Origin of the sequence: Novosphingobium sp. (genome assembly GCF_027489515.1) — a bacterium.
GTDB lineage: Bacteria > Pseudomonadota > Alphaproteobacteria > Sphingomonadales > Sphingomonadaceae > Novosphingobium.
The window spans coordinates 1-56353 of sequence record NZ_JAIXZS010000018.1 but is presented as its reverse complement, the minus strand read 5'-3'; the positions used below and the strand labels follow the sequence as shown (position 1 = coordinate 56353).

The 56353-nt window shown below is 65.2% G+C and carries 54 protein-coding genes, 1 tRNA gene and 1 pseudogene (1 of these 56 cut by a window edge); 22 read left to right on the top strand and 34 right to left on the bottom strand.

Annotation, left to right across the window (positions count from 1 at the left end; translation table 11 throughout):
* The 8 genes from Q0082_RS02660 to Q0082_RS02625 all read right to left on the bottom strand — a co-directional run.
* On the bottom strand, positions 1-97 hold the 5' portion of the coding sequence (locus Q0082_RS02660; RefSeq protein WP_298189594.1) for a PilZ domain-containing protein. The gene continues 542 nt to the left of window position 1, outside the view; only the first 97 of its 639 coding nucleotides appear in the window; it begins with the start codon at positions 95-97; the stop codon falls past the left edge of the window.
* A gap of 164 nt (positions 98-261) precedes the next feature.
* Positions 262-1140, bottom strand: coding sequence for an FAD:protein FMN transferase (locus Q0082_RS02655; RefSeq protein ID WP_298189591.1), 879 nt, complete (start codon positions 1138-1140; stop codon positions 262-264).
* A gap of 39 nt (positions 1141-1179) precedes the next feature.
* The gene (locus Q0082_RS02650; RefSeq protein WP_298189588.1) at positions 1180-2529 is read right to left on the bottom strand and encodes a DUF3570 domain-containing protein; all 1350 of its coding nucleotides are present in this window, start codon (positions 2527-2529) and stop codon (positions 1180-1182) included.
* A complete protein-coding gene (locus Q0082_RS02645; RefSeq protein ID WP_298189586.1) occupies positions 2520-2750 on the bottom strand; it encodes a DUF4266 domain-containing protein in 231 nt (76 codons plus the stop codon). The genes Q0082_RS02650 and Q0082_RS02645 overlap by 10 nt, the downstream gene beginning before the upstream one ends.
* A gap of 4 nt (positions 2751-2754) precedes the next feature.
* A complete protein-coding gene (locus Q0082_RS02640) occupies positions 2755-3228 on the bottom strand; it encodes a TlpA disulfide reductase family protein (protein ID WP_298189582.1) in 474 nt (157 codons plus the stop codon).
* 27 nt (positions 3229-3255) lie between these two features.
* Positions 3256-4044, bottom strand: coding sequence for a hypothetical protein (locus Q0082_RS02635; protein ID WP_298189580.1), 789 nt, complete (start codon positions 4042-4044; stop codon positions 3256-3258).
* Positions 4045-4203: 159 nt separating this feature from the next.
* Complete coding sequence (locus Q0082_RS02630; protein ID WP_298189577.1) at positions 4204-5442, bottom strand: site-specific integrase; 1239 nt, start codon at positions 5440-5442, stop codon at positions 4204-4206.
* A gap of 172 nt (positions 5443-5614) precedes the next feature.
* Positions 5615-8587, bottom strand: a complete 2973-nt coding sequence (locus tag Q0082_RS02625; protein ID WP_298189575.1) for a hypothetical protein — start codon at positions 8585-8587, stop codon at positions 5615-5617.
* Positions 8588-9134: 547 nt separating this feature from the next.
* On the opposite strand from Q0082_RS02625, the gene Q0082_RS02620 reads away from it, so the two are divergent.
* Complete coding sequence (locus Q0082_RS02620) at positions 9135-9713, top strand: recombinase family protein (RefSeq protein ID WP_298189573.1); 579 nt, start codon at positions 9135-9137, stop codon at positions 9711-9713.
* Positions 9714-9935: 222 nt separating this feature from the next.
* On the opposite strand, the gene Q0082_RS02615 is transcribed toward Q0082_RS02620, so the two are convergent.
* Positions 9936-10136, bottom strand: a complete 201-nt coding sequence (locus tag Q0082_RS02615) for a hypothetical protein (protein WP_298189571.1) — start codon at positions 10134-10136, stop codon at positions 9936-9938.
* Positions 10137-10910: 774 nt separating this feature from the next.
* Here Q0082_RS02615 and Q0082_RS02610 point away from each other — a divergent pair.
* Positions 10911-11681 carry a hypothetical protein gene (locus tag Q0082_RS02610; protein ID WP_298189569.1) on the top strand — a complete coding sequence of 257 codons (771 nt, stop codon included), beginning with the start codon at positions 10911-10913 and terminating at the stop codon, positions 11679-11681.
* Positions 11682-12118: 437 nt separating this feature from the next.
* Here the strand turns inward: Q0082_RS02610 and Q0082_RS02605 are convergent, their stop codons facing one another.
* The 5 genes from Q0082_RS02605 to Q0082_RS02585 form a co-directional block, all read right to left on the bottom strand.
* Positions 12119-12556: an HNH endonuclease gene (locus tag Q0082_RS02605; RefSeq protein ID WP_298189566.1), complete on the bottom strand. Its 438-nt coding sequence runs from the start codon at positions 12554-12556 to the stop codon at positions 12119-12121.
* A 197-nt stretch (positions 12557-12753) separates the two neighbouring features.
* Complete coding sequence (locus tag Q0082_RS02600) at positions 12754-13086, bottom strand: hypothetical protein (protein ID WP_298189564.1); 333 nt, start codon at positions 13084-13086, stop codon at positions 12754-12756.
* Between the two features lie 607 nt (positions 13087-13693).
* Positions 13694-13778: transfer RNA gene (locus tag Q0082_RS02595), tRNA-Leu, on the bottom strand.
* Positions 13779-13925: 147 nt separating this feature from the next.
* Positions 13926-14207, bottom strand: coding sequence for an integration host factor subunit beta (locus tag Q0082_RS02590; RefSeq protein WP_298189562.1), 282 nt, complete (start codon positions 14205-14207; stop codon positions 13926-13928).
* Between the two features lie 169 nt (positions 14208-14376).
* Positions 14377-14739, bottom strand: coding sequence for a GntR family transcriptional regulator (locus Q0082_RS02585; RefSeq protein ID WP_298189560.1), 363 nt, complete (start codon positions 14737-14739; stop codon positions 14377-14379).
* A gap of 233 nt (positions 14740-14972) precedes the next feature.
* Here Q0082_RS02585 and Q0082_RS02580 point away from each other — a divergent pair, with 233 nt between their 5' ends.
* From Q0082_RS02580 to Q0082_RS02565, 4 genes are all read left to right on the top strand, one after another.
* On the top strand, positions 14973-16775 hold the full coding sequence (locus Q0082_RS02580; protein ID WP_298189558.1) for a peptide MFS transporter: 1803 nt from the start codon (positions 14973-14975) through the stop codon (positions 16773-16775).
* Positions 16776-16861: 86 nt separating this feature from the next.
* On the top strand, positions 16862-18181 hold the full coding sequence (locus Q0082_RS02575; RefSeq protein WP_298189628.1) for an amidohydrolase: 1320 nt from the start codon (positions 16862-16864) through the stop codon (positions 18179-18181).
* A complete protein-coding gene (locus Q0082_RS02570; protein ID WP_298189555.1) occupies positions 18178-19542 on the top strand; it encodes an amidohydrolase family protein in 1365 nt (454 codons plus the stop codon). The genes Q0082_RS02575 and Q0082_RS02570 overlap by 4 nt, the downstream gene beginning before the upstream one ends.
* Before the next feature lie 57 nt (positions 19543-19599).
* On the top strand, positions 19600-20286 hold the full coding sequence (locus tag Q0082_RS02565; RefSeq protein WP_298189553.1) for an NnrU family protein: 687 nt from the start codon (positions 19600-19602) through the stop codon (positions 20284-20286).
* A gap of 30 nt (positions 20287-20316) precedes the next feature.
* Here Q0082_RS02565 and dxs read toward each other — a convergent pair whose 3' ends face one another.
* The 4 genes from dxs to Q0082_RS02545 form a co-directional block, all read right to left on the bottom strand.
* Positions 20317-22236, bottom strand: a complete 1920-nt coding sequence (gene dxs, locus Q0082_RS02560) for a 1-deoxy-D-xylulose-5-phosphate synthase (RefSeq protein WP_298189550.1) — start codon at positions 22234-22236, stop codon at positions 20317-20319.
* A gap of 117 nt (positions 22237-22353) precedes the next feature.
* Positions 22354-22833, bottom strand: coding sequence for a transcriptional repressor (locus Q0082_RS02555; RefSeq protein ID WP_298189548.1), 480 nt, complete (start codon positions 22831-22833; stop codon positions 22354-22356).
* 55 nt (positions 22834-22888) lie between these two features.
* Entirely contained in the window at positions 22889-23578 is a 690-nt protein-coding gene (msrA, locus tag Q0082_RS02550) for a peptide-methionine (S)-S-oxide reductase MsrA (protein ID WP_298189546.1), read from the bottom strand.
* Positions 23575-23712, bottom strand: a complete 138-nt coding sequence (locus Q0082_RS02545; protein ID WP_298189544.1) for a hypothetical protein — start codon at positions 23710-23712, stop codon at positions 23575-23577. Before Q0082_RS02545 ends, msrA begins: the two co-directional genes overlap by 4 nt.
* A 282-nt stretch (positions 23713-23994) precedes the next feature.
* Here Q0082_RS02545 and Q0082_RS02540 point away from each other — a divergent pair, with 282 nt between their 5' ends.
* A complete protein-coding gene (locus Q0082_RS02540; protein WP_298189542.1) occupies positions 23995-24528 on the top strand; it encodes a hypothetical protein in 534 nt (177 codons plus the stop codon).
* 8 nt (positions 24529-24536) lie between these two features.
* Here the strand turns inward: Q0082_RS02540 and Q0082_RS02535 are convergent, their stop codons facing one another.
* Together Q0082_RS02535 and Q0082_RS02530 are read right to left on the bottom strand one after the other, a co-directional pair.
* Positions 24537-24851, bottom strand: a complete 315-nt coding sequence (locus tag Q0082_RS02535; protein ID WP_298189540.1) for a hypothetical protein — start codon at positions 24849-24851, stop codon at positions 24537-24539.
* A gap of 78 nt (positions 24852-24929) precedes the next feature.
* A complete protein-coding gene (locus tag Q0082_RS02530; protein ID WP_298189538.1) occupies positions 24930-26105 on the bottom strand; it encodes an aspartyl/asparaginyl beta-hydroxylase domain-containing protein in 1176 nt (391 codons plus the stop codon).
* 79 nt (positions 26106-26184) lie between these two features.
* On the opposite strand from Q0082_RS02530, the gene Q0082_RS02525 reads away from it, so the two are divergent.
* A complete protein-coding gene (locus Q0082_RS02525; protein ID WP_298189536.1) occupies positions 26185-27216 on the top strand; it encodes a hypothetical protein in 1032 nt (343 codons plus the stop codon).
* 10 nt (positions 27217-27226) lie between these two features.
* Here the strand turns inward: Q0082_RS02525 and Q0082_RS02520 are convergent, their stop codons facing one another.
* From Q0082_RS02520 to xseA, 5 genes are all read right to left on the bottom strand, one after another.
* Positions 27227-28798, bottom strand: coding sequence for a tetratricopeptide repeat-containing sulfotransferase family protein (locus tag Q0082_RS02520; RefSeq protein ID WP_298189534.1), 1572 nt, complete (start codon positions 28796-28798; stop codon positions 27227-27229).
* Positions 28799-28925: 127 nt separating this feature from the next.
* On the bottom strand, positions 28926-32060 hold the full coding sequence (locus tag Q0082_RS02515; protein ID WP_298189532.1) for a TonB-dependent receptor: 3135 nt from the start codon (positions 32058-32060) through the stop codon (positions 28926-28928).
* 357 nt (positions 32061-32417) lie between these two features.
* Positions 32418-33203 carry a M23 family metallopeptidase gene (locus tag Q0082_RS02510; RefSeq protein ID WP_298189529.1) on the bottom strand — a complete coding sequence of 262 codons (786 nt, stop codon included), beginning with the start codon at positions 33201-33203 and terminating at the stop codon, positions 32418-32420.
* 172 nt (positions 33204-33375) lie between these two features.
* A complete protein-coding gene (locus tag Q0082_RS02505; RefSeq protein ID WP_298189527.1) occupies positions 33376-33579 on the bottom strand; it encodes a DUF2093 domain-containing protein in 204 nt (67 codons plus the stop codon).
* A 41-nt stretch (positions 33580-33620) separates the two neighbouring features.
* Complete coding sequence (gene xseA, locus Q0082_RS02500; protein ID WP_298189525.1) at positions 33621-35102, bottom strand: exodeoxyribonuclease VII large subunit; 1482 nt, start codon at positions 35100-35102, stop codon at positions 33621-33623.
* Here xseA and purD point away from each other — a divergent pair.
* Together purD and Q0082_RS02490 are read left to right on the top strand one after the other, a co-directional pair.
* A pseudogene (gene purD / locus Q0082_RS02495) lies at positions 35086-36375 on the top strand (phosphoribosylamine--glycine ligase); the annotation flags it as partial. The gene xseA and the pseudogene purD sit on opposite strands and share 17 nt — an antisense overlap.
* 1147 nt (positions 36376-37522) lie before the next feature.
* The gene (locus tag Q0082_RS02490) at positions 37523-38149 is read left to right on the top strand and encodes a hypothetical protein (protein WP_298189522.1); all 627 of its coding nucleotides are present in this window, start codon (positions 37523-37525) and stop codon (positions 38147-38149) included.
* A 4-nt stretch (positions 38150-38153) separates the two neighbouring features.
* On the opposite strand, the gene Q0082_RS02485 is transcribed toward Q0082_RS02490, so the two are convergent.
* Complete coding sequence (locus Q0082_RS02485; protein ID WP_298189520.1) at positions 38154-39155, bottom strand: adenosine kinase; 1002 nt, start codon at positions 39153-39155, stop codon at positions 38154-38156.
* A gap of 137 nt (positions 39156-39292) precedes the next feature.
* Here Q0082_RS02485 and Q0082_RS02480 point away from each other — a divergent pair, with 137 nt between their 5' ends.
* Positions 39293-39718, top strand: coding sequence for a hypothetical protein (locus Q0082_RS02480; RefSeq protein WP_298189518.1), 426 nt, complete (start codon positions 39293-39295; stop codon positions 39716-39718).
* Here Q0082_RS02480 and Q0082_RS02475 read toward each other — a convergent pair.
* The gene (locus tag Q0082_RS02475) at positions 39702-40154 is read right to left on the bottom strand and encodes an Rrf2 family transcriptional regulator (RefSeq protein ID WP_298189515.1); all 453 of its coding nucleotides are present in this window, start codon (positions 40152-40154) and stop codon (positions 39702-39704) included. The two genes, Q0082_RS02480 and Q0082_RS02475, sit on opposite strands and share 17 nt — an antisense overlap.
* A gap of 84 nt (positions 40155-40238) precedes the next feature.
* On the opposite strand from Q0082_RS02475, the gene Q0082_RS02470 reads away from it, so the two are divergent.
* The gene (locus tag Q0082_RS02470) at positions 40239-40682 is read left to right on the top strand and encodes a globin domain-containing protein (protein WP_298189513.1); all 444 of its coding nucleotides are present in this window, start codon (positions 40239-40241) and stop codon (positions 40680-40682) included.
* Positions 40683-40740: 58 nt separating this feature from the next.
* Here the strand turns inward: Q0082_RS02470 and Q0082_RS02465 are convergent, their stop codons facing one another.
* From Q0082_RS02465 to Q0082_RS02445, 5 genes are read right to left on the bottom strand one after another with little or no spacing between them, the layout of a single operon-like run.
* Positions 40741-41910, bottom strand: coding sequence for a saccharopine dehydrogenase NADP-binding domain-containing protein (locus Q0082_RS02465; RefSeq protein ID WP_298189626.1), 1170 nt, complete (start codon positions 41908-41910; stop codon positions 40741-40743).
* A 32-nt stretch (positions 41911-41942) separates the two neighbouring features.
* Positions 41943-42497, bottom strand: coding sequence for a dCTP deaminase (dcd, locus tag Q0082_RS02460; RefSeq protein ID WP_298189510.1), 555 nt, complete (start codon positions 42495-42497; stop codon positions 41943-41945).
* 38 nt (positions 42498-42535) lie between these two features.
* The gene (locus Q0082_RS02455) at positions 42536-42976 is read right to left on the bottom strand and encodes a cytidine deaminase (protein ID WP_298189507.1); all 441 of its coding nucleotides are present in this window, start codon (positions 42974-42976) and stop codon (positions 42536-42538) included.
* Positions 42973-43671, bottom strand: coding sequence for a glycoside hydrolase family 25 protein (locus tag Q0082_RS02450; RefSeq protein ID WP_298189505.1), 699 nt, complete (start codon positions 43669-43671; stop codon positions 42973-42975). The genes Q0082_RS02455 and Q0082_RS02450 overlap by 4 nt, the downstream gene beginning before the upstream one ends.
* A 28-nt stretch (positions 43672-43699) precedes the next feature.
* Positions 43700-44182: a UPF0262 family protein gene (locus tag Q0082_RS02445; RefSeq protein WP_298189502.1), complete on the bottom strand. Its 483-nt coding sequence runs from the start codon at positions 44180-44182 to the stop codon at positions 43700-43702.
* Positions 44183-44330: 148 nt separating this feature from the next.
* Between Q0082_RS02445 and Q0082_RS02440 the strand changes: the two genes are divergently transcribed.
* The 8 genes from Q0082_RS02440 (at position 44331) to Q0082_RS02405 (ending at position 51761) form a co-directional block, all read left to right on the top strand.
* Entirely contained in the window at positions 44331-45854 is a 1524-nt protein-coding gene (locus tag Q0082_RS02440) for a replicative DNA helicase (protein ID WP_298189500.1), read from the top strand.
* Between the two features lie 90 nt (positions 45855-45944).
* Positions 45945-46289, top strand: coding sequence for a DNA-directed RNA polymerase subunit omega (gene rpoZ / locus Q0082_RS02435; RefSeq protein ID WP_298189497.1), 345 nt, complete (start codon positions 45945-45947; stop codon positions 46287-46289).
* A 99-nt stretch (positions 46290-46388) separates the two neighbouring features.
* Positions 46389-48932, top strand: coding sequence for a helicase-related protein (locus Q0082_RS02430; protein ID WP_298189494.1), 2544 nt, complete (start codon positions 46389-46391; stop codon positions 48930-48932).
* Entirely contained in the window at positions 48932-49249 is a 318-nt protein-coding gene (locus Q0082_RS02425) for a S4 domain-containing protein (RefSeq protein ID WP_298189491.1), read from the top strand. The genes Q0082_RS02430 and Q0082_RS02425 overlap by 1 nt, the downstream gene beginning before the upstream one ends.
* A 20-nt stretch (positions 49250-49269) precedes the next feature.
* Positions 49270-49608, top strand: coding sequence for a ferredoxin FdxA (gene fdxA, locus Q0082_RS02420; protein ID WP_298189488.1), 339 nt, complete (start codon positions 49270-49272; stop codon positions 49606-49608).
* 306 nt (positions 49609-49914) lie between these two features.
* Positions 49915-50439 (top strand): CarD family transcriptional regulator, encoded by a 525-nt coding sequence (locus Q0082_RS02415; protein ID WP_054122667.1) that lies wholly within the window; start codon positions 49915-49917, stop codon positions 50437-50439.
* Positions 50440-50627: 188 nt separating this feature from the next.
* Positions 50628-51368 carry a head GIN domain-containing protein gene (locus Q0082_RS02410; RefSeq protein ID WP_298189484.1) on the top strand — a complete coding sequence of 247 codons (741 nt, stop codon included), beginning with the start codon at positions 50628-50630 and terminating at the stop codon, positions 51366-51368.
* An 81-nt stretch (positions 51369-51449) separates the two neighbouring features.
* The gene (locus Q0082_RS02405) at positions 51450-51761 is read left to right on the top strand and encodes a hypothetical protein (RefSeq protein WP_298189482.1); all 312 of its coding nucleotides are present in this window, start codon (positions 51450-51452) and stop codon (positions 51759-51761) included.
* Here Q0082_RS02405 and Q0082_RS02400 read toward each other — a convergent pair.
* Positions 51758-52702 carry an L-threonylcarbamoyladenylate synthase gene (locus Q0082_RS02400; RefSeq protein WP_298189480.1) on the bottom strand — a complete coding sequence of 315 codons (945 nt, stop codon included), beginning with the start codon at positions 52700-52702 and terminating at the stop codon, positions 51758-51760. The genes Q0082_RS02405 and Q0082_RS02400 overlap by 4 nt on opposite strands.
* A gap of 47 nt (positions 52703-52749) precedes the next feature.
* Here Q0082_RS02400 and Q0082_RS02395 point away from each other — a divergent pair, with 47 nt between their 5' ends.
* Positions 52750-54471, top strand: coding sequence for an acyl-CoA dehydrogenase family protein (locus Q0082_RS02395; protein ID WP_298189477.1), 1722 nt, complete (start codon positions 52750-52752; stop codon positions 54469-54471).
* Complete coding sequence (locus Q0082_RS02390) at positions 54468-55304, top strand: ATP-binding protein (protein ID WP_298189475.1); 837 nt, start codon at positions 54468-54470, stop codon at positions 55302-55304. The genes Q0082_RS02395 and Q0082_RS02390 overlap by 4 nt, the downstream gene beginning before the upstream one ends.
* A gap of 12 nt (positions 55305-55316) precedes the next feature.
* On the opposite strand, the gene Q0082_RS02385 is transcribed toward Q0082_RS02390, so the two are convergent.
* A protein-coding gene (locus Q0082_RS02385; protein ID WP_298189474.1) for an IS630 family transposase occupies positions 55317-56274 on the bottom strand; the annotation gives its coding sequence in 2 pieces (ribosomal slippage) (positions 55317-55950 and positions 55949-56274; 960 coding nt in all).
* Between the last annotated feature and the right edge of the window lie 79 nt (positions 56275-56353).

Genomic DNA, 56353 nt, shown 5'->3' with positions numbered 1-56353 from the left:
AGAGGAACTCGCGCCCGTCGGCGATGATCTTGGCGGTACGAATCAGCAGGGCATAGCGCGGCGCGGAGCGGAGCTCCGTACCGGGGGGCGCGCCCATCTGATCCTGCCGGGAATTCCCCGGCAGCTGACGTTCCTGTGCCAAGCCCGTTTCCCCTTGTGCACCCGGCCGAATCCTTCGGGACAGATGCACGCTCCGCTGTGCAAGTAGGCTTCTAACCTACTGATCCTTGACATGTTGTTACCCAGGGTAAGTCGGCGCGGTTACCAGAGCACCCAGGCTTCGGCTTTCTCGGCCTTGAGGAACGCCTCTGCATCGGGGCCGAGCAGCATCGCGAGCGTGGAGAGCGTACCGGCCTGCACGCAGGTGCGCGCGGCCACAGTGATCGAGCGCGGCGGGTTCTCCACGGGCCAACCGGTGCGTGGATCGAGGATGTGGCTGTAGCGCTTGCCCGCTTTGAGGAGGAAGCGCTTGGCATCCCCGCTGGTCGCAATCGCGCCTTCGCCGATCTGCAGCAGGCCGCCGGAAGCCTTGGCTGGATCGAGCGATTCGATTGCCACGGCCCACCGCCCGGCTTCCTTGGTGCGCGTCGTGCGCAGATCGCCGCCGAAATTGACCAGAGCCGGGCAATCGGCAGCTGCCTTGATCGCCATGGCCGCGCGATCAACCGCGTATTCCTTGCAGATGCCGCCGAGATCGATTTCCATCCCCGGGGGAAGCGTCAACCGGGGGCGGTCCCACTGCACCTTTTGCCAGCCGATGAGCGGCATCAGCGCGGCGACCGCGTCGTGCTCGGGCACGCGGTCCGAGCCATCGAACTTCCATGCCCGCCGGAGCACGCCCGAGGTCACGTCGAAGCGCCCCGCGCTCAGCGCATGGACCTGCGCGGCGTAGTCGAGCAGTCCGGCGGTTTCTTCATCCACCTCGACTGGCTTGCCGCCCGCATTGTTGATCGCCCAGACCACACCGGTCGGCTTGTAGCGGGTAAACTTTTCCTCGATCCGGCGCGCTTCCACCTCCCCCATCCGCGCCAGCTCCGCCGCCAGCCGGCGATCGCGGGATTCAACCTGCACTTCGCAGGGCGTGCCCATGGCCGTGAAGCGGTGCTTGTGAACGCCTGCCGGTTTCGCTGCCTTTGCCATCCGTGTTCCGTCCTTAGCGCCTGCCTTCAGTGCCCGACCCTAATGCCACGTGTAGCGCAATCCGCTGATCAGGCTGGTCGAACGGGTTCCGGAAAACAGATCGGTCCGAGCCAGCACGCCCGGCGCGGATCGATCGAAGCGAAGCCCTTCCTGCACATAACGTTCGGCAGCGCCATACCATTCCAAGTGCGCGGTAAGATGCGCACCGGCCTTCAGGGAGAAAGTCCAGGCGTGAAAGCGCGACAGCCGGCTGTCCGCACTGACAAAGGGCGGCGTCGGCACATCGATCCCGAGGTAGGGCGCAAAGAAACGCGCGGCGGTCTGGCGATAGAACCTGAGGCCCGGCTCGACATAGCCGGCGCGGCCCACCGGGGCATGTTCCGATAGCGCATAGGTCATCGCATTGATGCCCCAGCTATCGTGATACCAGCGTGCCGAGGCATCGGTGACGGCCGAGCCGAGCGCAAACTTGGTCGCCGCATAGATGCTGCTGCGCTCGCGCCGGTTCGGGCGCTTCTCGTAGATGTAATAGAAGGGATCGCCGGTATCGACATCGACCAGCGTGAAGATCTTGTAGGGATCGGTGTGATAGCCCCGGCTATCGCCATAGCTGTAGTTGAGCTGCACCAGCCAGCCGGGGCTGAGCACCTGGGTGATGCCCGCGACCATGCTGGCGATCTGCTTGACGCGGGCCTGTCCGACGATGCGATCGCCCATGTAGGACAGCGCGCGCGGCACGCCTATAAACGGCCGCACGCTGTCGCGTTCGTAATTGAAGCCCAGCGATAGGGTAGTGTTCTTGCCCCACAGCTCCTTGGCGAGCGAGGCGCGCGCGGAGTAGGAGGTGAAATCCGTCTCGGACGAAGCGGCACCGCCGACGCTCAGCTTGAGCCCGTCCGCAAGCGGAAGCGTCGCCCCGAGATCGTAGGCTTCGCGGTGGTCCTTGAAGCCTTTGTCAACGGGCAGCTGGTTGGGCGCCGTGGTATAGCGGCCGGAGGCGCCGGTATGCGTATCGGGATTGGTGCCGAGCCCGCCGCCAATGAAGCGGGTCTTGCGCGGCGGAACGAAAGTCTGCGGGTAGCGCGAGCGGATCGCGCCGTTCGGTGTCGCTCCGGTCAGCGAATCGTAGGTGAACTTGCCGGAGACGACCATGCCGCTGGCCGCGTTCCACGTGAGGCTCGCGGCGGTCTCCACCGCGCGGACGCGGTGATCGTCCTCCTGGTAGATCAGCAGCGCCGTATCGGCGACGACCGATCCTGTCTCGCTCGCAGTCTGGTCGTAGGCATTGGCCGGAGCGGCTTCGGACTGGGCCGCAGCGGTCGAGGATCCCAGCAGCGCCCCCGCCAGTGCACCCAGTGTGGCAGCGAGCCCGCCACGCTTCAATTGCACCCGCATCCCCCGCCATCGAAGCTGCGCCCGCCCGAGGCCGCTTCCTTGCTGAAGTAGGTATGCTCGTCGAAGGCCATGATCGCCGGTTCGCGCGCCAACTGCATCGATTTGCGCGCCAGCACGTCGCGCTGCCAAGGCTTTGCCCCGACATGGAGGCCGCCGTGCGTGCAGGCGCCGAGCAGAGGCAGAGCTGCGAGGACCAGCAGGCGCGCGCGGCGCACGAGCTCAGCCTTCGCGCACGAGCTGGGCGACATGGCCCTCGTACTCGCGCACCTTGCCCGGGAAGAAGCCCTGATGACGGAACCGCATCACACCCTTGCGATCAAAGACGAGCGAGGTGGGCATGTCTGCCACCTTCCACGCCTGCGCCAGATCCCCCGCTGCATCATAGATCACCGGAAGGTTGGAGTGAACCTGCCGCATGAAGGCATCTGCAGCGGCGCGCTGGCGGTCGACGTTGATCGTAACGACGGCAAGGTCGCTTGCCGGATAGCGCCCGGCAAGCTGCTGCATGAACGGGAACGAGAGTTTGCACGGCCCGCACCACGAGGCCCAGAAGTCGACGTAGACGACCTTGCCGCGATACTTCGCCATATCGAGCGAGACCGCTGCTTCTGCCGGGGTATGGAGCCCCGCCAGCGCGGCCCCGGCGAGGCCGCCAAGGACGGTTCGCCGCGATACCGGAAGCTGTGCCGTCATCAGTCCGAAGCGCCTCCCGCGCGAACCCTAGAGAACAAAATCGCTCGATGTGAGGGTGTGGATCCCCATGATCTTGATACAGAAATCCGCCGTCGCATCGCCGTTCACGTTGCCATAGACATACGTGTTGCCACCCACGACGTCATACCGCAGCTCGCGCCCGGTTTCGATATGGAACCGGTTGTGGTTGATGAATACGAAGGCCTGGTCCCCGGGCTGGTTGTAGGGGGTCGCGCTACTCACCGCATCGACAAGGCTGAGGTCGATCTTGTCGCCCGCGGTGAAGTCGACGATCACGTCGGCATTGGTCGCTGTCTTGCTGGCGAAGTCGCCATCATCGAATACGAACTTGTCGTTGCCTGCGCCGCCGGTCATCTTGTCCATGCCGGTCCCGCCGACCAGTTGGTCCGCACCGGCGCCGCCGTCCAGAATGTCATTTCCGGCAAGGCCCTTGAGGATGTTGTTGCCGCTGCCGCCGGTCAGCGTATTGGCGAGCCCGTTGCCGGTTCCGTTGATCGCCGCCGATCCCATCAGGAGCAGGTTCTCGACGAAATTGCCCAGCGTGAAGCTGACGCTCGCCTTGACCAGGTCGATCCCCTCGCCGGTCAGTTCGATCACCTTGTCGGCAGTGGAATCGACAATGTAGGTGTCGTCGCCCGCACCGCCGTACATCGTGTCATTGCCGGCACCGCCGTCGAGCAGGTCGTTGCCGCCGAGGCCCTTCAGGATATCGATGCCGGCAAGGCCGGTGATCTGGTCCGGATTGACCGTCCCGTTCAGTGTGTCGGCGTTGATCGTGCCCTTGATGACCGCCATGGCCCGCCTCCCTGCAGCATCCTGCCGCATTGCCCCCGGTTAGATTAACCAGGACGCAAGAGATATCCTTACCTGCTGCTAACGCGTTCCCTCTGCGGCGGGCGGAGCACCTGCTGCGGCAGGCAGACGGGCGCCGCGGGACGTGGCACGGGTGGGGACCTATCGCTTGATCTGGTACGGACGGCGGGACTCGAACCCGCACGAGCTGAGCTCAAGGGATTTTAAGTCACCCAGCGGGGGCATTCCGTTACGTCCGATGGACATGAACACACGGTTTTCTGCCGTTCTCGCCGCTGTCTTAGGTGGGACGACAAGGGATTTGGAGGGGGGTTTCGGTGCAAATACCCCACCTTCGTCCCCCACCTGTCCCCCGCGTTGGTCGTGAAATTGCAGGGCGGCGAACGCAGCGTCCGCCAGTGTCCTATCATCCACATGGGCATAGCGAAGGGTCGTCTGAATGGCCTTGTGACCCATTAGTTTCTGAAGGACCCGCAGGTTCATACCGGCCTGCACTGCGCGGGTGGCGTAGGTGTGGCGGCAAGCGTGGAAAACAAACGTGGGGTCACTATCGAGCTTCATGGCTTTCCGTGCCCGCTGCCAGTGTCGATAGACCGACCAGTAGTCCGGCATCTCGCCTTTGGTGACCAAGGGGGCGAGGCGCTGATAGAGGTCATCCGAAAGCGGAACGGATCGGGGGGAGCCGTTCTTGGTCTTCCATAAGTGAACCCAGCGCGGCTGCACCTGATCGGGCTTCAGGCCCATTAGTTCGGACGCACGCATTCCAGTCCTGATCGCCAGATAGACCACGGTGGAATAGGGCGCGGGCAAGAGTCCCAATAGTTGCGCTTCCTCCTCGTAGGACAGCCATCGAATGCGGCCTTCGTCTTCGTCCCGCCAATCAAGCTCAGGGGGCGGCAAGGTGCGGAAGCCACGCTTCTTGCAGAACTTGAGGAAGGCAGAGACGCAGGACAGGTATCGGTTAACGGTGGCCTCTGAGGCCCCTCCGTCCTTCAGGGTCGAGACTAGTTCGTCCATCTTGTTCGCGTCTAGGGCGTCCAGTGGGAGCTTAGGGCCGACCATGGCGACGATACGATCCAGTTTGGCGAGGCTTGTAGTCTCCGTCGCCTGTCCCGCCCATAGCAGACCTTTGGCCTTGTCGGCCCCTTCACGGACTGTGAGACACGGAAGCGCCTCTTGGGGCAGCGGAGGGGGTGTAGCGGTGCTCTTAACCTTCGGTTGCCCCTCTCCCCCGGCCAAGCGCTCCTGAAGCTCGATTTCCAGCCTTTTGGCCTCGCGCATGGTTTCCGCGCGTCCGCGAAGCCGCTGCCCGTTAAGCTGGACTTCCACGCGATAGCGGCCTGTGGGCTTTCCGTTCTTTTTGTCGGGATAGATGGGCATTTGACTAGATTCCCAAACCTCGGACTCCTCGTCAATCTCAATGAAGCATACCCTTCATTCGCCCGCATCAATGGAATAGGCCAGCCCGGACCAGCAATATGGCCTTGGAGCGAGGCGTTAATGAGGGCCAGATTGCCAGCTTGTTCTCCGGTCAACCTTAAGGCCCGAGCTATCAGTTTCGGCGTGCTCCGCGAATTGATGGCTCGATGACAAGCTTCGATCGCAGGAGCCGCAATCCATCAGTCACTTCTTGTAGACGAGTGCCAGCGTTCAAGAGATGCTTGGCAACGAACTCATCAAGCTCGGCGCGAGCCTCATCAAAGCTAGCCTCGTGAACGTCCATCAGGCTCCGGCCTTTGAATGTATCGAAGAACTGATCCGCTTCGGCCAGAGCCATCTCGTCGAATGTACGGGGATCAATTGACACTAGTTCGCCTAAACGTGACGTGGTCACTGAGCCACGGCCATCCTGCGTCTTGTTCGCACTCCACCAAAAGCTCAGAATTCCAAGTGTTGAATTGAACCAGAGCGCAATCACTTGTTCAAAGCGAGGATCACTCATGCGAAACGAAGGCCAAGCTCGACCACCTATCGCGGGTCGGCTCGTTAGGCATGCTATCAACGCATTAGAGTTGAATTGCACGTCAGTTGCAAAATGCAAACGGGTGCGGGTGGCCCATATCGCTTTTGCTCGCGCGTCAATGATCGCCCTAACTGAAGCCTCTGGAGACCCACGGACTACGCCTTCTGCGTCAGGATCAATCTCAAGATAGCGCTCTCGGGATTCATCGTGGGCTTTCATCACTGGAAAGCTAACTGAAGCTGGTTTGTTTGTGGCTCGAAGCTCGAAGGGACCACGCGGTGCGCCACCGCTCGTGCCGCCACCGGAGATATCGAGATGATACGGACCCGGTTCGCCCAGTTGGTCAAGCCGACAAATAGGAGCGTTCACCAAGTTGGGTTCGAGCGACCCTGGCAACCAGATTGCTCCAATCGAGAGCTGGTATGCTGTCTGGGCAATAGAGTGATCGCGAATACGGGATAGTGGCCAAGGGTCAGGAGCGGTGGGAGCTGAGACAAGCTCACCCACCTTTTCTCCGCCCATCATTATGTCGGTGCCGCCTACCGGACCATCCTCAATTCGGCGCACCGTCGCAGAGGCAATGAGGTCTTTGACCACCCGTGCAATCTCGGCTCCTTCAAGTGTTGATTCAGGGCGTCTGTAGAGGGACACGCTTGTCAGGCGATCAGACGGCGTAAGGGCTTTGGTCCCGACAATCATGCTTTCGGCCATTCCTGTATCTGCGGAAAAGGCGGCGTGCTTGTCATCAGCAGCGATCGAAAACGTAATAAGACCTTCATAATGTCGTCGCCAAACCCGCCGACACTCCGCCCACGACGCACCAGAAAGAGCGCTGAGAGGCAGAATTAATCCAAGCTTGCCACCAGTTTTGAGCTTGCGGTTGCCGATTTCCACGAACGCTGCCGCCGCGCCAGCATTCCCGTGGTATGCAGTATCAGCCAGCAGCTTTTGGGCTTTCTTACCCATCTTTGCTTGAGTCGCTTCATCAGTCCCAAAGGCAGCAAACAGCGGGCGAGAAACCTCGGACGATTTCCCTCCACCGCCAGTCAACCGTGTAAACGGTGGATTCATTGCGACAATATCGAAGGAGGCGTCACCGACCGCCGCACCTCCGACTGCACTCCAAGTATCGGTTTCGACCAAGGACGTGGCACCTACACCGGTCGCGTGAGTGGCGATCGTTGGCATAACGCCTTGAGTATCAAGTAAGTCCAGTGCACCGAGCGCAATGCCTCCAGACGCTGTCTGCCCGAACGGCAAGGTGAGGATATTCGTCCCACCATATTGTACAGTGGGATGCGCAGAAGAGAGTTGCGAGGCGGTGATGTAGGTAGCGGATGGCAGCACATCGCAGCCCACAAGGGTCTTCTCTACCATAGAGCGATGCATGTCGGCGCTATTGATTCCGGCGTGCTCAAGTCGCATCTGCATAGCCGAATACACAGCGCATAACAGCGAACCAGTCCCGCACGCAAAATCTGCAACCCGGAGCGCCTGCACCTTCTCCACGTCTCCCCATGAGACCCCATTTGGCGGCGTGTCAGAAACCAGCAACCGCGCCATTAGCGCTGCTGATGAGGGGGCCGTGTAAAACGTAGCAAGAAATTTTCGATCGGAGATGAGGCGCTGAAAAATGGTGCCCACAAGGTCCGGATTTTTGCCGAGATTCATCGAAAGGAGCTGATCTGCGGTCCCGATGCAAATGTCGCGCACTTGCGACCATAGCGCCGGGGGGATGTCTTCCACGAGCTTTCGAGCCACGCCAAAAATGGGCCAGTAGTTTATCGAGAGAATATGGTCCCAAGCTGCAATTACCTCACCCTTAGTGGGTTTCATTGCGACTTGGCCAAGTTTGTAGAGGCTCGTGACAGTCAATAGCTCGTGAGACGCTCCCGCAAGTGTTTCCTGAAATACAAATGCATTGATAAGAATTGTGGCCGTCATGGCGTAAGTTTGAAAACCAGCCTCTTGCTTGAGCGTATCCGCTATCGAAACACCGATTCCGATATGCGAAACTGCAGAGGCTTCTATTTGAGATGCGACCATTCTGGCCCCATTCTCAAGGATAGTAGCAGCCGTGTCGATTAAGGCCGATGACACCTTAGCACTTACTATAACGGACGCGAGGTTGGCTACTGAGGCTTTGACAAAGCCGGTACTTGGCCACCTGTGGTAACCGACAGGATTGTCACCTGTAAGCAAGCAGTATTCTAACTCTTTCTCAACGCGAAGAGCATTTGCGATAGCTGAACCGTTGAGATTCCGGTATCGCGATGGCAACCTTACGGCCACAACTGCGTGTATTTTTCCACCAGTTGGGGTATATACTTGCCCCAATCGGGAAGCGGCATCCTTTTCAACTGTCATCGCAGGCTGGTATTCTGTCTCCACGCCAACCGGAGCCGCCCAGTCATCGCAAACGATGATATCTGGCCGTTGGCCCTTGGATGCAAAAGACGCAGTGTTTTCGGCGATGACTATTCCGTCCCTTAGCCATTCGGGGTGTTTTGATCGCAGCTCGTGAGCCAGATAGTCGTTTACGATGGGTTCGGGAGTGGCCATGCCAAACTCTAAGCGACAAGATATGCTGCCGACAACTCCGTACTCTAGTCGGCAGCGGTTGGAGGCCATTTTGGCGTCGAAAAGCCGTTTTGATCACGTCAAGGCGACAAGGGCCTCTGTCCCCCTCCTCAGTTTCAGAGAACAACAACAGCCGATGGCGTTTAGCCATTTTTTGGAAGTCGATTGTGGCGAAGGGCCGGGGGAGCCCGGTGGAGGCGGAAAGGGGACCCAAAGGGACCCGGAGCCGCATTGGCTTCGGACGGAGAGCCGGAGGGGACTTGAGGCCAGCCGTTCGGTCCTGCCCTATCCCTTGACGGGTCTGTCTCCCCGGACATTGGCGCGGAAACCCTGAGAGGATCGGATGGGGCATTGCCCGGACCATTCGCCATTGGTGTTGCGCCCTGCCTCTTGAGCTGGTGGTGTCTCTCAAGTTCTAACCTTTGAGACATGCTCGTAGGGGACACTGAAAATGTCTCACAACATGCCTTGACGTAATATGAGACTGTCTCGTATATCAAGGCATACCTTTTGAGACGTGGAGCTTGCCATGAGCCGTATTGCCTACTTCCGGTGCAGCACTTCCGACCAGAGCGTTGAAGCGCAGCGCCATGCCCTTGGGGGGACCTTCGACAAGGAGTTCTCGGACGAAGGCGTCAGCGGCGCGATACTGGCGAAGGATCGTCCGGGCTTCGCTGCGCTGCTGTCCTACGTCCGGGACGGGGATACGGTCTGCCTCTATGCTCTCGACCGCTTGGGGCGCGATGCGCTGGACGTTCAATCGACGGTGCGCTTCCTTCTCGACAAGGGCGTCATGCTGGACGTTCGGGGGCTGGGGGTTATCGGGCGGGGCGCAGGGGAGATTGTGGTCGCTGTCCTTGCCCAGATTGCGGACATGGAGCGCCAGAGGATCAAGGAGCGCTGCGACGATGGCCGGGAGAAGGCGCGGGAGGCCCTGAGGGCCACTGGGAGGACGCACCGGGGGAAGGCGAGCCTTGGGCGTCCTATGGCTGCGGATTCTGCGGAGGTCGCTGCGTGGCGGAAGGCGAACGGCAAGAGCATCCGGGAAACCTGCGATCATTTCGGCCTCTCGAAGGCCACTGTGGCCCGGTACTGCGCAGCGGGGTGAGGATCGGGGGCGCGGGGCGGGACCGGGGGCCTGCATTCTGCGTTCCTGCCGTCTCCGTTGTTGTTCTGCGGGGGAGGCGCGAAAAGGTCCAGTGGGTGCGAAAAGAGGGCCTGAGGGGGTTCTGGCACGGGCTTCTAATTTTGGCGAGGAGTGGGCCTTGGTGCAGACCGAATAGTGTCTCTCATACCTTTGTCACCGGCGAGGAATCGGATTAAGCACATTTCAATATCGTGAGTAAGAAACTAAAATAATGAATACGATCACAGCGAGGAGGTAAAAAACCGTTTTTATATTCTCGTAGTTTACTACTTCATTCATTCCGGCATTGCTTCGTTCAATTCGATTGGCTGCCTCAGAAAGAATTGCTTTAATTTCGTCTCCTGAGAAACCTTGGTCGCCAAGTCTCGCGATGATTTCATCCAAGGTCCTACGATTTGACATGATGCTTAGGATTGTCTGCCGGACAGCCCTTTCAGTGCGGTCTCGTGGCGGCTGCTCGGACATAAAAACCTCGTCAAATTACCCGCCTGTGTATGCGCCTTGATCGGTTAAGAATCACTCGCCTACAGGGCGTTCGCTGAGTTGCATGGACATTACCGGAGCGCTCCGGTCTTGCCCTCCTATCCAATAATCTCCGTAGATTTCACATGAGCGATACTGACTGCACCACCATAGAACTGAAGGACAAAACCCGCGATCACTTCGCGGCCCTAACGGCGCGTCCGGTGTCAGAGGTCGCGCGGGACCTGTGCGACGCCCTGTGCGTGGAAATCATGGCAGCGACCGGGGACAAGGCGCTTGCCTCCCGAAAGGCTGCGTTCGGTGCGCTGGTGTCAGACCTGATTGAGGGAAACCCGAAGGACGCGGACGGATGGCTGTATCGCAGTCTGCGCTCTAACACCTTCAATGGTGGGGACGTGGGATATAGACCCTTCATCCATGTATCGGGCAGCGCAGACGCAGGGCTTGATAGAGGTCTTGCCGGGGACGGCGCGGTTTGCTCCAAGCATCGCTACGGGCGCGTGGATCGCGGTGCAGGGGACTGCCCCTCGCTTCCGGGCGACCGAAGCTCTCAGGGGGCGTTTCGCGGACAAGGGCATATCGCGCGAGACATGGGGCCAGCACTTCGCCCGCTTCGCCTCCCAGAGGGCTCCTTTGCTTCCCTGTGTGGAGCTTCGCGCCAGCTCCGGGCGCTAAATGGGAGAGAAGTACAAAGGCAGGCTCTTGCCTCTCCCCAAGGATGACGCTCGCTTGCCTGCCATTGTGGATCGCATCGAGAGGATCAATTCCTACCTGTCCCGGCAGACCTTCGCGCCCATCGGTCCAGTGCGTCTGGTTCGGAAGTTCAATCAGGGCGATGCGGAGGGCTTCGCGTGGAACAAGGGAGGCAGGCTCTACGGTCCTCATTCTTGGATGAAGAAGGACACAGAGAGAGCCCTTATCACCATCAATGGCGAAGCGACCGTGGAGCTAGACTTCCGGACCAGCCATCTCACGATCCTAGCGGGCCTTGGGCATGTTCCGGGCTTAGTCCTGGGTGAGGCAGACCCTTACACGGTGGAGGGCATTCCGCGCCCTGTGGTCAAGCAGTGGGTCACGATGACACTGAGTCACGGGAGGCGTCATTCCCGGTGGTCTGCCGTAGCAATCGCAGAGCTAGGGAAGCAGGGGGTAGACCTTCGCAGTGACTTCCCACTGAAGAGGACCGGAGACTCTATCCTGAAGGCCCTCCCTATTCTGTCTGAAGAGGGCGAAGGGTCAGCCGTAGGAATGGGATGGGCAGACCTTCAGTTCATCGAGAGTGAGATTGTCCTGTCAGCCATGGAGACGCTGGCCTTCGACCATGACGTTCCTTCGCTCCCGGTGCATGATAGCCTCATTGTCCCGGTGCAGGCGAAGGAGGCAGCGAAGAAGGTCTTGGAAGAGAGCTTCAAGAAGGCTGTGGGAGTTGTCCCTGTCATTGACTAGGTTTGCCTGAGGGGATGACTAAGGGAATATCTTCTCTGTCATCACTGGTGAGACTGAGGACAGCGTATCGAGAGATATGACATAAGGACATAAGAGAGGGAGAGGGTCTTGGAGACCTTCACCTACTAGGGGGAGGCGGGAGGTAAAGGGATTGCGTTTTCGGTCTACCCTCCCTCGCCAGCCCTTTCCGCAGACCTTGGAAACTAACATTTGATAATCACTCTCAACAAGGCAGATGGCCTAAGGTTTCAATTGAAAACTTATTCGGCTAGTTCTGCGGTGGGGGCTGGTCCTTTTGGACACAAACAGGGGCTTAAGGGAGGCGCATGGCCCTCAGGGCCCCTAGGAGACCCGTACGGCGGGAGATGGCCTAAATGGAGTGAGAGACCTAAATTCCCCTCTTCGCGCTGTATGAGCCTCCTAGGCCATTCTAGGGGCTATTCCATCTGATCCTCTGCCTTCCATTCCCTGATCCATCGACAGGCAGCGGAAAAGCTCACACCAAACAGTTTCGCCAGTTCGGTCCCGGTGCAACCGTGGATCATCCAATGGAGTCGCGCGGCTTCGTTGCGGGGCTCATAGCGCAATGTGTTCGTCACCCGCTTGTGGTCCGAACGCTCAAGGGCTTGCAGGTGGGCCGGATTGCAGCAAGCACGGTTCTGGCACTTGTGGTTGACCTCAAGACCCTTCGGCCATTCGGACCAGCCTAGATGGGCTTGAAGGATAAACCGATAGAACGGCTCTTTGATTTTACGCCCTTCGGCTTCCACTTTCCACGATTTGTAGAGGTATCCGTCTTCGTTGTAGGTGTGGCTGACGCACACGTAGCACGGCGTATCGAAGCCCTTGGGGGGTACGACCGATACGAAGCGCATGGGCGTGGCTTGGCGGTGCGACCGGGCGGCATTGTCGCCATCTCCTAATCGCTTGGGGCGGCCTTGGCCGCTGTCTGTCTCATTGATTTGAATGGTGTCTATCCTAGGAATGCTGAAGCCCTCCCGCCTGCCGTCGCAGGGAGAGTGAGGGGAAGGCTTGAAGTGATGAATGGAAGGCCCGGATGAGGCCTTGGGGATTAGATGAGCGTGGCAAGCTCCGGGGAGGCGTAGAAACGTAGGAGCCGCCGTGCGACCTTCACCCTTTCGATACGGGAGCCGGGGGTCTTCACGAACGTCAGGGCCTCTAGCGTGGCCTGTGCGCCCGCATGATCGTCTGGGGCGATTAGTCCCGCCTGTTTCAATCGGGAGACCAGTTCGGCGGCTTCCATCTGGGCTTGGGCCTTGGCGACTGCGAAGGCTTCCGCAGACCATCCCCTTGCCACCCCCTTGCGACTGGGCCGCACCATGTTGGCAGGATCGCGCAAGGCTGCGAGCTTCTTGGCGTGGGCCGTTCGCTCTGCCGGGGACATACCGGACCAGATAGACCCCCTGTGACGATTGTCGTCTCTGGGCAGCAACGGAGGCAGCGGGGGCGGGGGTGAGGTAGGGGAGGACAGAGCGTCCGAAACGAACTCTGCGACTGTGGCGGGCTTAGGGGACTTCCGGGGACGCTGGCCCGCAGGGCGTCCCGGCTTCGCATTGTCAGCGAAGGATCGGCGTATGGGTGTCTTGGGCATGTGATAAGGGTCTTGTGGAAGTGTCCTTCAGGGGGTCTGTGAGGGGGGCGTTGCCACTCTCCTCTCAGGGCGTGTCTGGGCTTTATTCCTGTCCGGATTTCGAGCCCACACTCCTGCATGTCGGGGTTTTATTCCGAAGCGAGGATTTCTGCGGGACATAAGGCGCTGGTTATATGGGTCTGCGAAGGACCCTCTGGCGCGACTGATCGGGACCCTACAGCGGGTGCGGCGATAGGGTCATTCCGAAACCCAAAGGGACCCTCTGCACCGATGGTCCGCCCTCCCCCAAAGCGCCCTGCGCAACATTCTGACCCCCACCTTGTCCCCCACCTTGGGCTAAGGGAGCGAGGGCCGCTAGTCATCGTTAGAAGCTTTCCGCTTCATTTTCAGCAACTTAAGATGGTACGGACGGCGGGACTCGAACCCGCACGAGCTGAGCTCAAGGGATTTTAAGTCCCCTGCGTCTACCATTCCGCCACGTCCGCACATGGAAGCCCGCATCGCAGGCCGGATCAACAGGACCGGGGCGATGGCACAGAGCAGCGCGCACGGCAACGGTCGCCCGGCACATTGGACGCATTGGGGTTGACTGAGGATCGGGCGGGGAAAGCCAGGTTCCCTGCCCCCAGCAACTACTCGGCGTTGAGCCGCAGCCGCATGTCCTTGCCGGGCTTGAAATAGGGCACGCGCTTGCCCGGAACCTCGACCGAGTCGCCGGTCCGCGGGTTGCGGCCCTTGCGCGCATCACGCTCGCGGGTCGAGAACGCACCGAAGCCGCGCAATTCGACGCGTCCGCCTTCGGCAAGCCGCTTGGCGATCTCATCGAAAAACACGTCGACAACGCGCTCGATCTCTTCGCTGCGCATGCTCGGGCTCTGTTTGGCAAGCGCCTGCAACAATTCGGATCGGATCATCCGCATCCCCCCTACTTGCTGCCGGCTTCATCGAACGCCCTTTGGGCTTGATCCGTGCCGCCGGCAGGACTCCTTTCCGGGCGAGTCCCGGTCCGCTGGAGCAGGCAGATAGTGCCAGACCATTGCCGGTGCGGCAACTTATCAATCGTTATACCGCAAGGGATTAGGGTCAGATCGGTTCGGGCGCACCCAACAACTGCGCGGGATCGAGATGCAGCCGCCGCATGCGTGCCCTGATCTCGGGCCATTCGTGACGCAGGAAAGCCTCGCGCTCCCGCGTCCGCAGGATATCCGCCGCGCCCGGGGCCACGAACATGCCGATCCCGCGCTGGACCTGCACGAGGCCCTCGGCCTGAAACTGCTGGTAGGCTTTGGCAACCGTAAGCGGATTGGCATCCTCGGCCGCGGCAAAGGCCCTAACCGAGGGCAGCATGGCACCTTCCGCAAAAGTGCCGTCAAGAATCGCGGCCGCAATCTGGTCGCGGAGCTTGAGATAGACGGGCCGCCCCGCCGCTGAGCCTGACGATGTCATGGGTGATGCAGTGCCATAATACAGCGAGTCACGCAATCCGGGCGAAACAAAGTTTCACGCAAGGAGTGCTTTTGGTTAGCAGGTGATCAAGCACGGCGCACCCGGCGCACAAAAGTGCCTTGCGTCTTGAATTGGCTGGATAAACTTCGACAAGAACCTTTCCAAGGCGCGGTTAGGCGCTAATCATGCTCCCAAAGTCGCCACAAAATGCGCGAGGGGAGCACGTTCTAACCATGTCAGATCCGCTTGGAGCAGCAGAGGCCCCGCCAGCACCGCGAAGCCGCGATGCTGCATGGTTCGGGCATCCATCCCAGCTGGCGCGGCTCTTCACCACCGAGGCGATGGAGCGCTTCGGCTATTATGGCATGCGGGCACTGCTGACGCTCTACCTCGCGCAGCATTTCCTGTTCAGCGACACGACGACCACCGGGCTTTATGGCGGCTTTACCGCGCTCGTCTATCTCACCCCGCTGATCGGCGGCCTGATGGCCGACCGGTTCCTCGGCTCGAAGCGCTCGGTAAAGTTCGGCGCGATCCTGATGAGCCTGGGTTATGTCGTGCTCTGCTTCTCGAGCACCGGGGGCGCTGCCAAGCCCTACGCGTTGATCGAGGGCACACGCTACGAAGTGACGGTCGAGGGCAGCGGCGAGGCGCGCAAGCAGTACGTTACCGATGCCGGCGCGTCGCTCAGGATCAAGGGCAACGACGACAAGTCGGTTTCGCTGCTGCGCACTGACGGCAGCGAGGCGCGCCATATCGCACCGGGTGGTTTCGAGCCGGGCGGCGAGCGCAATCCGCTCTACACCTTCCTGCTGATCGTCGGCCTCGCCTTCGTCACCGTGGGCAACGGCTTCTTCAAGCCCAACATTTCGACGATCGTCGGCGAGCTCTATGAACAAGGCGACCGGCGGCGCGATGCGGGTTTCACGATCTTCTACATGGGCATCAACCTCGGCTCACTGTTCTCGCAGATCCTCTGCCCGCTGCTCGCGGTCGGCATGGGTTCGTGGGGCGGGCTCGGCTGGTGGGCGGGCTTTGCGCTGGCGGCGGCAGGCATGGCCGTGTCGTGGCTGCTGTTCCAGTTCGATGGCGGCAAGCTCGATGGCTATGGCGAACGCCCGGCGGGGGCGAACCCCTCGCGCGACATCCTCGTCTATGCCGGCGCGGTTCTCGCGATTCCGCTCGCCTACCTGCTCTTCGCCAACCTCATGGCCTATGTGAAGCCAGCCGAGGGCAGCGGCCTTCTCGGCTACATCGCCAGCCTGCCGATCATGGGCAAGATCATGTTCGGCACCTTCCTCGTGGCGATCCCGGGCATCCTGATCTGGTCGTGGCGCAATGGCGACAAGCGCGAGTTCGAGATGATGATCGCCGCCATTGTCCTGATCACCTTCAACACCGTGTTCTGGACCTTGTTCGAGCAGGCCGGCTCCTCGCTGACGCTGTTTGCCGACCGCAATACCGACATGAGCGTGTTCGGCCTGTTTTCGATCACCGCCGGGCAAACGCAGTTCTTCAACGCCTTCTTTATCGTCGCATTGGCGCCGCTGTTCTCGATGCTGTGGGGCGGGCTTGCCCGGCGCGGGATCGAACCCGGAATTCCGGTCAAGTTCGGCCTCGCGCTTGTCGGGGTTGGCGCGGGCTTCCTGTTCCTCGTCTGGGGCGCTGCCTTTGCCGGGCCGGACTACAAGGTCGCGCTGTGGTGGCTCGCCGGGCTTTACCTGATCCATTCGATGGCCGAGCTGTGCATTTCTCCGGTCGGGCTTTCGATGGTGACCAAGCTTTCGATCGCCCGCATCGTCGGGCTGATGATGGGGACGTGGTTCCTCTCGATCGCGGTCGCGCAGTATGTCGCAGGCGTGGTTGCGCAGTTTGCCAGCGTCGAAACGGTCGGCGGCGAAGTCACCAACCTCAAGGTGAGCCTCGACACCTATGTCGGCGTGTTCCAAACCATCGGCGAGGTTTCGGCAGTGATCGGCCTGCTGTTGCTGGCGCTGTCAGTGCCGCTGAAGCGCTTGATGCACGGAGTAAAATGACGCGAATGGGATCGTTCAGGACCATCGGACGCACGGCTGCCCATGTGCTGGCCGGCCTTGCCCTGCTGGCCAGCCCAGGTGCCGGAATGGCCGAAACCAAGGCAGTACCAACTACCCCGGTCTGGCAAGAAAACCCCTACCCCTCGACCTACAAGCCCTATCCGGGTGAGCCCACTGCGATCGTCGGCGCCACGGTGTTCGACGGCACGGGCGGGGAGATCGCGGGCGGCACCGTCCTCCTGAAGGGTGGCAAGGTTGTGGCCGTTGGCGATGCGCGGCTCGCCGTGCCGGATGGCTACCGCCGCATCGATGGCACCGGCAAGTTCGTCACGCCCGGGGTGATCGACATCCACAGCCACCTCGGCGTCTATGCCAGCCCCGGTGTACAGGCGCATTCGGATGGCAACGAAGCAACTTCGCCGACCACGCCGCAAGTCTGGGCCGAACATAGCGTCTGGCCGCAGGACCCCGGCTTCAGCCGGGCGCTCACCAACGGCGGCGTCACCTCGATGCAGATCCTGCCCGGCTCGGCCAATCTGATCGGCGGCCGCTCGGTCGTGCTCAAGAACGTCTATGCCCGCACCGTGCAGGCGATGAAGTTTCCCGGCGCACCCTATGGAATGAAGATGGCTTGCGGAGAGAACCCCAAACGCGTCTACGGCGGTCGCAACACGATGCCTTCCACCCGCATGGGCAACTTCGCGGTGGACCGGCAGGCGTGGATCAAGGCCGCCGAGTACCGCAAGAAGCGCGCCGAGGGGAAACTGACCGAGCGCGATCTGGCAATGGACACGATGGCCGACGTGCTCGACGGCAAGATCCTCGTCCAGAACCACTGCTACCGCGCCGACGAGATGGCGCAGGTCATCGATATGGCCAAGGAGTTCGGCTACAAGGTCACGGCCTTCCACCACGCGGTCGAGGCCTACAAGATCGCCGACCTGCTCAGGGAAAACGGCATCTGCGCCGCCATCTGGGCGGACTGGTGGGGCTTCAAGATGGAAGCCTTCGACGGCATTCCTGAAAACGCTGCGCTGCTCGCCGATGCGGGCGCCTGCGTGATCATCCATTCGGACGACGCCAATGGCATTCAGCGGCTCAACCAGGAAGCCGCCAAGGCCCGCGCGGCCGGGCGGCGCATCGGGATCGACGTATCCGATGGCCAGGTGATCCGCTGGATCACGCTCAATCCCGCCAAGGCGCTGGGCATCGACAAGCAGACCGGCAGCCTTGCGCCGGGCAAGATGGGTGATCTGGTGCTGTGGAACGGCAATCCGCTTTCGGTCTACTCGCGGCCCGAGAAGGTGTGGGTCGATGGCGCCCTGCTGTTCGATCTCGGCGATCCGAAACGGCGCCCGGTCAGCGATTTCGAACTCGGCCTGCCCGGTGAGGGAGACGTGAAATGAAGCGCGCCTCGCTCCTCCTCGCCGCGCTGCTGCTGGCCGGCACGGCGCTACCGGCCCACGCCGCCGATGCGGCAGATACACCTGCCACGTCCCCCTCGGGCGATTTCGCGGTGACGGGCGCCACCATTGCCATCGGTGACGGCAGCGCGCCGATCTCGGGCGGGGCCGTGCTGGTCCGCGGCGGCAAGATCGTCGCGGCGGGAAGCGACGTGGCCATTCCCGCCGGGATCCCGGTCATCGATGGGACCGGGAAATGGGTTACGCCCGGCCTCGTTACCGCGATGACCGATCTTGGCCTCGTCGATGTCGGCGCGGTCGATGAAAGCAACGACAGCTATGGCGGCACAGCGCGCTTTTCCGCCGGGCTCGATGTCTCACTGGCGATCGATAACGATGCGCCGCCGGTTGCGGTGAGCCGCGCAGGCGGGATCACGCGCGCGGGCGTCGCGCCAGTTGCCGCCAACGCGATCTTTGCCGGGCAGGGCGCGGTGATCGACCTGGCCCAGAACGGGCCCGGCACGGTCCAGCCACGCGCCTTCCAGCTGGTCGAACTTGGCGAGCGCGGGGCGGACCTTGCCGGCGGCAGCCGCGTCGCGGCGCAGGCGCTGCTGCGCAACGCGCTGCGCGAGGCACGTGAGCTTTCGCAGCACAAGCCAGGCAAGGACAGCAAGAACGCCGCTGCAGCCGAACCGGCGCAGCCCGGCGATGCGCTGCTCACGCGTGTCGACGCCGCCGCGCTGATCCCGGTGGTGGCAGGCAAGCAGCCGCTGTTCGTTCATGTCGAGCGTGCTGCCGATATCCGCAGCCTGCTCGCGCTCGGCCGCGAGTTTCCGGCGCTGCGGCTGGTGATCGTCGGCGCGGGCGAGGGATGGCGCGTGGCGAACGAGATCGCCGCCGCCAAGGTCCCCGTGCTGGCGAGCGCGCTGGCGGACCTGCCCGGTACGTTCGAGACGCTGGCCGCCACCCAGTCCAACGTCGGCCGGATGACCGCAGCAGGCGTCAAGGTTGCGCTCGGCAGCTTCTATGACAACGATCAGCCGCGCTATGCACCGCAATTCGCGGGCAATCTCGTCGGCCTTTCGCGTGTGCCGGGCGCAACAGGACTGAGCTGGGGCCAGGCGCTTGCGGCCATAACCTCCATCCCGGCGGATATTCTCGGGCAGGGGGCGGTGTTCGGCAGCCTCAAGCCCGGCCTCGCCGCCGACCTCGTACTGTGGGATGGCGACCCGCTGGAGCTGTCATCCGCTCCGGTAACTATATTCATCGACGGCAGGCCGCAATCTTTGGTAAACCACCAGTCAAGATTGCGCCAAAGGTACCGTCATCCGGGTGAGGAGGGGCTGCCCAAGGCATACGAATAAAGATCTGTCGCTCACCGTTATACAAGGCAGGGCGAAGGTTGTGGGAGGGATCGAGCCATGGATAGTGCAACCCTTATGCTTGCCGTCGGCATGGTCGCTTTTGTCGGCACACATCTACTCATGTCTCACCCCTGGCGCGCAGCCATGGTCCGCCGGTTCGGACAAGGCGGGTTTCTCGGACTCTACTCGATCATCTCGCTGCTCACCTTCAGTGCTGCCGTGATCGCGTTTGGCAAGGCATCGCCGTCACCGCAATTGTGGGACGGGCAGGCCCTGGTCCCGTGGGTGCTCGCCTCGCTGCTCACACTGGTGGCCTCCGCGCTGTTCCTCGCGTCGCTCGTGGGCAATCCGGCGCTGGCAGGCAGCGATGTGTCCGGCCTTTCAACCAGACTGCCCAACGGCGTGTTCAAGGTAACGCGCCATCCCATGATGTCGGCCTTCACGTTATGGGGTGTGGCGCATATTCTCGTGGCGCCGAGTGCCCGCACCATCATCCTCGCGGGCGGCGTCATCGCGCTCGCCGTGATCGGATCGCGCGGCCAGGATGCCAAGAAGGTCGCGCTCTACGGGGTGGACTGGCGCGCGTGGATGAAGCGCACCTCGTTCCTGCCGAACCCGGCAGCCTTCGGCCATCTCGGATTCTACTGGGTCGCTGCGGTTCCGGTGTGGCTGCTGCTCACCTGGCTGCACCTCAAGCTTGCGGTTATCCCGGCCGGACTCTGGCTCTGGCTCGAACAGTACTGAGGTCTGGAACGCTGACGGGAAGCGCGCGGATCAGGCGCGCGCTTCCTGCACGCCGGCGCTGTTGTGGCGTAGCGCCTTCAGCACCGTGTCGACGATCTGCGGCGCATTGAGCCCCGCCGTGTCATACTGCTTATCGGGCGAGTCCTGATCCTGGAACACATCGGGCAGGCGCATCGTGCGGATGCGCAGGCCCGCGTCGGTCAGCCCCTCGTCGCTCGCCATCGTCAGCACATGTGCGCCAAGCCCGCCGATGGAGCCTTCCTCGACCGTGACGACGACTTCGTGCGAGGCCATGAGCCGGCGGATCAGCGCCACATCCAGCGGCTTGGCAAAACGCAGGTCCGCCACAGTCGTCGAGAGGCCCTTGGCATCGAGCAGGTCCGCAGCCTTGAGCGCCTCACCCAGTCGGGTGCCGAGCGAAAGGATCGCCACCTTGCTGCCTTCGCGCACCACGCGGCCCTTGCCGATCTCCAGCCGCTCGGGAACCGCCGGCAGCGGCACGCCAACACCGTTGCCGCGCGGATAGCGGAACGCGATCGGCCCGCTGTCGTGCATGGCTGCGGTGTGGACCATGTGGACCAGCTCGGCCTCGTCGGCGGCAGCCATCACGACCATGTTGGGCAGCGTGGCAAGGTAGGTCACGTCGAACGAGCCGGCATGGGTCGCGCCGTCGGCACCCACCAGCCCTGCGCGGTCGATCGCGAAGCGCACCGGCAGGTTCTGGATCGCAACATCGTGCACGACCTGATCGTAAGCGCGCTGCAGGAAGGTTGAATAGATCGCGCAGAACGGGCGCATGCCCTGCGCGGCAAGCCCGGCGGCAAACGTCACCGCGTGCTGCTCGGCGATGCCGACATCGAACAGACGGTCGGGGTAGGTCTTGGCAAACTTGTCGAGCCCGGTACCCGAAGGCATCGCCGCAGTGATCGCGCAGACCGTGCTGTCACGCGTGGCTTCGGCCAGCAGGGCCTGGGCGAACACGCCGGTGTAGCTTGGCGGGCCGGCAGCACTCTTGGCCTGCTCGCCGGTGATCACATCGAACTTCTGCACGCCGTGGTACTTGTCCGCCGCGTTCTCGGCTGGGGCATAGCCCTTGCCCTTCTGCGTCACGACATGGACGAGGCACGGCCCTTCGGCGGCATCGCGCACATTCTCGAGCACCGGAATGAGCTGGTCGAGATTGTGGCCGTCGATCGGGCCGACGTAGTAGAAGCCGAGCTCCTCGAACAACGTCCCGCCCATCGCCATGCCGCGCGCGAACTCGTCGGTCTTGCGGGCGGCCTTGTGCAGCGGTTCGGGCAGGCGGCGCGAAATCGCCTTGAACATCTCGCGCAGCTCGAGGAACGGGCGCGAGGAGACGAGGCGCGCAAGATAGGCCGAAAGCCCGCCGACGGGCGGCGCAATCGACATGTCGTTGTCGTTGAGGATCACGACGAGGCGGTTGCCGGCTTCCGCCGCGTTGTTCATCGCCTCGTAGGCCATGCCGGCGCTCATCGCGCCGTCGCCGATCACCGCGATCGCCTTGCCGGGCTGGCCCGAGAGCTTGTTGGCCACGGCAAAGCCCAGCGCTGCCGAGATCGAGGTGGACGAATGCGCCGTGCCGAACGGATCGTATTCGCTTTCGCTGCGCTTGGTGAACCCAGAAAGCCCGCCGCCCTGGCGCAGCGTGCGCATGCGGCTGCGGCGGCCCGTGAGGATCTTGTGCGGATAGGCCTGGTGGCCGACATCCCAGATCAGCCGGTCGCGCGGCGTTTCGAAAACATAATGAATCGCGGTCGTCAGCTCGACCACGCCGAGGCCGGAGCCGAGATGTCCGCCGGTCTGGCCGACCGTGGCGATCATCTCATCGCGCAGTTCGTCGGCAAGTTGCCGCAATTGCGAGGGTTGAAGCTTGCGAAGGTCGTCAGGCGTATCGACCGTATCGAGCAGCGGCGTAACCGGTTTGGACATTAAAGCGTCTTACACCCTCATCGCGGCTCTGTCGAACCCGACTTGCGTTGAAATTGCAAAGACAAGATAGACCCCGCGTCAGGCTGTCCTGTCGGGCCGCTCTGTCAGGCGAGGACGTCAGGCAGATGCGTTTTCCGCGCCGCAGTCGCCGCAGCGGCCACGGATCTCGACCACCGGGCGCACGGCAGCAAATCCGGCACGCCGGGCCGCATCGCGCAAGGCGCCGGTCAAGGTGTCATCATCGATATGCGTCGCCTCGCCGCAGGCATCGCAGATCAGGAAGATGCAATCGTGATGGCAGCCGGGATGGCTGTTCGCGACATAGGCATTGGCGCTTTCCACCCGCCGCGCGAGATTCGTGCGCACGAACAGGTCGAGAATGCGGTAGACGCTGTTGGCCGCAACCCGCTTGCCGCGCCGCGCGCCCACGCTCTCCGCGATATCATAGGCCGATGCCGGTTTCTCGTGCGCCGCGAGCGCCTCGAACACGTCGCTGCGCATGTCCGTCCACTGCTCGCCCGCCGCCTGCAGCGCGCCGCGCGCTGCATCGACCAGCAAGTCACCGGCAAAATCGTGATGGTTGTGATGGCCCGCCATGGCTGGAGAGATAAACCGCCTTGGCTCGAAGCGCAAATCCAGCGCGAAACCGGCCTCAGCCGCGCGTGAAGTCAGGCTTCCATAGCCCCGGGAAAGTGCGCTTGAGCGCTGCGACCTTAGGCACATCCCACATGCGGATATAGCCGTGATCGGGGTTCTTCAGCGCGAAGTCCTGATGATAGTCCTCGGCCGCGAAGAAGCCGCGATTGGGCTCGACCGCCGTGACAATCGGACGCTTCCACAAGCCCGCCTTCTTGAGCTGCGCCAGATAAGCCGTGGCGACGCGCGCCTGCTCGGGGCTGAGCGGCACAATCGCATTTCGGTACTGGGTGCCGGTATCGGGATACTGGCGGTTGAGCTGGGTGGGATCGCTCGCGACCGAGAAGAACACCTGCAGCAGCTGGTCATAGCGGACCACCGCCGGATCATAGGTGATGCGCACCGCTTCGGCATGGGCGGTCGTGCCGGAACTCACGATCTCGTAGTGCGCATCGCTGCGCTTGCCGCCCTCATAGCCGGAGACCACGCTGCTCACGCCCTTCACATGGCTGAACACCGCTTCCATTCCCCAGAAGCAACCGCCGGCGAAGACCGCCGACTTGAGGCCCTTGGCTTCATTCGCCTGCACCACCGAGGCCGGCGCCGAAACGCCGGATTCGGCCTGTGCCGGTTGGAGGCAGGCGGCCGCCAGCGACGCGGCGAGCGCGCCAGCGAGGAAGCGGATCTGCGTGCGGGCGCGGCTCATCGCTGGGCCTGAACACTTACGGCGGGGGTCGCCGCCTGTGCCGGCTGCACGCCGAATGTGGCCACCATCCCGACCGAACCGAGTGCGAAGCCCAGCACGAGCGAGCGAACGAGATCCTTGCCAAAAAGCGTCATCGTACTTCTTCCAACCTTGCATGCGCGGACTGCCGCGCCGCTTCGGCACTGGCTCTACCGCTGTGTTCCCGTGCTGGCTGTGAACCAGGGCACAGGCCAAGGCGCACGGGGGTCGCGGTATCGTTCGCTTGTTTCGGCGAAATGGTTACTGATGCGGTGAATTCAAGGCGCGCGGTGGTGCGATAAGCAGCAAGGTTTACCACGCCGTGCGCGGTCGATTGACCTTCGCCGCGGCGCGCGCGAAGAAGGCGCCGAGCAAGCCCCCCTTGGAGAGGAAAGACCATGCATCGCCCCATCCTGAGCTGCATTGCCCTCGGGGCGCTGGCCCTTGCTGCCACGCCCATCGCCGGCAAGGACAAGTCTCCGCTGCCGAAGGAATTGCCGCCCGTGTTCGAAGCGGTCGTCAATTGCCGCACGCTCACCGCCGACAGCGATCGACTTGCCTGCTACGACAGGAGCGTTGCCGCGCTCGCTGCTGCGCGCGAAAAGGAGGACATTGTCGTCGCCGACCGCGCCACGATCCGCGAGACGAAGAAGGGCCTGTTCGGTTTCACCCTGCCCAAGCTCAAACTGTTCGGCGGCACCGAAGGCGAGGACGTACAGGAGATCGAGACCACGATTGCGGCCGTGCGCACCGCGCCGGACGGACAGGCTGTGCTCACCCTTGCTGACGGAGCGCGCTGGCGGCAGACCGATGGCGCGGACCAGTTCGCCCGGCCCGGCCTCAAGATCCGGATCAAGCGCGGTGCGCTCGGCAGCTATCTCGCATCAATCGACAAGGGTTCCTACGTCCGCGTCGTACGGCTGGCGCAGTAGCTGCGCCTTCAGCCCGAGGTACGCGTGGCCTTGCTGGTCATCGCGTCATAAGTGTCGCGGGCGTTCTGGTTGCCCTGCTGATCCATCTTCGCCCATTGCTCGACCGTGTGGCAGGTGAAGCTGCGCCGCACCAGCGAGCCGGTTTCCTCCCGGCGCACGCAGCGGATGAAATCGCGGTCCGTCGCCAGACGCCCCTTGTTGAAGGCGCGGATCTCCGATTGCGACATCACGGTCGGGTCTTTTTCCAACGTGGGCAGTTCGGCAGCGGGCAGCGCGGGCGTGGCGGCTGCGGCCGCGAGGGCAAGGAGCAATGACGCGGGCATGCGCGGAATCCTTCATGGCAAAGCGATGATATGAAGCCAAACTAACCCAGCGAGGCAAACCCTGCAAGGCGGGCCGGATCAGCCCAGTGCCGTATCGCTGGCCGCAAAGTAAGCCGTGATCGCCGCGCGCTCGCGTTCGCTGAGATGCGGATTCCACGCATCGATGATCAGCACCGCGCGTCGCGCGTCGCTGGTGTTCCAGGCCTCGTGCTCGATCGTGTCGTCGAACGCGAAAGCCTTGCCCTCCACCCACTCGCGCGTTTCGCCGCCGACGCGGAAGCCGCAGCCGGGCGGCACATCAAGCGCGAGATGGATGATGGCGCGGGTATTGGTGACCCCGGTATGCGCCGGGATATGGCTGCGCGGGCGCAGCACCGAGAAGAAAGCATTGGGCGCCCGCCCCGGAATCCGCGCGAGAGGCAGGCTTTCGAGGATGCGTGCGGTCTCGGGGCAGCGTTCGATCACCGCGGCGTTGGGTACGCCGTACTCCCACAGAAAGCAGGCAGACCAATCCAGCGAACCATCAAGCGGGGTCCATTTGTTCTCGGGGCTGCCCGGCTCCATCCGCACATAGGGCCGGATGACCTCGCCGGGCTCGGCCAGCAAGGCTTCGAGTTCGGCGCGGATGGCGCTCGCCCCGGCCTCGAGCGCAGCAAACCACGGGAAGTGGCCGGCATCGAAGAACTCGTCGGCGGGGAGGAAGGGATAGTGCAGGCCCGCACACTCGTTGTGGTAGATGCGCCGCTCACCCAGCGCGATCCCGGTAAACGCGCCGATGCGGCGGCGCTCGGTCTCATCAAGCCCGTCCTGCACGGCCGCCAGCGAAGCCCGCGCAGCCGCCGCCAGCCGGGCGCGCAAGGCCTCGCAATAGGCTTCGCCCACCGCGAGTTCGGCGCGGACCGGCTCGGGCAGGCCGGGAAAGTGCTGCGCCAGTTGCCGCACGCCGTCCCAGGCGACGAGGGCCTTGGTCTCCTCGCCCTCGCGCTGGAGCAGCTGCGCCATGCGCAGTTGCGCGGTGAAATCGAGCCGGTCGAGATCGAGCGCCCGCTCGAGCGCAGCCCGCTCGCCGGCAGCATCTCCGCCAAGGCGGCAGGCCAGCGCCAGATTGATCCACAACGAAAGCGCGCCCGGATCGGCATGCGCCGCCTCGTGCGCGGCGAGGATCGCGGCCGGCGCATCGCCAGCACGCAGCGCAGCCATGGCGCGGGCATTGGCGGCCTGGGCTCTGGCCCGGTCAATCGGTTGCGAGGTCATCGCTGAAAGTGTCTACAGCGCCGCGCTCGTCAGGCAAGCGGCGTTGCAGCGGCGCGCCGGGCGCCGTAAAGCTGCCGCCATGGCTTCGCTTCCGTTCAATCCCGCCGATGCCGAGTGGCTCGCGCACCGGTTGGTCGAAGGGACTGACGCAGTCCGCTTCGCACGGGTGCCCCGCGCGGCGCATGACGCGATGCCCTTTCTCACGGACGACGGCTTTGCCGCCCATTTCGGCAACCCGCCGCCGCAAGTCGATGTGCCCGCCACGCAGCTCCTCGCACAGTTCGAAAGGGCGCCGATCGGCCTGCTGTTCCACTCGGCGTTCTGCGGCTCCACCCTGCTTACGCGCGCGCTGGCCGAGCCCGGTGTCGCCATGGGCCTTTCAGAGCCGGTGATCCTCAACGACGTTGTGGGCATGCGGACCCGTGGCGCCGCGCCAGCCGCTGTCGCACGCGCAGCAGACCTTGCCCTGCGCCTGCTGGCTCGGCCTTTCGCGCCCGGCGAAGGCGTCGTGGTCAAGCCATCCAACCTGCTCAACCCCTTTGCCGAACTGCTGCTGGCGCTGGCGCCTGAGGCGCGCGCCCTGTTCCTTCATGCGCCGCTCGAAACGTTCCTCGTCTCGGTCGTGCGCAAGGGCCTGCCCTGCCGCCTGTGGGTGCGTGAGCTGCTGGAGGGCTATCTCAAGGCCGGGCTAGTGGCACCGCTAGGGATGACGCCGGAGGATGTGTTCCGCCAGACCGACCTGCAGGTTGCCGCGACCGGCTGGCTGGCGCAGCACCGACTGTTTGCCGCGCTAGCGGGGCGGATCGGTCAGGCCCGGCTGCGCACCTTGACGTCCGAGCAGCTCACAGGCGAACCGGTGCGCGTAATCACGGCAGCCGCCGCGCATTATGGCCTCGCGCTCGAACCAGCCGCGATCGCGCGGATCGCGGCGGGGCCTGCATTCACCCGCCATTCCAAATCGGGAGCGGCCTTCACGCCCGATCAGCGCCGCGACGAATATGCCACCGCGCGCGCGGCCCATGCGGACGAGATCGACATGGTGGTCACCTGGGCGCACCAGGTTGCGCACCAAGCCGGCATCGCAATGGATGCACCGAACCCGCTTCTCTAGGGCCACTGCTTCAGGACGCGTAGCCCAGCTTTTCGATCCACGGCTGGAGAATGGGCATGACCGGTGCGAGATACTCGGCGTATGGCTCCCACTGCCGCGTGCCATCGAATAGCCCGCGCCGGACCTGCCGCGCGCTGGCGGTTGAAACCCCGCGCGCGCGGGCCGTGCGGTCGAAGCGCCGGAGATCCTCGGTCCACGCGAGCCCGACGAACTCGCAGATCTCATGCGTCATGGCGTCAAAATCCTGCACCATGCGGTGATAGGGCACCTCCAGCACTGCCATCGGCAAGCGCGCCAGCGCCAGCTCGGTCAGCCGCATCACCGCGTCATAATGGCGCGCCGCGCCTTCCAGTGTGGTGAAATCCATCGCTGCATTGCTGAGCGCAAAGCTGGTGCGAAAGCAGCTCCACACCACATCCCGAGGATCGCGGCGCACCAGCAGCACTTTGGCCGCGGGAAACAGCCGCGCGATCAGCGGCAGGCGGATCGATTTGAGCGGGTCCATGTCGACCAGCGCCAGACCGGCCGGATCCCGCCCGAGCGCCTGGCCGGCGCGCTGCCAGTAGGCGCTACGGTAGGGCGCGAGTGCGGCCTCATCCAGCCCGGCAAAGCGGGCGAGACCATCGGGCTCGGCCAGAAAGGCCATGTCGGCCTCGCGCAGCGTGGGCATTTCCTCGATCGCTGCCGTTCCGGGCAAGGAGGCGAGCACATTCTCCAGTAGCGTGTTGCCGCTGCGCGGATAGCCCAGCACGAAGACATGCGGCGGTCCAGCGGTCCCGGCCGGGCCGGGCCAGCCGGACACATCCATCCCACCAAGTCCCGCCGCTATGCCGGCGATGAACTCGCGGTGCGGGGGTCTTCCGGCGAAGGTCCCGGCATGGATCGCCGCGAAGTCCTGCTTGGCGCGGGCATAGGCGGTGAAGGCAGCGGCGGGATCACGCAGCCGATTGCACGCATCGCCCAGCACGTGGAGCAGTTCCAACCGCTCCGGCGCGGGCGTGGGCATCCGCGTGAGCACCGGCTCAACGAGATCGCGCGCCACCTGCGCCTCGCCCGCTTCGAGTTCGATGGTAGCCAGCGCAGCGATGGCACCGGCGTGGGCAGGATCGGCGGCCAGCGCCGCCCGGGCATGTCGGCGCCCCTCGTCCGCCTCGCCATCGCGCGCCGCAATCGCGGTAAGACCGGCGTGCGCCGCCGCCAGCAGCGTTGGCGCGCCCTGCGCGTGGGTGAGGACTTCCAGATAGCACCGCCGCGCCTCGTCCATCACGCCGCCGGCGGCCATGACATAGGCCCGTTCGAGCCAGGCCTCGGCATAGGCGGGCGAGGCGGCAAGTGCGGCATCGCAATGCAGCGCCGCATCACGCAGGCGGCCCGCCGCGCGGTGGAGCCCAGAAAGGCCGATCATCGCCTCGACCGCGCGCGGATCGGCCTGCAGCGCGCGCTCGAAGAACGAGCCGGCGGCTGCCGTGTCGCCTCTGCTCGCGTGATACCACCCCAGCGTGGTCAGATCGGCCGGGTTGCCGCCACCCGCCTGCAGCGCCGCAGCGGCCGCTCGCGCGGCAGTTTCGAGGTCCTCCGTCATCCCGCGAGCCATCGACCGGGCTGCGAGTGAGGTCAACTCCCGCGCACGCAGGGCCACCTCATCGCGCGCACAAAAAAGGGGCGGGCATTGCTGCCCGCCCCCCATTTGGCGTCTTGATCCGGTGGGATCAGAACTTGACCTGCGCACCAACCGCGAAACGACGGCCCAGCGCGTCGTAGGTCGCCGGATAGGTGTTGCCGCTGTTGAAGCTGGTCGAACCGATCGTGTTGCCGACAACCGGTGCAGCCTTGTCGAACAGGTTCTGCACGGTGACGGTGAAGGTCACGCGCTCGACGTTGAACCGCGTCGTCAGGTCGAAGATGTTGTAGGCCGGGATCCGGTCGAAACGAACATACTTGCCGCTGAGCACACCGCTGTCGGGCGGAATGGTCCCGGTGAACGCAGCGCGCGACTTGGCATCGAGCGGCTCCTGCTTGAAGCCCGAGATGTGGCGCCACAGCAGCGAGACGTCGAAGCCGCCCTTGAAGCTGAAGGTGTTGCGCACCGAGAACTGGCGGCGAGCCTGCAGCGAGCCGGTGAACGAGCAGTTCACCGAGTAGTAGCCGACGCACTCGCGGTCCACCGAGGTCGCGGTGGCCTGATACTTCGAGTGGAAGGTGAAGTTGCCGGACACGTTGGCCGTCCACTTCACTGCGCCGATCTTGCGGTTGTAGCTCACGAGCACGTCGAGGCCGTCGGTGGCCAGCTTGCCCAGGTTGTTGAGCGGGGCAAACAGGCCGGGGGTGTCGGCCGGGTCGCCGTCGAGACCACCGGTCGCCGGGTTGCGGCGGATCGAGGTACAAGCCGGATCAGCGGCGCTGGCGGCGGTCACGTTGCCGAAGCAGGCGCTGATAAGATCGCCCGGCAGCGGCGCGCCGATAACGTCGGTGACCTTGATGTTGTAGTAGTCGACCGAGATCGCAAGGCCCGGAACATAGGTCGGCTGGTAGACCGCACCGATGGTGTAGGTCGTCGCCTTTTCCGGCTTGAGCAGCAGGTTACCACCCTGAGAGATGTTGGCCTGTGCCGCCGTCGGGTTGTCGATCGAGCCGATGCTGCCGGCCGGCGCACCCTGCGCAAGGCAGATTGCACGCAGGTTGGCGTTGGTCGTCGGCGCCGAACCGGCGCAGGGGTCGGTACCAAGGTTGGTCAGGCCCACGGTGAGCGGGTTGAACAGCTCGAAGATGTTCGGCGCACGCACGGCGCGCGAGTAGTTGCCGCGCAGCTTGAGGCTGTCGACCGGCTCCCAGCTGCCGCCGAACTTGTAGGTCCAGGTCTCGTTGGTGTCGCCGCCACGGATCTTGTACTTCGAGTAGCGGACACCGCCTTCGACCGTCAGGCTCTTGAAGAAGGGCTTGTCGGCGATCAGCGGAGCGATAAGTTCGCCGTAGCCTTCCCAGACGCTGTAGCCGCCGTCGATGTCAGGCGCGGCGCCACCGGCACCGCCGAGCTCGCCCGGGGTCTTGGACAGCGTGTCCGAAGCCTGCTGGGCGGTGTAGCGGCGATACTCCGAACCAACCGCGAAGCCGATCGGCTCGGCAGCGGTCGGCAGCGTGTAGCCGAAGTCACCCGACAGCACGCCGCGCAGCTGAAGCAGGCTGGTGCGGACGGTGGTGGTGCTGTCCTCGCTCAGGAAGTCTGCAGCGGCCTTGCTGAAGCCCGAGGTGCTGAACACGTTGACCGGCACGCAGCCGTTCGCGGCATTCTGGCAGACCGGGTTGGCCGCGGTGCCATCGACGAGCAGGCCCTGACGGAAGCGCGACTGCAGCGTGTAGTTCTTGATCGCCTGGATCTTGTCCGATTCGCCATAGGCGCCGCTGACGTCCCAATCGACCGTCGAGGTCAGGGCGCCGCGGGCACCGACGCGGTAGTCGAACACGGTCGAGGTGTATTCGCTGATACGCGGGCCAACTTCGATCGCACGGCGGCCAAGGTTGACCGTCACTTCGCGGTAGTTCGGGTCGGTGCGGCCAGAAGCCGTCGCGGCGGCATCGCACTCGGCCTGCGTGAAGCGCGGCTTGTACGTGGCCTGACCCGAGACTTCCTTGCCAGCGGCATCAACGCCGTTGACCACGTCCGCCACGTTGAACGCGCAGAACTGGTTGCGCAGCGTGGTGGGCAGGAACGGATTGTTGAGGTTGATCGTGACGCCCTGGTTGAACGAACCCGACGGCGCGATGATCGTCCGCACGGTGTTCTTCACGAACATGCCGCGGGTGTAGAGCTCAACCGCATCCGACACCTGGTAGTTCGCCTGAGCGAAGATGTTGTAGCGGCGGAACGGGGTCTGGAAGATGTTGTACGGGTTGAAGTTGAAGAAGCGGTAGGTGCCCACCGCCGCGCCGGCGTCGTTGATCTGGCGCGTACCGCCGTTGCCGGCGCCGCCTTCGATCGGAGCCAGGATCGGCGTACCATCAGCGGTGACGCCGGTCTGCTGGAAAGCAGGCGTGGTGTTGATCGCGCCGTTGGCAAGCGGACGGGTGCCGGTGAAGCGCGACGGGAAGGTCGTGCCCGAACCGCCAGCGGTGCCCGAGAAGCTGTCGATCTGGAAGTTCGAGAAGTCGCGCGCGCCCTGATAGACCGGGTTCGAGTTCTGGTAGCCCAGGCTCAGCACTGCGTTGCCGCGGCCGTCGTCGAAGTTGACGCCGGTGGTGATGTCGGCGCGGAAGTAGTTGCCGTCGCCCTGCTCGGTGATCTGGTTCGAGGCGGCGATGTCGACGCCCGCGAAGTCCTTCTTGGTGATGAAGTTGACAACGCCGGTGATGGCGTCCGCACCGTAGGTGGTCACCGCCGCACCGGTCAGCGCGTCAACGCGGCTGATCAGGGCGAGGGGAACGTTGTTGAGGTCGACGCGGCCCTGAAGGTCGGCCGGGACGATGCGCTGGCCATCGAGAAGCACGATGTTGCGGTTCGAACCGAGACCGCGAAGGTCGACGTACGAGGAACCGCCGTTGCCGTTGTTCACCGCCGAACCGATGTTGGCGACGATACCCGGGATTTCGCGGAGAACTTCTTCAGCAGTGTTCGACTGCTTCAGGGAGATCTGCTCGGCCGTGGTCACGTTGACCGGCGTGGCCTGCACGAGGTTGGGGTTACGGATAAGGCTGCCGGTCACGACGATCGCGGTCGGCTCGACAGCATCGGTACCCGAGGCGGCCTGCGGAGCGGCTTCCTGCGCGAAGGCGGGGGCAGAAACGAGTGCGAGTGCGAGGGCGAAAGGCGCGGCACCCGCCTTCAGGGCGGCGTTGTTGTTGGTCTTCACGTGTCCAGTCCCTTCAATGGGCAGCCTCGATCCCCAAGGCCACCGGAAGAAGTTCCTCGATCCGAACTGCCTCTCGCCCGGTCTGCGCCGGGCATGCCAGATGACATTCGATCTTTGAGGAACGATGGGGCTTACTGGTAGATTTAGCCCGGTTCTTGGAAGGATGTTCTGCGCATTGTACGCAAAACGTCACGGTTGTGTGGCGGGCATGCAACACACGATCCACACGGCGCAACGGAGCAGGACACTCCCAACCATGCCGTTGGCGCTCATAAATTACATCCGCATCGGATTGGGAATAACTTTTTGCCTCGCGCTTTGAATATTCGGGCAAGAAACGTGCGCAGAGGCCAAATTTCAGCGCGCCGGGGCGGCAAACAGCCTCGGATCCAGGCGCCGCCCCTGCCAGGTGAGGGCCCAGTGCAAATGCGGTCCAGTCGCGCGGCCGGTCATCCCGACATGGGCGATCAGCTGTCCCTGCACGACGGTGTCACCCTCTTGCACCACCAGATCCGAGCAGTGCAGGAACGCCGAGGTAAGGCCCATGCCGTGATCAAGGATCAGCAGATGGCCCTCGAGCGTGAAAGGTGCATCGCGCGCGGCCAGCGTCACCACGCCATCGGCGGGCGCGCGGATCTCCGCACCCTGCGGTGCCGCCAGATCGATCCCGGCGTGATAGGCTCCGGGTTCGCCGCGATAGATCCGCTGCGCGCCGAATTCGCCTGAAATGCGGCCCGCCGCCGGCCATGCCATCGTCTGCAGCCAGCCCGTGGCGCCGCTGCTGCGGGCGCGCGCCGCGCCGATTCGGGCAAGCTCGGCGGCGCGCCGGGCCTTGAACTCGGCATCGGGCAGCTTGCCGGGCCGCTTGGCGACGTTGACCGATTCGATGCGCCAGCTGCGCGGCGCGACTGCGAGCGCGGTAGACAGCGAAAAACCGTCAGCCGCCGTCACCGCGAGCGACAGACTTGCCGGTGCATCACGATCGAACGCGGCGAAGAAGGAGCCGTCTGGCGCAAGCGAAAGCGGGGTTCCGCCCAGCGTGACACTGCGTGTACCGGCCGGAACTTTGCCCCGGATCCAGCCGCCCTGGGTCAGACGGCCGCGATACTGCACGCCGCCAACGCTCGCCGTGGTCGGCTCCATGGCCGGGGAGGGGGCAGGAGAAGAAGCCGGCGCTGCGGGCTGAACCGTTGGGGCGGGCGGTTGCGCCGGCCCCTGGCTCGCGCCGCAGGCGAAGAGCACGGAAACAGCCGAAGCGGCCCCGCGCAAGGCAGCGCCGAGGGGAGACATGTCCCGCCGGATCATCCCTGCCTGATCAATCTTGGCCGAGCAGGCGGCGTGTCGCGATTTCGGCGCTGGCGTAGGCCTCCTGACGGTCCACGCTCCAGTAGCGCAACATGTCGAGCCCGATGCGGGCGCCGCTTACCGCGCAGATGACATGGTCGCCAGCGCTGATCTGGCGGAAGTGGCTGGGCAGGTAGTGCAGGCGCGCAAGGCGGTTGGCGGAGTTCATCAACATGATGCCAATCTAGTGCGTCATCGCGCGCAAAGCAATTTCGCCTAGAGCAACTTGGGCTGCGCATCGCCCGGCGCAGTCCCACGGGGCCTCGGTGCGGGCCGTGAGGGGGCAGGCGGCGCGCTGGTGGGCACCACATCGAGCACGCCGTCGCCGAACTCCAGATGGAGCAGTCCCGCCGCCTCGGCCACCGGGCGCGAACGGACCAACTGCCCGCCGGCATCGGTAACCAGCACGTAGCCGCGCGAGAGCGGCGCCTTGGGATCGAGCGAACGCCGCACCCGCTCCAGCGCGGCGAGCCCGGTCCGTGCGGCTTCGATCTGCTGCAGCACCAGCGCGGGCCGCAGCCGCTGCGCGGCAAGCCGCTCGCGCCCCTGCCGCAGCCGCGCCTCGAGCACCGCAGGTCGCAGCCCTGCGGAGCGCTGCGCGAGCAAGGTCGCAGCAAGGCCCGTGCGGTGGACCAGCGCGCGGCGCAACCGCTCGCCCAGATCGTCAAGCCGCTGCGCCTGGCCTTCGAGCAGAGCCTGCGGTGCAGGCAAGCGCCGCGCGCGCTGCTCCAGCCGTTCGCGCGAAAGCGCCACGAGCCGCACCACCGCCCGGCTGTTGCGCGCGTGCAAGTCGGCCAGCCCCGCGATCAGCTCGCCGCGTACGGGCACGGCGATCTCGGCCGCCGCGGTCGGGGTAGGCGCGCGCACGTCGGCCGCGAAATCGGCCAACGTGGTGTCGGTTTCGTGCCCCACTGCGCTGATTGTCGGGATCGTGCTCGCCGCGATGGCGCGCACGACCTCCTCGTCATTGAAGCACCACAGGTCCTCGATCGAGCCGCCACCGCGCGCGACGATCACCAGATCCGGGCGCGGAACCGGGCCGCCCGGTTCAAGCGCGGAAAAGCCGCGCACCGCAGCGGCGATCTGCGCCGCTGCGCCCTGTCCCTGCACCAGCACCGGCCAGACCACGACGTGGGTGGGGAAGCGGTCGCGCAGCCGGTGCAGGATATCGCGGATCACCGCGCCGGTGGGCGACGTCACGACGCCGATCACGCGCGGCAGATAGGGCAGGGGCCGCTTGCGTTCGCGCGCGAACAGCCCTTCTGCTTCGAGTCGGGCCTTGGTCTTCGCAAGCAAGGCAAGCAGCGCGCCTTCGCCGGCGATCTCCATCCGCTCGATCACGATCTGGTAGTTTGACCGGCCCGGATAGGTCGTCAACTTCCCGGTCGCGATCACTTCGATGCCGTCTTCCGGCACGAAGCCCAGCCGCTGCACCCCGCCGCGCCACATCACACCGTCGAGCCGCGCATTCTCGTCCTTGAGGCTGAGGTAAAGGTGCCCCGATGCCGCGCGCTTCACCCCGGAAAGCTCGCCGCGCACGCGCACGAAGCCGAAGCGGTCTTCCACAGTGCGCTTGAGAAGCTGCGAAATCTCGCTGATCGAAAGCGCGGGGGCGTTGTCGCCCGCAGTCTGTGCGGCTAACAGCCCGGCATCTTCTTCACGGTAAGGCAGCATCTCTGGCATGAACATCCTGCTCATCGGCTCGGGCGGGCGCGAACATGCGCTGGCATGGAAGCTTGCGCAATCGCCGCGTTGCACCACCCTGTGGGCTTCGCCGGGGAACCCGGGGATTGCCGCAGTGCTGGACGAACTGAACGCGCGCCGCACCGACGCAGCTCACGGCGCCTGCGTCGCACTGAACCTTGCCGATCATGCCGCCGTCGCTGCGTTCTGCGCGGCGCAGGCTGTCGATCTGGTGGTGATCGGCCCGGAGGCGCCGCTGGTCGATGGCCTCGCGGATTCACTGCGCGCCGATGGCATCGCGGTGTTCGGGCCCAGCAAAGCCGCAGCGCAGCTCGAAGGGTCCAAGGGCTTCACCAAGGACCTGTGCGCCCGCGCCAACATTCCGACCGCCGGCTATGTACGTGCGAGAAGCGCAGCCGAAGCGCATGCGGCGCTCGCCGGGTTCGCGCTCCCCGTGGTGATCAAGGCCGATGGGCTTGCCGCCGGCAAGGGCGTCGTCATCGCGCAGACGGCCGAGGAAGCTGCGGCGACGGTCGACGACATGTTCGGCGGCGGATTCGGCGGCGCCGGCGCGGAAGTGGTGATCGAGGAGTTCCTCGAGGGCGAGGAAGTCAGCCTCTTTGTCCTCACCGACGGCACCACGCTGATGCCGTTCGGCTCGGCGCAGGATCACAAGCGCGTCGGCGATGGCAACACCGGCCCCAACACCGGCGGCATGGGTGCCTATAGCCCGACGCCTGTGCTCACCCCCGCGCTGGAATCCGCCGCACTGGAACGGATCATCGCGCCGACGGTAAAGGCCATGGCGGACGAGGGCATGCCCTACAGCGGTGTGCTGTTTGCCGGGCTGATGCTGACCGCCGATGGGCCCAAGCTGATCGAATACAATTGCCGTTTCGGCGATCCCGAGTGCCAGGTCCTGATGGCACGGCTTGAAAGCGATCTGGTCGATATTCTCGGTGCCTGCGCACGCGGAAGGCTGGCGGACGTCGCGCCGCCGCGTTTCGCCGATGGCTATGCGATGACCGTAGTGGTTGCAGCCAAGGGCTATCCCGCCGATCCCGTGCGCGGCGGAGAGATCCCCCATATCGCCGCTGCCGAGGCGCATGGCGTGCGTGTGTTCCATGCCGGCACTGCGCGCGACGGCGAGGGCAGGCTCGTCGCAGCCGGTGGCCGCGTGCTCAACGTTACGGCCTGTGAGCCCACTTTGCGAAGGGCACGCGCGCGCGCCTACCGGGCGATCTACGAAATCGGCTATGCCGACGGATTCTGGCGCCGTGACATCGGCCTTGCCGGCGAAGTCCATCTGCTGAACGCCGCGCTGGCGCAGGCCCGCCGGCACCGCGCGCCCAGCGCCGCCGATGTGTTTCGCGCCAGCGGCGCGCGGCGGCTCGCCACTTTCCACTGTGACCACTTCGAACCCTGGCGCAGCCAGCCGCGTAGCGTTGGGCCGGAGAATGCCGCGCTCGTCAGCCGGTTTGCCGAAGGGACGGCGGGCTTGCCCCACGCGCAGCGGCTAACCTTGTTCTACCGCCCGCATCTGAAGCCGATTGATGCACCGCAGGCTGGCGGGCGCTTTGCCGCGGGTGACAGCCTCGGCTTCCTGCCGCTTGGCCCCGAAGAACTGGCGATCACGCGCCCCGCGATCAGCGCGCTGGTGGCAGCCGGGCATGAGCTCCAGCTCCACATCCATCACGAACGCGTGACCCGCAACACGCGCTATGCGCCGGAAACGCGCTGGGCCGAACATCTGCTGTCGTGCGGGGATGCCGCGGATTCGGCTCGTTACGAACTGCTGGTGCAGCTCTCGCTCGAAGCGATCCGCGCCGAAAGCGGGCTGCCCTTCGCGGAGTGGCTCCATATTCACGGCAACTGGGCGCTTGCCGGCTCCGATCCGCGCGTTTGCACGGTGCAGGACGAGCTGGGGATCTTGCACCGCAGCGGCTGCGTGGGCGATTTCACCTTCCTTGGCGAACCGCACGACGTGTTCTGCCTGCCCGAGCAGGACCAGCCGGTGCTGGTCCGGCCTGCAGCGGGCGACAAAGCCTATGCGCTGCCGGAGGCCGATGCGGTCCCGGCGTGGCAGGCAGGCCCTGCGCGCGCGGCCGAGCGCCTGTTCCTCTGGGCCTGCGGCGAAGGGCGCGAGGCCCACACGCTGGACTATACCAGCCGGCCCGTCAGCATGCGCAAGGACGATCCGGCCGGCTGGGCAACCGAGCTGGCCGGCAATGCCGTGCAGCTGGGCGATACGCTCTATCTCGGCACCTACGCCCATTCGATGAGCCCCAGCCACGGCAGCCACAGCGAGATGGTGTTCCCGCACGAGCAGCCGCAGGTGAGGCAGATGCTTGAAGCCCTGCACAACGGCGCGGCGCAGGCGGGGCTAGACCATGCGCTGCTGACCGCAAGCGAAGTGCGCGCGGAGATCCTGGCCGGTGGATAAGGCCGCAGTCGACGCTTACGAGGCTGCTGTCGCGGCCTTCCTGGCGCGGCGGCTGGCGGCGATGGGACCTGTCGAAAGCGGCCTGTCGGAATTCTACCAGCACAAGCTCGAAACCGGCCGCATCCTGAGCCGCTACGATCGCGAACTGCTCGTCCTGCTCGCAGGCGAAGCACGGATCGTGCACGCGGGCATCGGCATCGGCCAGCTCAGCGCGGCGCTGGCGCTGCAGGGAAGCGAAGTGCTGGGATTCGAAGGCGCGCCGCGACGTCATGCGGCCGCCGAGGCCTTGCGGTGCGAACTCGCCCCTTACGCGCGCTACGCGATTGCCTTTGCGCGGTTCCCGGAAGGGCTGCCTGATGCTTTCGATCCGGCGGGCGCGACGCTGCTGTTCACCAATGTCGCGGCGGCATGGCCGGACGAGACCTACGACGCGATCACCGCCGTGATGGCCCGCTTCGACCGCACGATCCTCGATCTTGCCCGGTTCGGGCAGGCGCGCCAGGACCCGGCGGAGCAGGCCGAGCTTGCCGCGCGCATCGCGCAGGCCGGACTGGTGCTGCGCCCGCTCCCCTTCCGCGCCGAACGGACCGCCTTCGTCGAGGTCCGCCGCGCCGCCTGAGGGCTCAGCCCAACCGCTCGACCACGAGCGCAGCAAGGTCCGCTTCGGGACGGGCGCCGTAGTGCGAGATGACCTCGGCGGCGCAGATCGCGCCCAGCCGCAAGCAGTCCTCCAGACTGCGGCCGCGCACATGGCCGAACAGGAATCCGGCTGCGAAAAGATCGCCGGCGCCGGTCGTATCGATCACCCGTTCGACCGGCTCGGCCGGCACCGAAACATGAACGCCATGCGCGACGGCATGCGCACCGTTCTCGCTGCGTGTCACGACCAACACAGGGACCTTGGGGGCAAGCGCGGCGATGCCGGCGTGGAAGTCCGCCTCGCCGGTCAGCGCGGCAAGCTCGTGCTCGTTGGCGAACAGGATGTTGATTTCGCCCGCTGCGATCAGCGCACGGAAATCATCGCCATGGCGGGCGATGACGAAGCCGTCCGAAAGCGTGAAGGCAACCTGCCGCCCCGCACCGCGCGCGGCACCGATGGCACGGCGCATCGCCTGACGCGGCTCTTCCGGATCCCACAGGTAGCCTTCCAGATAGAGCACCGATGCTGCCGCGATCGTTTCTTCATCGAGCGCGGAGGGCGGCAGGAATTGCGAGGCGCCGAGGTACGTGTTCATCGTGCGCTGCCCGTCGGGCGTCACGAAGATCAGGCAGCGCGCCGTCGCCGGATCATCGCCGCGCGCCGGGGTATCGAAGGCAATCCCGCCGGCGCGGATATCGTGCGCGAAGACTTCGCCAAGCTGATCATCGGCAACCTGGCCGATGAACGCGCACGTCGCGCCCAGCGCGGCGAGGCCAGCCAGAGTATTGGCTGCCGAGCCGCCCGAGATTTCCCGCGCCGGCCCCATCGCTGCGTAGAGCTCCCGGGCGCGGGCGGTATCGATCAGCGTCATGCCGCCCTTGGCAAGACCGAGCCGCGCGATGTCGTCCTCCGCCGCTGGCGCCATGACATCGACGATGGCGTTGCCGATGGCGATCACATCGAAACGGGCGGGGGCAAGGCTCATCCGGATAATCTCCACGCGTGGTCAGTCGCGGGCGACCTAGCGGGCGGGGCGACGCGGTGCAACGATGCGCTGCGCCGAGCGGCCCGAAGCGCTCTCTGCGTTGACAGCGCGGGGCCGAGCGGCGATTCACTGTCGTGATGTACCTGCGCCACCTGCTTGCCCTTCCCGCGCTGCTCGCGCTTGCCGCCTGCGGAGGCAGCACCGATGCGGTTCGCCCGCTTCCCGCACCGCCGCCGCCGCCCAAACTGATCCGCCCCGCACCGCCTGCCGCGATCCAGACGCAGCGCCCGCGCGCGCACGTGCAGGTCCTGCCCGGGCTCGAAGGCGTGATCGGCGCCGACGCCGATGCGCTGACCCGCCAGTTCGGCGCGCCCCGTCTCGATGTGCGCGAAGGTGATGCGCGCAAGCTGCAATGGAGCGGCAGCCCCTGCGTGCTCGACGCCTATCTCTATCCGCCCGAGGGCGGCGGACGCCCCACCGCGACTTACGTCGATGCGCGGCGTGGTGATGGCCGCGATGTCGATCGGGCCGCCTGCGTGGCGGCGCTCAGGAAGCCTCGCTGACCGCGCAGGACGGCGCCGCCGGCAGCGCGGCCCAGGGCGCAAAGGCCGCGACGCCCTCGCGCGCAACATCTGCCAGCGTGTAGCGATCGAGGACGCCGAGAAAGGCCTCCAGCGCTTCGGCCAGGACGCCGCTCAGCGCACAATCGCTGCGCAGCGCGCAGGTTGCACAATCCGTGAGGCGCATGCCCTTTTCCAGCGTGCGCACCACTTCACCGACCATGATCTGATCAGCCGGCCGTGCCAGCGCGATCCCGCCGCTGCGGCCGCGATGCGAAACGGCAAATCCCGCTGCCACCAGCGCCTGCGCCACTTTGGCGACATGGTGGTAGCTGAGCCCCTGCTGCGCGGAAAACGCAGGCAGGCTCAGCGGGCCGCCCGCGCGGGCAAGCACGATCAGCAATCGCAGGCCGAAGTCGGTGTGCTGGGTAAGCTGCATGGCGCCGTCATGAATCCATTTTTCGCTTGCCTAAATCAAGCAGATTAAATACCGGTATTTGTAATACTGGATTGGAGAGACCCCATGCGCACTGCTTCCGAACACGCCCGCACCATCGTCAAGGCCACTGCACCGGTCATCGAGAAGCACGGGCTGGCGATCACCACCGCGATGTACAAGCGCCTCTTCGTGAACCCGGACGTGAAGGACATGTTCGACGCCGCCGCGCAGGAAAGCGGCGAGCAGCCGCGTCGGCTGGCCAACGCGATCCTCGCCTACGCGAAAAACATCGATCATCTCGAAAAGCTTGGCTCGGCCGTCACGAAGATGGTCCGCCGCCACGTCGAAACCGGCGTCAAGGCTGAGCATTATCCTTACGTCGCCGAAGCGCTGCTGCCGGCTATCCGCGATGTTGTCGGAGCTGACGTCGCCACCGACGAAGTGCTCGCCGCCTGGGGCGAGGCCTATTGGATGCTTGCCGATATCCTGATCGCCGCCGAAGCCGAGGCCTACGCCGAGGCAGCCTGAGCGGCTCGGATCGCCTGCCGCGCACCCCCCTCTGGCGCGGCAGGCGATCCGTTAGGCCTTATTCGGCCGCGAAGCTGATCTCGGCATGGGCGCGCAGGCGCTCGACCAGCGCTTCGCCCAGCAAGGCCCCCGGCGTGGCAATCGCGCCTTCCGCCTCGCACGAAAGCAGCGCGATGCCCGTCTCCGCCAGCATGCGGCTGGTCGAGCCATAGCCCGGATCATAGCGGCCCTTGACGCCATAGCGGATCTCGCGGCCATCGGGCATCTCACCAATGAACAGCACGTCGTAATGGCCGTTGAGCCGTTCCTCCGCAGTGGGGCCCTCGCCCGGCTTGGGATCGTTCGGCCCGCCGATCATCGGCGTCTTCGCCATGTGTTCGGCAATCGCCTGGCCCTGCTCACCCGGCCCGGTCAGCACCATCTCGTCATAGACGAAATCCGCGCCATAGGGGTGCCCGCGCAGCATGTTGGTGCGGTGGACGTTCTTGGTGTTGATCACCGCCATGATGAACGGCGCGGCCCAGCTGCCGGTCGCCTCGTCGAGGAACGGCTTGTCGCCCGCCGGTTGTTCCGGCCCCTCGAAGCCCGGCGTCAGGCCGAACGGGCTCGTCATGATCGGGATCAGCGAGGGATTTGCGCCAAGTGCCTTCAGCGTTGCCCCAAGGCTGGCGGCGGTTCCGCCCGAGAAGCCGCCAACCATCGCCCGCACGCGGCACTTCACGCGCGGCACCGGTGCGCCGAAGCGCGCCTTGGCTTCCTGCTGCAGCATGAACACGCCGAGATCGAAGGGGATCGAATCGAAGCCCGACGAAAACGCGACGCGCGCACCTGTTTCCTTCGCCTGCTCGTGCAGCGCATCGACCATCTGGCGCATCCACACCGGCTCGCCGCACAGGTCGGCGTAGTCCGTCCCCGCCGCGACGCAGGCGCGCAGCACCGGCTCGCCATAGAGCTGGTACGGGCCGACCGTCGTTACCACCACGCGGGTCTGCTCGGCCATCGCTGCAAGGCTGGCGGGATCGGACGAATCCGCGACGACCAGCGGCGTATCTGCCGGCGCGCCGATCAGATCGCGCACTTCCGCCAGCTTCTCTGCACTGCGCCCGGCCATCGCCCAGCGCGGACCGTCCTTGCCATAATGATGCGCGAGATACTCGGCCACGAGGCGCCCGGTGTATCCGGTCGCGCCGTAGACGATGATATCGAAGGGCCGTTCGGCCTTGCTCATTGCCATTTCTCTCTCCCGTTGTTCTTGTGATTTCAAAGCTTCGGCAGCGTCACCCCGCGCTGCCCCATGTATTTGCCCGCGCGGTCGGCATAGCTCACCTCGCAGGGTTCATTGCCCTGCAGGAACAGGAACTGGCACGCGCCTTCGTTGGCGTAGATCTTCGCCGGCAGCGGGGTGGTGTTGGAAAACTCCAGCGTCACATGGCCTTCCCAGCCCGGCTCCAGCGGCGTCACGTTCACGATGATCCCGCAGCGCGCGTAGGTCGATTTGCCGAGGCAGATCACCAGCACGTCGCGCGGCACGCGGAAGTATTCCACCGTCCGCGCCAGCGCGAAGGAATTGGGCGGGATCACGCAGACATCGGTCTTGCGGTCGACGAACGAATTCGAATCGAAGTCCTTCGGGTCGACTACCGACGAATCGATGTTGGTGAAGATCTTGAACTCATCCGCCACGCGCGCGTCATAGCCATAGGAGGAGAGGCCATAGGAAATGCAGCCCTCGCGGCGCTGGCTCTCCACGAACGGCTCGATCATGCCGTGTTCCATGGCCTGCGTGCGGATCCACTTGTCGGAAAGAATGGCCAATGCGGCGCTCCGGTATGCTGGGAAGGGAAGAAAGGCGTTCAGGCCAGATTGGCCGGTCCGAAGGCATGGGGCAAGAGGGCCGAGAGCGACATGCGGGTAAGGCCGCTTTCGGAAACCCCGATGATCTCCGGATCGGTGCCGCCCAGCGCCGCCAGCTCGTGCAGCATCTGCCGGCAGCGTCCGCAGGGCATGACCGGCTCGCCGCCCGTCACCACTGCGCCCGCTGCGTCCGGCCGGCCGCCCACGATCGCCACCGCCACCAGCCCGCCGCGCCGCCCTTCGGTCATTGCCCGTGCGACGGCATTGGCCTCGGCGCAGAGCGAAAGCCCGAAGCTTGCGTTTTCGACATTGGCGGCTGGTACCACCGCGCCATCATCAAACAGCAGCGCCGCGCCAACATGGAAGCCGGAATAGGGCGCATAGGCGCCGCGCGCCGCGTCGGTCGCCGCTGCGACAAGATCGTCCGGCGGCGCGCTCATCGGTGCACCGCCACCCAGCGCACCGGGCCCGCGACGCCCGCCGTCCGCAGCCGCGACGTCGCGGTCCACATCACCCAGGGCCGCCCGGCATAGGTGGGTTCCAGGAAATCACCCGTCACCCAGAGATTGCGGTCAACCCGTGCCGCCAGATGATAGTGCGCCTCGAACGTGCGCGAGATCATCAGGATCGCCGGACGTTCAGTGTGCTTCTCGATCTGGTTGAGGAAGGTCGTCAGTTCGCTCTGCATCGCCGCCTCTCCGGGCGGCTGCGGGCAGGAACGCGAATCGAGATCGAGCGCCACGGCGGGCGGGAGCAGCGCATCATCGCGCGGGACCACGGTCACGAAGCTGCCCGCCTGCGCATCGGCAGGCGCACACAGGTCATAGACATGGACCGCGCCCACCTGAAGCCCCGCCTTGCGCGCCGAATCGAGCCCTGCGGTAAAGGTTTCGTCGCGCCGGCCCGGGCCTTCACTCGCGGTGAGGTAGACGAAATCGGCCCCGTGCGCCTTGATCAGCGGCCAGTCCGCAGCACCGTCATGCGCATCGAGCCAAAGGCCCTGCACCGGAAAGCGGGCACGATCCGGCTCCCAGCGGTGCGATTCCCACCAGACAGCCGCCACGAGGCCTGCCAGCACCACCACGGCGAGCAGGATCCACACGCGCCGCCGCGCCGCTTTTCCGGGGGTGTTCACGCTGAGTCGCCTGGTTTCGGGGGGCCCATCATCCCCTGATATGCAGAACGCAGATCAGGGTGAAGAGGCGCCGCGCGGTGGCAAAATCGGTCTCGATCTTGCCCTCCAGCCGCTCGAGCAGCATCTCGGCCGCCTCGTTGTGGACGCCGCGCCGGGCCATGTCGATGGTCTCGATCTCCTGCGCCGTCGCGCGGCGGATCGCCTGGTAATACGAATCGCAGATCGCGAAGTAATCGCGGATGGGGCGGCGGAAACGGCCAAGCCCCAGCACGATCGTCTCGAGCGGGCTGCCGTCCTCCGCCGAGATCGCCAGCGCCAGCCGCCCGTCATCCACTGAAAGCCGCAGGCGGTAAGGACCCTCGTAACCCGCTGTGGCCGCGCGCACTGGCCGGAAGGTGTTCTCCTCGATCAGGTCGAAGATCGCGATGCGGCGTTCCTGCTCGATATCGGCATTGCGCCACACGATCGTCGCTTCGTCGAGCTCGATATGCGAGATGCGCGGGTCGGCCATGGCGGCCAGTGTCTTGCAGACGGTTTCCGCGCGGGCAAGCCATTTGCGCAAGGAATCCGCGCTCTTTTCCTTTCCCTCCCCGCTATCCACAGGCGGTGTGGCATCCGCGCCGCTTGCCGCCAGCCCCCCGCTCCTTCACAAGGCTCGCATGTCTAACGTCCAGCCGATCCCCCTGCGCGAGCCCGATCCGTCCGGTGCTCCTGTCGCCTCGCTTCCCGCCAACGTGGAGGCAGAGGCCGCGTTCCTCGGCGCGGTGCTGATCGACAACCGGATTCTGGAAGAATTGCCCACCCCGCTGCGTCCGGAGCACTTCTTCGCCCCGGTTCATGGCCGGGTATTCGAACGCATTCTCGCGCTGATCGACCGCAAGGCGGTGGTCACCCCGGTCACCCTAAAGCCCTATTTCGAGGCGGACGAAGGCCTCAAGGAGCTTGGCGGCACCGCCTATCTCGCGCGGCTGACGGCAGACGGACAGGGCCTGCTGGCGCCGAAGGAACTCGCCGAGCAGATCTATGATCTTGCCCTCCTGCGCGAACTCATCACCGTCGGGCGCAATCTCGTCTCGGGCGCGATGGACACGAGCGAGACGGTCGCGCCGCTCAAGCAGATAGAGCACGCCGAAGCCGCGCTCTACGCCGTGGCGGAAGGCGCGCAGACCGGCAACGAGGCGCAGAGCTTCGGCGTCGCCACGCGCGCCTCGCTCGAAATGATCGAGAAGGCGCTGCTTTCCGGCGGCCATATCTCGGGCAAGACCACTGGCCTCACCTCGGTCAACGAGAAGATCGGCGGCCTGCACGATAGCGACCTCATCATCCTCGCCGGTCGTCCCGGCATGGGCAAGACCTCGCTCGTCACCAACATCGCCTACAACTGTGCCGCACGGTGGATGGAGGAGGAGCAGAGCGGGACCCCCCTCAACAAGCGCGTCGGCGCGAGTGTCGCCTTCTTCAGCCTCGAAATGAGCGCGGACCAGCTCGCCACGCGTATCCTTGCCGAGCAATCGGGCATCAGTTCCGAGGCACTGCGCATGGGCCGCATCAGCCGCGAGGACTTCCAGCAGCTCTCCTTCGCCAGCCAGCGCCTCGCCGAACTGCCGCTCTACATCGACGATACGCCAGCCCTTACCATCGGCGCCCTGCGCACCCGCGCGCGCCGCTTGAAGCGCCGCCACGATATCGGCCTCATCGTGGTCGACTACCTGCAGCTGCTGCAGGGTTCGGGCCGCGCCAACGACAACCGCGTCAACGAAATCTCGGAAATCAGCCGCGGCCTCAAGACATTGGCCAAGGAACTCGGCGTCCCCGTCATCGCGCTCTCGCAGCTAAGCCGCGCGGTCGAACAGCGTGACGACAAGCGCCCGATGCTCTCCGACCTGCGCGAATCCGGCTCGATCGAGCAGGACGCCGACATGGTCTGGTTCGTGTTCCGCGAGGATTACTATGTCGCCTCGCGCGAACCCAAGGTCCCGCAGGGTACCGACGACGCCAAGGTGCAGGAAGCCCACGCCGCCTGGCAGGCCGAAATGGAGCGCGTGTTCGGCCTCGCCGAGCTCATCGTCGCCAAGCAGCGCCACGGCTCGACCGGGAAGGTCCGCCTGAAGTTCGAAGCGCGGATCACCCGCTTCAGCGACCTCGCGCCCGATCACATGGCCTATGACTTCGGCGACGAATGATTCGCTGAACCCGCATTTTCTTGACTTTCTGGCGAGCGCGCCCTAGCTCGCCGCTCTTCCATCCATTCCTGTTTTTACGGAGTGCCCCGCATGGCGCGCGTTACCGTCGAAGATTGCGTCGACAAGATCCCCAACCGCTTCGATCTCGTGCTGCTCGCTGCCGAGCGCGCGCGCGCCATCTCGGGCGGTGCGGAACTCACCGTTGATCGTGATCGCGACAAGAACCCGGTCGTTGCCCTGCGCGAGATTGCAGATGCCACCGTGCGCCCGACCGTGCTCAAGGAAAACCTGATCCAGTCGCTCCAGCGCGTGCTGCCGGATGACGATGACCAGGTTGACGAGATCGGCTCGCTCTCGCAGTCGGCCGAAGCCCTGCGCATCACCGCAGCGGCGCCCGTGCGCAACACCTCGCTCGGCGCCGACTACGACGGCTGACAGCCTGGTTTGACGACATGCCCCCTCCTGACGACGGGAGGGGGATAAAACCCCAAAGGCCGCTTGCACCGCGCAGGCGGCCTTGCCACATTCACGGTCATGGCCAGCCACCTGCCTGCTCGTGCGCGCGGTGACCGACAGGATCGGACGGTCAAGGCCGTGCTCGGCCCGACCAACACAGGCAAGACCCACCTCGCCATCGAACGCCTCTGCGCCCATTCCTCGGGCGCGATCGGCTTCCCCCTGCGTCTGCTGGCGCGCGAGGTCTATGACCGCGTCTGCAAGATCAAGGGCGAAGCCAACGTCGCGCTAATCACCGGCGAGGAGCGGATCGAGCCGCCGAACGCGCGCTGGCACCTCTGCACGGTCGAGGCCATGCCCAGCAGGCCCGATCTGGCCTTCGTCGCGCTCGATGAAGCGCAGCTCGCCGCTGACCCAGAGCGCGGGCACGTCTTTACCGACCGCCTGCTCCACGCACGCGGCCGCGAGGAGACCATGCTGCTCGGCTCAGCCACGCTCGAACCCATGGTCAAGGCACTGGTGCCGGGTGTCGACGTTGTCAGCCGCCCGCGCTTTTCCACCCTGAGCCATGTCGGCGCGAAGAAACTCAGCCGCATCCCGCCCCGCAGCGCAATCGTCGCCTTCTCCGCGGAGCAGGTCTACGCCATGGCCGAGATGCTGCGCCGATTCCGTGGCGGTGCGGCAGTCGTGATGGGCGCCTTGAGCCCACAGACGCGCAATGCCCAAGTCGCGATGTACCAGGCTGGCGAGGTCGATTACCTCGTCGCGACCGACGCCATCGGCATGGGTCTCAACCTCGACGTCAGCCATGTCGCCTTTGCCGGCCTCTCGAAGTACGACGGCCATCGCCAGCGCCGGCTCACCACGGCAGAAATGGCCCAGATCGCCGGGCGCGCCGGGCGCCACCACAAGGACGGCACCTTCGGCACGCTCGCCGGGATGGGCGGGCACGATCCGGAGTTCGCCGACGAAGAAGTCTACGCGATCGAGGAGCACCGTTTCCCGCCGCTCACCCGCCTGTTCTGGCGCGAGGCCGAGCCCCGCTTCGATTCGATCGGCACGCTGATCGATGATCTCGAAAGCCCGCCCCCACGTCCCGAACTTGCCGCAGCGCCGCCAGCCATCGATCTAGCCGTGCTCAAACGCCTTGCCGATGAGCCCGATGTTGCGGGCACAGTGCGTGGTCGCCGTTCGGTGCAGCGTTTCTGGCAAGTCTGCTCGCTCCCCGATTTCCGCCAGCAGGGTGCCGAGACGCATTCGCGCTTCGTTGCCCGCCTGTGGCAGGATTTGCGCCACGGCTATCTGGGTGCGGACTATGTCGCGCAGGCCATCGCGCAGCAGGACAATCCCTCCGGCGATATCGACACGCTGCAGGGCCGCATCGCCGCGGTGCGGTCGTGGGCCTATATCACCCAGCGCCCGGACTGGGTGCTGGCGCGCGAAGAAATGGCCGCGCGCGCCCGCGCCGTCGAAACGCGGCTGTCCGATGCGCTCCACGCGCGCCTCACCGAACGCTTCGTCAATCGGCGCACCACCGTGCTCATGCGCAAGGCCGGCGGCGATGCCTCGCTACTGCCGGTGCGGATCAGCGATGCGGGCGCGGTACTGGTCGATGATGAACCCATCGGCCACCTCGAAGGCTTCCGTTTCGTGGTCGATCCGCTGGCCCGCGCGGCGGACCGCAAGCTGCTTCTTGCCGCAGCCGAACGCCATCTGCCCGGTCTGCTGGTCGCCCGCGCCGAAGCGCTGATCGCTGCGGCCGACACGCCTGGCGGTCTCGCGTTCGAAAAGGGCGCGCTGGCGTGGAACGGCATTGTCGTCGCACGGCTGGAGCCGGGCAAATCGGTGCTGGAGCCGCGCCTGCGGCTCGATGCCGCGCTGGGTCTGCTCCCGGCACGGCTGCGCCCCCAGCTGATTGCCGCGCTGGAGGGCTGGCTCGCCCGCCGCATCACCGCCGATCTAGGTCCGCTGCTGCGGCTCGCACAGGCCGCGCGGGCGACTGAATCCGGCCCCGATCTACGTGCTCTGCTGCTGCTGCTCGTGGCGGGGGGCGGCGTACTGCCGCGTGAGAACGCCGCGCTCGAACGGCTCGACACCCGCCAGCGCGACGCGCTGCGCCGCCTCGGCGTGCGCACCGGCGCGCTCGACCTGTTCCTCCCGGCAGTGCTCAAGCCCGGTCCGCTCGCGCTGTGGTGCCGCTTGGCCGCGCTGCGCGGCGAGGCCCCAGCGGCGCCTGCGCGCAACATGCCCCCTGTGGTGACCACCAAGGCTGCGCCGGCCGGCTACCGCCGCGCGGCCGGACAGGCGATCCGCGTCGATATGGCCGAGAAATTGCTCCAGGCCGCGCACCGCCGCCGCATCGGCGCCGCGGGCAAACGCTATCCGCTCGATCCCGCGCTCGCGCGCTCGATGGGGCTTGCCACCGCTGGCTATGCCGCGCTGCTCCGGGCCGCGGGCTTCCGCGTCCACATGGCGCGCCTACTCGCCGATGCCGTGCATGGCCCGCCGGCGCCGCCGATGTGGGATTGGCGTCCCCCGCGCGCCGCTCCTGCCCGCACCGCCGCCACGCCTTTACCCTCGCCCACCGGCGCCTTTTCCGCTCTGGCCGAGCTTATCCGCTGATGGCGGACGAAGGCTCCCTGCGCATCGACAAGCTCTTGTGGTTCCTACGTTTTACCGGATCCCGCAGCCTTGCTCAGGACTGGGTCGCGGAAGGCCACATCCGCCTCAACGGCCGCCGCATCGAGCGCGTCAGCACCGCGGTGCGCTGCGGTGATGTGCTGGTCCTGCCGCTGCGCAGCGGTGTGAAGGTGATCGCGGTCGGAGAGCTGCCCCGGCGGCGCGGCCCTGTCGAAGAAGCCAGGGGTTGCTATGAGGTGCTTGACGCGGCGGGCTCCACGCCTCTAGCAGGTCAGGAAATCAAACCTGCTCATCCTTAAGCTGAGGGATTGCCACTGCCATGACCTATGTCGTTACCGAAGCCTGCATTCGCTGCAAGTTCATGGATTGCGTCGAGGTTTGCCCGGTGGACTGCTTCTACGAGGGTGAGAACATGCTGGTGATCAACCCCAGCGAATGCATCGACTGCGGCGTGTGCGAGCCCGAGTGCCCGGCCGAGGCGATCCTGCCCGATACGGAAAACGGCCTCGAACAGTGGCTTGAGCTCAATGCCAAGTATTCCGCCGAGTGGCCCAACATCACCACCAAGAAGGACGCGCCGGCCGACGCCGACGACCACAAGGGTGAGGACGGCAAGTTCGAAAAGTACTTCTCGGCTGAACCTGGCGAGGGCGACTGAGCGCTCGATACCGGGCGCGGAAGCCATCGCGCCCGGAAACACGGCATATTGGAGCGGCATTTCCGCCCTTGCCTCTGGTAATTTTGTTACAGGCCTGCTATATGTATGCGTAAGCGACGGCCGGGACGAACTCGCCGATCGCCAACAACACGCTAAGGCAGGACGAACGGCAAACGGATCGCAGTGCTCTCAGACCGCGAAAGACGGTCGTTTGCCGGACCTAACCCCAAAGGGCCCGGAATGCTTTTCGGGGGCGCATCGTCGCCCCGTGTTGTTTTTGTCTCTGCTGCGCCGAAAGGATAAGCAATGGCAACCAAGGCACTTGCCTTCGATGTTGGGGATTACGTCGTCTATCCCAAGCACGGTGTTGGCCGTGTAGTGGAACTTCAGAACGAGGAAATCGCAGGCATGAAGCTGCAGCTCTATGTGCTGCGCTTCGAAAAGGAACGCATGACCCTGCGCGTGCCCGTGAACAAGGTTGAAGCAATCGGCATGCGTAAGCTGTCCTCGGACAAGACGCTGCGCGAGGCGCTTGATACCCTTAAGGGCAAGCCCAAGGTCAAGCGCACGATGTGGTCGCGCCGTGCGCAGGAATACGAAGCCAAGATCAACTCTGGCGATCTCGTTTCGATCGCGGAAGTCACGCGCGACCTGTTCCGCGCCGACGACCAGCCGGAGCAGAGCTACTCCGAGCGCCAGATTTTCGAAGCCGCGTCCTCGCGCCTCGCGCGCGAACTCGCCGCAATGGAAAAGACGGACGAGCCCGCCGCGCTCAAGAAGATCCTCGCGATCCTCAACGAGCACGCACCGAAGTACTACGAAACGGTCTGAGGCCGGATGCACCTGCTCGCCTTTGGGGAAAGGCGAAAGGGTTTGAAAAAGGGGCTGCCGGCGTGATCCGGCGGCCCTTTTTTCATGCCTCCTGCTCCGGCGAACGCACGACCGGGATCGGCGAGTGACTTGGCGCAAGGCGCTTGGGTGCGTTATAGGGGTAACACACCAGGCTCAAGGAGAGCGCCATGATCAAGGATATCGCCCGCACACTCGGCGGGATTGCGGTTGCCGCCATCGCCCTTTCGCTCAGCGCCTGCGACGGCGCGACCATGGAAATGGGCGGCATGAAAGGCGTGCGGCTTGCAGAACTCGATCTCTCGGCCAAGGCACCGGAGGAAATCACCCTGCTCGGCCCCGATACGGTCCACGTAATCGAGGGTGACAAGCTCGCCATCACGGTCGATGGCAAGGAAGACGCCAAGGACCGGCTTCGCTTCGTGCTCACCGACGGCAAGCTCGCGATCGGGCGCGAAGGCTGGAAGATCGGCGGTTCGGACGATCTCGCTACGATCAACGTGACCGTCCCGGCAGCACGGCGGTTGGTCATGGCCGGTTCGGGCACGATGCGCGCCGATACCCTGCGCGGTGATGCCGCGAGCGTGAGCATTGCCGGCTCCGGCGATATCGAAGTGCCGCTGGTCGAAGCGCAGGAACTCAAGGTCGAAGTGATCGGATCGGGCGATCTCAAGGCGGGTGGCAAGGCGAAGTCGCTGCGGATCTCGCTGGCGGGCTCTGGCTCGGCCGATCTCGCCGGCCTTTCCGCGGAGGAAGCCAAAGTCGAGATCGCGGGTTCCGGTGACGCGCGTTTCGCGTCCGACGGGCAGGTCAAGGCCGACATCATGGGCTCTGGCTCGGTCAAGGTGAAGGGCCGCGCACAGTGCAAGGTCAATGCGATGGGTTCAGGTACGCTGACCTGCGAACCCTGATCGGGCAGGCAGCGCGCGTCATGGCGCTGCAAGGCAACTTCGGATAGGCAGGGCCGGTCCTTGAGCGAAAGGCCCCGATCCTTGCCCCGTTCCCTGCTGTTTCTTGCCCCGCTCGCCGCGCTGACGCTCTCGGGCTGTCTTGCCAGCACCGCTGCCAGCATCGTCACCGCGCCGGTGCGCGTGGGGGCCAAGGCCGTCGACCTGGCGACGACCAGCCAGTCGGAAGCCGACCGCAACCGCGGCCGCGCCATGCGCAAGCGCGACGGGAAGATCCGGAAGCTCGAGAAGAAGTACAACCGCGCGCTTGAGGCCTGCAACCGCGGCGAAACCGCGGCCTGCTCCGAAGCCAACCAGCTCAGCGGTGAAATCGAGCAGCTGCGCGCGGAACGCTAGACGGAAGCGCGGCGCAACCGGTCATTGATCGCAGCGCCGATGCCCTCCTCCGGGATCGGCGCCACCGCGATGCGCGGCTCGGGCGCTGCGGCCGCCTCGTGCAAGCAGGCATAAAGCCGCGCCGCCGCTTCGACGAGATCGCCAGACTGCGAAAGCGAGATGCTGCCCGCCACGGCCCCGAACCCGATCAGGAACTCGCCATCCTCCGCACGTTCAGCCGCCAGCCGCACCGGCTTGCCCGGCGCATAGTGGCTGGCGAGCTGGCCCGGCGCTTCGATCCCGCGCTCTTCCTCGCTCGGCGCTTCACCCAGCACGTCTGCAATCGCCGCCTCGGTCACGGGCCCTGGCCTCAGAACTTGCCAGCCGCCGCCGGGCCGTACCGCCACGATGGTCGATTCCAGCCCGCGCTCAGTGGTCCCGCCATCGAGGATCAGATCCGCCCGCGCGCCGAGTGAGGCCGCCACATGCGCCGCGCTGGTCGGGCTCACCCCGCCGCTGCGGTTGGCCGAAGGTGCCGCCAGCGGCAGACCCGCCGCCTCGAGCACGGCCCGCATCACCGGATGCGCCGGCACGCGCAGCGCCACCGTCGGCAGGCCCGCACTCACCGCTGCAGCAAGCGGCGCACCCTCGCGGCGCGGCAGCACCAGGGTCAGCGGCCCGGGCCAGAATGCCGCTGCCAGCGCGCGCGCGCGGTCATCGAAAACCGCGAGCGTGGCCGCTGCCGCCAGATGCGGCACATGAACGATCAGCGGGTTGAAGTCCGGACGGCCCTTGGCCCGGTAGATTGCGGCAACCGCCTCGGGTCGGTCCGCCCTCGCCGCGAGGCCGTAGACCGTCTCGGTCGGCACCGCGACCGTCCCGCCCGCCACCAGCACGCGCGCGGCCTCGGCAATGCCGCCGGGCACGGCGGGCAGCACTTTTGGAGGCGTTTGCGTGTTCATGCCTTGCCGCTATAGCCCTGCGCAGAGGCTGCCAAGGAAAAGAGCGCATGAGCTTTATCGCCCCCACCGAAGATCAGGTCCTGGCCATGCGCGTCTGCGCGGGAATCGACGAACTCGCCGCGCATGAACGCTACGGCGCGGCCACTCCCGATGTGGTCGAGGCGATTGCCGAAGGCATCGGTGCCTTTGCCGCTGGCGAATGGGCCCCGCTCAACCGAATCGGCGACACCGAAGGCGCACATTGCAAGGATGGCGCGGTCTCCTCCCCTGCCGGCTATGCTGAAGCCTACGAGGCTTTCGTCGAGCAGGGCTGGGGCTCGATTGCCGGCCCGGCCGAATTCGGCGGACAAGGCCTGCCCTTCACGCTCGCCACGTGCGTGCTCGAAACGCTCGGCGCGGCCAACATGGGCTTCACGCTGCTCCCGATGCTCACGGTCGGCGCGATCGAGGCACTCGATCACCACGGCAGCGAGGTGCAGAAGGCGATGTACCTGCCCAAGCTGATCTCGGGCGCCTGGTCGGGCACGATGAACCTCACCGAACCCCAGGCCGGCTCCGACGTCGGCGCGCTGCGCAGCACCGCCGTGCGGATCGAGGAAGGCCCGCACGCCGGCAAGTACCGCATCGCCGGCACCAAGATCTACATCACCTGGGGCGAGCACGAACTCGCCGAGAACGTCATCCACCTCGTCCTTGCCCGCACCCCCGCTGCGCCTGCGGGATCGCGCGGCATCTCGCTGTTCATCGTGCCGAAGTACCACGTGAACGCCGATGGCTCGCTCGGCGCGCGCAACGATCTGCGCGCCGTCTCCATCGAGCACAAGCTCGGCATCAATGTCTCGCCCACTTGCGTCATGTCCTATGGCGACAACGCCGAATGCATCGGCGAACTCGTCGGCCATGAGAACGAAGGCCTCAAGGCCATGTTCACGATGATGAACTCGGCGCGCATCAATGTCGGCAGCCAGGGCGTCCAGATCGCCGAACGCGCGCTGCAGCAGGCCCGCATGTACGCGCGGGACCGTGTCCAGTCCGCCCGCGCCGGTTCGCCCGACAAGAACCCGGTCGCGATCATCGAGCACCCCGATGTGCGCCGCATGATCTTGCGCATGCGGGCGCTGACCGAAGGCTCGCGCGCGCTGCTCTACTACACCGCCGGACAGGTCGATCGCGGCCTCCTTGGCGACCGCGCAGCACAGCAGCGTGCCGAACTCCTCGTGCCGCTGCTTAAGGCCTGGGGCACCGATGTCGGCTGCGAAGTCGCCAGCCTTGGCATCCAGATCCACGGCGGCATGGGCTTTGTCGAGGAAACCGGCGCCGCGCAGCACTACCGCGATGCGCGCATCGCCCCGATCTATGAAGGCACCAACGGCATTCAGGCCGCGGACCTCGTTACTCGCAAGCTTGGCATGGAAGCCGGCGGCGTGCTGCAGGCGCTGATGGCCGATATCTCGGCCGAAATGCAGGACGTCCCCGAAGTCGCCTCGCTCGCGAAGGATGCCGCTGCCATCGGCACATGGATGGCGAGCGGCGATGCCACGCTCGACGACAAGCTCGCCGGCAGCGTGCCGTTCCTCACCATGTGCGCCGTGGCCGTTGCCGGGTGGCAGCTCGCCCGCCAGGCCCGCGCGACCGGCGGCATCGAAAAGACCGCCGTCACCAAGGTGTTCAACCGCACGATCGTGCCCGAGGCGCGCGGGCTTGGCGCGGCCGCCATGGCCGGCGCCGCGCTCTACTACGAGCTTGAAAGCGAGGCGCTGACGGGATGAGCGAGAACGAGTCCCGACTCGAACTATCCGGGCTCGAACGAATCGCGTCCGCGCTCGAGCGCCTGTCCCCGCCCGCCCCGGGGGCAACGGATTGGCTCAGGCATCCCGCCTATGTGTGGACGGGCACAGCCGCGCGCGCCGTCGATCCGCTCGAAGCCCCGCCGCTGGCGCTGATCAAGGGTGTCGATGCCCAGAAGACAGCTGTCGCTGAGAACGTCCTTCGCCTTACCTCCGGCGCAGCAGCGCACGACATGCTGCTGTGGGGCTCGCGCGGGATGGGCAAGTCCGCGCTGGTCCGCGCCGCTGTCCGCAATGCGCAGGACGCGCATCCGGGCCGCATTGCGCTGATTCAAGCCGCGCCGGACGAAAGCCTTGCCACACTGCTCGCGCAGCTGCGCAACGCCGACCGCCGCTTCCTGATCCTGCTCGATGATCTCGGCTTCGATGCGGGCGATGCCGGTTCGGCCCGCCGTCTGCGCTCGTGGCTTGAAGGCGGTGTCGAGGCCCGCCCCGCCAATGTCCGCCTCGCAGTCACCTCCAACCGCCGCGCCATCGTCGAGCGCCACATGGCCGAGCAGGACGACCCCATCAACCCGCGTGATGTCGTTGACGACCGCCTCGCGCTGGCCGACCGATTCGGCCTCTCGCTCGGCTTCCATGCCTGCTCGCAGGACGATTATCTTGCAATCATTGCGGGCTACACCGCGCACTACGGCCTGAGCTTTGCCGAAGACGACGCCCTCGCATGGTCCAAGCAGCGCGGCAGCCGCTCGGGCCGCGTTGCCTGGCAGTATGTCAACGAGCTGGCGGGGCGGGCCGGCCGCAGCCTTTAGAGCGTCGTGCGTTTAATCTGCAACGTATCCTGCTGCCTTGAGGTAGTTCCAGCATTCGTCTGGATGGTAGAGTTCGCAGATTGATCCGACGGCCTTCCACAGGGCATCGACTGTGCGGGCTTTTGCCTTTCGCAGGTGCGCTTTCAGCTTGGCGAAGGCCATTTCGATGGGATTGAGGTCCGGGCTGTAGGGCGGCAGGTACAGGAACCACGCCCCGCGCGCCTTCAGGATCGCCGCAGCTTTCTCGCTTTTGTGGCTGGAGAGATTGTCGAGGATGACCATGTCGCCTTTCTTCAAAGTCGGGGCGAGCTGGGTTTCGACATAGGCTTCGAAGATTTTCCGGTTCATCGGGCGGTCTATCACCCAAGGTGCAGTCAGCCCGTCGTGGCGCAAGGCTGCGATGAATGTCTGCGTGCCCCAATGGCCGAAGGGCGCCTTCATCTTGAGCCGCTGACCCCGCCGAGCCCGTCCGCGCAGGCGGGTCATCTTGGTGGTCGTCCCGGTCTCATCGATGAACACCAGGCGTTCCGGGCGCTTCGTCATCCACGGCTGGCGATGCGTGTGCCAGACATGCCGCGCGCGAACGATGTCAGCGCGATCGGTTTCGCTGGCCAGCAGCGTTTTTTTTAACGGTAAAGCCAGCGCATCGCAGCAACCTCGACAGCGATGTCGGGTGCGCAGCAATGCCATGTTCGGTGGCAAGCCGCTCCGCAAGCTCGGGCAAGGTCACGTCACCATCAGCCTCAACCCACGCGATCAAGACATCGCGATACGCTGACAGCTTGCCGCTCCCGGCAGGTCGGCCCTGCCGGGCGGGTGCCAGCGATCCCGTCTGCGCTTGAAGTTTCGCCAGACGAACCGCCGTCGCCGCGCTCACGCCAAATCGGCGCGCAGCACCGCGCCGCGTGCCGCCATCGGCAATGGCATCGTAAACCCGAACCCGAAGATCAGCCGAATGTGCTTTGCCCATGATCCACCTCCAATGAGGGTGAATCACAAATCACAAACAATGGGAATCCCACGATTCAGATTTTCCGCAGGACGCTCTA

Bases quoted from the DNA above. Each gene is read 5' to 3' on its own strand.
- Q0082_RS02655 (WP_298189591.1), bottom strand. From the start codon at position 1,140: ATGGCAAAGGCAGCGAAACCGGCAGGCGTTCACAAGCACCGCTTCACG.
- Q0082_RS02640 (WP_298189582.1), bottom strand. From the start codon at position 3,228: ATGACGGCACAGCTTCCGGTATCGCGGCGAACCGTCCTTGGCGGCCTC.
- Q0082_RS02635 (WP_298189580.1), bottom strand. From the start codon at position 4,044: ATGGCGGTCATCAAGGGCACGATCAACGCCGACACACTGAACGGGACG.
- Q0082_RS02630 (WP_298189577.1), bottom strand. From the start codon at position 5,442: ATGCCCATCTATCCCGACAAAAAGAACGGAAAGCCCACAGGCCGCTAT.
- Q0082_RS02625 (WP_298189575.1), bottom strand. From the start codon at position 8,587: ATGGCCACTCCCGAACCCATCGTAAACGACTATCTGGCTCACGAGCTG.
- Q0082_RS02620 (WP_298189573.1), top strand. From the start codon at position 9,135: ATGAGCCGTATTGCCTACTTCCGGTGCAGCACTTCCGACCAGAGCGTT.
- Q0082_RS02610 (WP_298189569.1), top strand. From the start codon at position 10,911: ATGGGAGAGAAGTACAAAGGCAGGCTCTTGCCTCTCCCCAAGGATGAC.
- Q0082_RS02605 (WP_298189566.1), bottom strand. From the start codon at position 12,556: ATGCGCTTCGTATCGGTCGTACCCCCCAAGGGCTTCGATACGCCGTGC.
- Q0082_RS02600 (WP_298189564.1), bottom strand. From the start codon at position 13,086: ATGTCCCCGGCAGAGCGAACGGCCCACGCCAAGAAGCTCGCAGCCTTG.
- Q0082_RS02590 (WP_298189562.1), bottom strand. From the start codon at position 14,207: ATGATCCGATCCGAATTGTTGCAGGCGCTTGCCAAACAGAGCCCGAGC.
- Q0082_RS02585 (WP_298189560.1), bottom strand. From the start codon at position 14,739: ATGACATCGTCAGGCTCAGCGGCGGGGCGGCCCGTCTATCTCAAGCTC.
- Q0082_RS02580 (WP_298189558.1), top strand. From the start codon at position 14,973: ATGTCAGATCCGCTTGGAGCAGCAGAGGCCCCGCCAGCACCGCGAAGC.
- Q0082_RS02575 (WP_298189628.1), top strand. From the start codon at position 16,862: ATGGCCGAAACCAAGGCAGTACCAACTACCCCGGTCTGGCAAGAAAAC.
- Q0082_RS02570 (WP_298189555.1), top strand. From the start codon at position 18,178: ATGAAGCGCGCCTCGCTCCTCCTCGCCGCGCTGCTGCTGGCCGGCACG.
- Q0082_RS02565 (WP_298189553.1), top strand. From the start codon at position 19,600: ATGGATAGTGCAACCCTTATGCTTGCCGTCGGCATGGTCGCTTTTGTC.
- dxs (WP_298189550.1), bottom strand. From the start codon at position 22,236: ATGTCCAAACCGGTTACGCCGCTGCTCGATACGGTCGATACGCCTGAC.
- Q0082_RS02555 (WP_298189548.1), bottom strand. From the start codon at position 22,833: ATGGCGGGCCATCACAACCATCACGATTTTGCCGGTGACTTGCTGGTC.
- msrA (WP_298189546.1), bottom strand. From the start codon at position 23,578: ATGAGCCGCGCCCGCACGCAGATCCGCTTCCTCGCTGGCGCGCTCGCC.
- Q0082_RS02545 (WP_298189544.1), bottom strand. From the start codon at position 23,712: ATGACGCTTTTTGGCAAGGATCTCGTTCGCTCGCTCGTGCTGGGCTTC.
- Q0082_RS02540 (WP_298189542.1), top strand. From the start codon at position 23,995: ATGCATCGCCCCATCCTGAGCTGCATTGCCCTCGGGGCGCTGGCCCTT.
- Q0082_RS02535 (WP_298189540.1), bottom strand. From the start codon at position 24,851: ATGCCCGCGTCATTGCTCCTTGCCCTCGCGGCCGCAGCCGCCACGCCC.
- Q0082_RS02530 (WP_298189538.1), bottom strand. From the start codon at position 26,105: ATGACCTCGCAACCGATTGACCGGGCCAGAGCCCAGGCCGCCAATGCC.
- Q0082_RS02525 (WP_298189536.1), top strand. From the start codon at position 26,185: ATGGCTTCGCTTCCGTTCAATCCCGCCGATGCCGAGTGGCTCGCGCAC.
- Q0082_RS02520 (WP_298189534.1), bottom strand. From the start codon at position 28,798: ATGACGGAGGACCTCGAAACTGCCGCGCGAGCGGCCGCTGCGGCGCTG.
- Q0082_RS02510 (WP_298189529.1), bottom strand. From the start codon at position 33,203: ATGGAGCCGACCACGGCGAGCGTTGGCGGCGTGCAGTATCGCGGCCGT.
- Q0082_RS02505 (WP_298189527.1), bottom strand. From the start codon at position 33,579: ATGTTGATGAACTCCGCCAACCGCCTTGCGCGCCTGCACTACCTGCCC.
- xseA (WP_298189525.1), bottom strand. From the start codon at position 35,102: ATGAGCAGGATGTTCATGCCAGAGATGCTGCCTTACCGTGAAGAAGAT.
- Q0082_RS02485 (WP_298189520.1), bottom strand. From the start codon at position 39,155: ATGAGCCTTGCCCCCGCCCGTTTCGATGTGATCGCCATCGGCAACGCC.
- Q0082_RS02480 (WP_298189518.1), top strand. From the start codon at position 39,293: ATGTACCTGCGCCACCTGCTTGCCCTTCCCGCGCTGCTCGCGCTTGCC.
- Q0082_RS02475 (WP_298189515.1), bottom strand. From the start codon at position 40,154: ATGCAGCTTACCCAGCACACCGACTTCGGCCTGCGATTGCTGATCGTG.
- Q0082_RS02470 (WP_298189513.1), top strand. From the start codon at position 40,239: ATGCGCACTGCTTCCGAACACGCCCGCACCATCGTCAAGGCCACTGCA.
- Q0082_RS02465 (WP_298189626.1), bottom strand. From the start codon at position 41,910: ATGAGCAAGGCCGAACGGCCCTTCGATATCATCGTCTACGGCGCGACC.
- Q0082_RS02455 (WP_298189507.1), bottom strand. From the start codon at position 42,976: ATGAGCGCGCCGCCGGACGATCTTGTCGCAGCGGCGACCGACGCGGCG.
- Q0082_RS02445 (WP_298189502.1), bottom strand. From the start codon at position 44,182: ATGGCCGACCCGCGCATCTCGCATATCGAGCTCGACGAAGCGACGATC.
- Q0082_RS02440 (WP_298189500.1), top strand. From the start codon at position 44,331: ATGTCTAACGTCCAGCCGATCCCCCTGCGCGAGCCCGATCCGTCCGGT.
- rpoZ (WP_298189497.1), top strand. From the start codon at position 45,945: ATGGCGCGCGTTACCGTCGAAGATTGCGTCGACAAGATCCCCAACCGC.
- Q0082_RS02430 (WP_298189494.1), top strand. From the start codon at position 46,389: ATGGCCAGCCACCTGCCTGCTCGTGCGCGCGGTGACCGACAGGATCGG.
- Q0082_RS02425 (WP_298189491.1), top strand. From the start codon at position 48,932: ATGGCGGACGAAGGCTCCCTGCGCATCGACAAGCTCTTGTGGTTCCTA.
- fdxA (WP_298189488.1), top strand. From the start codon at position 49,270: ATGACCTATGTCGTTACCGAAGCCTGCATTCGCTGCAAGTTCATGGAT.
- Q0082_RS02415 (WP_054122667.1), top strand. From the start codon at position 49,915: ATGGCAACCAAGGCACTTGCCTTCGATGTTGGGGATTACGTCGTCTAT.
- Q0082_RS02410 (WP_298189484.1), top strand. From the start codon at position 50,628: ATGATCAAGGATATCGCCCGCACACTCGGCGGGATTGCGGTTGCCGCC.
- Q0082_RS02400 (WP_298189480.1), bottom strand. From the start codon at position 52,702: ATGAACACGCAAACGCCTCCAAAAGTGCTGCCCGCCGTGCCCGGCGGC.
- Q0082_RS02395 (WP_298189477.1), top strand. From the start codon at position 52,750: ATGAGCTTTATCGCCCCCACCGAAGATCAGGTCCTGGCCATGCGCGTC.
- Q0082_RS02390 (WP_298189475.1), top strand. From the start codon at position 54,468: ATGAGCGAGAACGAGTCCCGACTCGAACTATCCGGGCTCGAACGAATC.